Genomic DNA, 57,671 nt, shown 5'->3' with positions numbered 1-57,671 from the left:
TATTATGGCCCCGACTCGTGAGTTAGCGATTCAAATTTATAACGACGCCGAACCTCTGATTGCCAGTACTGGTATCAAAGCTGCGCTGGCTTACGGTGGTGAAAGCTACGATAAGCAGTTGTCTAAGCTGCAAGATGGTGTCGACATATTGATCGGTACAACAGGACGTATCATCGATTTCTACAAACAACACGTGTTTAACTTGAATAATATTCAAGCAGTTGTGCTGGATGAAGCTGATCGCATGTTTGACCTTGGTTTTATCAAGGACATCCGTTTTCTGTTTCGCCGTATGCCAGAACCTAAAGAGCGCCTGAACATGCTGTTTTCAGCCACGCTTTCTTATCGCGTTCAAGAGTTGGCGTTCGAGCACATGCATAACCCTGAGCACGTGGTTGTTGAACCAGAACAAAAAACTGGCCATCGCATCCAAGAAGAGCTGTTCTACCCGTCTAACGAACATAAGATGGCGCTATTACAGACACTGATAGAACAAGACTGGCCAGATCGCGCCATCATTTTTGCCAACACAAAACACCGCTGCGACTCTATTTGGGGTCATTTAGCTGCAGATGGGCACCGTGTCGGCTTGCTAACGGGCGACGTACCACAGAAGAAACGTGAAAAGATCCTTGAGCAATTCACTACCGGTGATGTAGACATTCTTGTTGCAACCGACGTGGCAGCGCGAGGCTTACACATTCCTCAAGTCACACACGTATTCAACTACGACTTACCTGATGACTGTGAAGACTACGTGCACCGTATTGGTCGTACAGGTCGCGCAGGAGAGAGTGGTCACTCGATTAGCTTTGCCTGTGAAGAGTACGCCATTAACCTAACAGCGATTGAAGAGTACACCGGGCACGCGGTTCCTGTTTCTGATTACGATGCATCGGCGTTGATTGAAGACTTACCACCGCCAATTCGTCTGCGTTCTCGTAATCCTCAGCAGCGCCGTACTAATAACAATGGCCCTCGTACTGGCAACCGTAAGCCACAAAGTCGTCGCCCACGTCAACCGCATCAAAGTAATAAGGGTTCGTAATCCATTTATGAGTAAAGCCGTCTCCTCGCCGCTCTACGCTGCCATCGACCTTGGGTCGAACAGTTTTCATATGCTCATCGTGCGTCATATTGATGGCAGTGTACAAACGATGGCCAAAATAAAGCGCAAAGTACGCTTGGCCGCCGGGTTAGATGATAACAACGCTCTTAGCCAAGAAGCGATGCAGCGAGGATGGGACTGCCTCAGTTTATTTGCGGAACGACTACAAGATATACCCGCCAGCAATATCCGTATTGTTGGCACTGCCACACTGCGTACAGCCACCAACGTTGAGCTGTTTTTAACTCAAGCCAACCAAATACTCGGCCACCCAATTCAGGTTATTTCCGGTGAAGAAGAGGCGGCCACTATCTATAAAGGAGTGGCGCACACTTCAGGTGGCTTAGGACGACGCTTGGTTGTCGATATTGGTGGGGCCAGTACTGAACTCATCATTGGTGAAGGGTTCGATGCCAAAGCGTTAACCAGTTTAAAAATGGGCTGCGTCACTTGGCTTGAGCGCCATTTTAAAGACAGACAGCTTAACGCGGCTAACTTTAATCGAGCGATTGACGCTGCAAAACAGACGTTAGCGCCGATCCTTGAGCAGTACACACAGTTAGGTTGGGATGTGTGCGTGGGTGCCAGTGGCACAGTTCAAGCGTTGCAAGAGATTATGCTGGCGCAAGGGATGGATGAGGTGATCACTCATACCAAATTAAAACGCTTGCAAAAACAAGCGATGCTCGCCGATCATTTGGAAGAGCTTGATATTGAAGGCTTAACTTTAGAGCGAGCGTTAGTTTTCCCAAGTGGCCTCTCGATTTTAATTGCCATCTTTGAACTGCTCGAGATTGAATCGATGACCTTAGCTGGCGGCGCATTGCGTGAAGGCTTAGTGTATGAAATGGTCGAAGAGCTGCGCCAAGATGACATTCGGACGCGGACCATCAATAGCGTTCAAGTGCGATATCAAATTGATGTTGACTACGCCAAGCAAGTGGCTCAGCTTGCCCAATCCCTGCTCAAACAGTGTGGTGGGGAAGATTGGATTGCGGAACCGCAAGCTGAAATGCTGCTAATTACCGCCGCACAATTGCATGAAATAGGGTTAGCGATTGATTTAAAAAAAGGCGGTGAACACAGCGCCTACCTGTTACAAAACCTCGACTTACCAGGTTATACTCGTGCGCAGAAACACTTTCTAGGCGAAATTGCTCGTCGTTATCGCGAGCAGCTTTCTTCATTGCCAGAGCAGTACGCTCTGTCGGGCAACAGCGCCAAGCGGGTGTTACGTTTACTGCGCCTTGCCGTATTGCTCAGCCATCGCCGTAACGAGGCACTACAACCTAAATTTACATTACAAGCTCAAGGTGACCAACTGACTCTTCGGTTATCCGCCAAATGGTTAGCGGCCAATCCCCTTACCACCGCCGAGCTGGATATTGAAGCAAACCGTCAAAGCGACATTGGTTGGCCACTCATTATCGACCCATCATAGTCATAAGATGCAGAAACATAAAAAGCCCGAGCAGCACTTGCTCGGGCTTTGACTTTCGATCTTCACTGTCTACGACTTATCACTCAACTACTGAGCATTAATCCCAACGGTCCGAAAATCAGGGTTGACCGCGGTGAGCTTCCGGATCAAGTAATTGAGCAGCACACCGTACATCGGCACAAACAGGCCTAAACTGATCACCAGTTTAAAACCATAATCGACCAAGGCAATTTCGGTCCAATGTTCAGCCATGAATGGATCGGGGCTTTGATAGAAAGCAATCGCAAAAAAAGCGACCGTGTCTAAGGCATTACCGAATAATGTAGAACATGTTGGCGCAACCCACCACTGCTTCATCTGGCGCAGACGATTAAACACATGCACATCCATAATTTGCCCTAGCAAATACGCCATAAAACTGGCAATCGCAATACGAGCAACAAACAGATTAAACTCATGAAGCTGAGCAAGCCCTTGGAATTGACCTTCAAAAAACAGCACCGAGAGTGCATAAGAGACAATCAAAGCCGGTAACATCACTAAGAAAATGATTTTACGAGCCAACGCTGCACCAAAAATACGCACAGTGAGATCCGTTGCCAGAAAAATGAATGGGAAAGTAAACGCGCCCCAAGTGGTATGTAAACCGAATACAGTGAAGGGCAGCTGAACTAGATAATTGCTTGATGCAATAATGATCAAATGAAATAGCACTAAAAGTGCCAAAGCTTTGCGCTGCTGCGCAAGGGTAAAGTAACTCATTGTGTACCTTTTTAGTTTGTTTTGGGGGCGAGGGAACCCAAATCGAAGAATTAGTCTTGCATTAATTTATAGGCCTAACACGCGATCATATTCAAATCACGAGACCAGCGGCGGGCGATTATACAGCAATAAACCCCCTCGACAAGCCTTGAAATAAGAGCAAACGTTTACCCATTGAAGAAAATATAACCATTTCAAAATTCCCCTTTCACAGCTAAAGGCCGACCTTTTTGTTGTGAAAATCTATGGGAACGTGCTACTCTTCGCCTCCATTTTTTCTGGCCTTATTTTCATTCTCTAGGATGAAACTCTCTGGGTCAGTGCTATCTTTTAACATGTTGGTAGACGCAAATATCAGCATTCAATCCTAACCTAACGTGGAACAGAACAGATGGGCAAAGGTACTCTTTATATCGTCTCTGCACCTAGTGGTGCAGGCAAATCAAGCTTGATCTCCGCGATGTTGGAAACCAACCCAACCTATGCGATGAAAGTCTCTGTTTCACATACCACACGCGGCATGCGCCCGGGCGAACAAGATGGTGTTCACTACCATTTTGTGCAAAAAGAGCTGTTTGAAGAGTTGATCACTACAGGTGAATTTCTCGAACATGCTGAAGTATTTGGCAACTACTACGGCACCTCCAAGGTATGGATTGAAAATAACTTAAACAAAGGTATTGACGTTTTTCTTGATATTGACTGGCAAGGCGCGCGTCAAATACGCGACAAAATGCCGGATGCAAAAAGTGTGTTTATCCTTCCTCCTTCAAAAGAAGAATTGGAACGCCGCTTGAATGCTCGTGGTCAAGACAGTGAAGCCGTCATTGCTAAACGTATGAATGAAGCTCAAGCTGAAATCTCGCATTACACCGAATACGACTATGTCATCATAAATGATGATTTCGATGTGGCATTAATGGATTTCAGAGCTATTTTACGTGCTGAACGATTGAAGCAAGACAAGCAAGCTGCTAAATATAACAGCATGCTCAACGCGCTACTGGCGGAATAATCATCCGCTCAAACAAGGCAAAGTCTATCGCTAGTATAAACAAAGATTAGACTGTATACTTTCTCGTCATTTAAAAATTTTTAGTTAACTATTTGGAGTTCTCATGGCACGCGTAACTGTTCAAGACGCTGTTGAAAAAGTGGGCAATCGTTTCGACCTAGTTCTGATTGCGGCTCGCCGCGCTCGTCAAATGCAAACTGGCGGTAAAGATTCATTGGTGCCAGAAGAGAACGATAAGCCAACCGTTATCGCTCTGCGCGAAATCGAAGAAGGTCTTATCACGAAAGATGTGCTTGATGCTCGTGAGCGCCAAGAGCAGAAAGAGCAAGAAGCCGCAGAATTGGCCGCCGTAAGCAGCATCGCTCACAACCGTTAATTCTGCCATTCAAATTCAACAACCTTCCGGGCCTATAATTTGTATCTATTTGATAGCCTTAAAGACGTTGTCCAAGAATACCTAACAGAGCCTCAAATTGAGGCTCTGCGTCAATCTTATGTGGTCGCACGTGAAGCCCATGAAGGGCAAACCCGTTCTAGCGGCGAACCTTACATTATTCACCCTGTTGCGGTTTCTCGAATTTTGGCTGATATGCGCCTTGATTTGGAAACGCTACAAGCAGCGTTATTACATGATGTCATCGAAGATTGCGATGTCACTAAAGACGATCTTGAAGCGCAATTTGGTCACGCCGTGGCGGAGTTGGTAGACGGGGTTTCTAAACTCGACAAGTTGAAATTTCGTGATCGTAAAGAAGCCCAAGCCGAGAACTTTCGTAAGATGGTACTGGCAATGGTGCAAGATATTCGCGTTATTCTCATCAAACTTGCTGACCGCACACACAATATGCGTACCCTTGGCGCATTGCGCCCGGATAAAAAGCGCCGTATTGCCCGTGAAACGTTAGAGATTTACGCGCCTCTTGCTCACCGCTTAGGGATTCATAACATCAAGACTGAGCTAGAAGAGCTTGGCTTTGAAGCATTGTACCCAAATCGTTATCGCGTATTGAAAGAAGTGGTAAGATCCGCTCGCGGTAACCGCAAAGAGATGATCCAACGCATCCACAGTGAAATTGAAGGCCGCTTGCAAGATTTCGGTTTGAAAGCACGCGTGGTCGGCCGTGAAAAGAACCTGTTCTCCATCTATAACAAGATGAAAACCAAAGAGCAGCGCTTTCACACCATTATGGACATCTACGCTTTTCGAGTCGTGGTCGACACTGCAGATACTTGTTATCGTGCATTAGGCCAAGTTCATAGCTTGTACAAACCTCGCCCGGGGCGCATGAAAGATTACATCGCCGTACCCAAAGCGAACGGCTACCAATCTTTGCATACCTCGATGGTCGGCCCACACGGCGTCCCAGTTGAAGTGCAGATCCGCACTGAAGACATGGAACAGATGGCCGACAAAGGTGTTGCTGCTCATTGGTCTTACAAAGGTAATGGCGAACGCACTGGCACCACCGCGCAAATTAAAGCACAGCGCTGGATGCAAAGCCTACTTGAGCTACAACAAAGCGCTGGCAACTCGTTTGAGTTTATTGAGAACGTTAAGTCGGATCTTTTCCCTGATGAAATCTACGTCTTCACCCCCAAAGGCCGCATCGTTGAGCTGCCTGTCGGGGCGACTGCGGTTGATTTTGCCTACGCGGTACACACCGATGTCGGTAATACCTGTGTTGGAGCTCGTGTTGATCGAAACCCTTATCCGTTAAGTAAATCACTGAAAAACGGCCAAACGATTGAAATCATCAGCGCACCTGGGGCTCGTCCTAATGCCGCTTGGCTCAACTATGTGGTCACGTCTCGCGCTCGTACTAAGATACGTCAAGTGCTTAAAACCATGCGCCGTGAGGAATCGATCACACTTGGTAGACGTTTGCTCAATCACGCGCTGGGTGATCTTTCACTCAGTGACATCAGTGACGAGAACATTAAGCATGTGATTGGTGAGCTTAAAATGGCCACGGTCGATGATCTGCTGGCCGCAATTGGTTTAGGCGAACTGATGAGTATTGTCATTGCGCGTCGTCTGCTTGGCGATGCTGATGAGCTGACCGAAGTGGAAAGCAATGATGGCAAACCGAAAAAGAAACTGCCGATCCGCGGCGCTGAAGGTATTTTGCTCACGTTTGCTAACTGCTGCCACCCCATCCCAGACGATCACATCATTGCGCATGTATCTCCGGGTCGTGGTTTAGTGGTGCATCGTGAAACCTGCCCTAATGTTCGTGGCTACCAAAAAGAGCCGGATCGTTACATGGCGGTTGAGTGGTCTAAAGATTACGACCAAGAGTTCATCACCGAACTGAAAGTGGACATGCAAAACCACCAAGGTGCGTTAGCGGAACTGACGAATGTAATCTCGAAAACAGGTTCCAACATTCATGGCCTCTCCACCGAAGAGCGTGATGGACGTTTGTATACTGTTACTGTGCTGCTGACCACCAAAGATCGCATTCACTTAGCAAACATCATGAAAAAAATTCGTGTGATGCCTCATGCACTGAAAGTGCGACGCCGGAAAAATTAAACTATCCAAATAAATAAAACCCCTTGCGGCTAACCACTCATGGGGTTTTTTATTTTCCGACACCCTACCTCCATCTTGCATTTTAGGCGTCACTATTCAAATTAGCCGATGGCCTGCCGCTTATCGACCATTACATGATTTTATGCTGTACAAAAAAACAGTTCGATGGTTGAATAATACATAACGATACTGTTAATGAGCCTTGTTATGTCACAGCTACTGTCCGCGATTCCTCTCACCTCACTCTCTGGCGTGGGCGCTAAAGTGGCTGAAAAACTGGAAAAAGTTGGCTTAATCAGTGTGCAAGATCTGCTGTTCCATCTCCCTTTACGTTATGAGGACCGCACACGGATCTACCCTATTGCTAAATTGCATCCCGGGCTTTGGGCCGCCGTGCAAGGTAAAGTCATGGCGGTGGATACGGTTTTTGGCAAACGCAAAATGCTCACAGTAAAAATAAGCGATGGTAACGGCACCATTACGCTGCGTTTTTTTAACTTTACGGCTGGGATGAAAAACAATTTTGCTGAAGGTAAGTTAGTGCACGCTTACGGTGAAATTAAGCGTGGTGGATTCGGCCTTGAAATTGTTCATCCTGATTATAAATTTTATGCTCCTCAGCAACAGCCAGATGTCGAAGCTAACTTAACACCCGTTTATCCAACAACCGATGGCCTACGCCAACTCACGCTACGCACACTCACTGATCAAGCATTAAGTTTACTCGACAAAGCCGCCGTACAAGAATTGCTACCCGCCGGGTTGTATGATCACCAAATTACGCTCTCTGAAGCGCTGCATATCATTCACCGGCCGCCACCGGGCATTAACCTGCAACTGTTTGATGAGGGGAAACACCCGGCGCAGGTTCGCTTAATTATGGAAGAGCTGTTGGCGCAAAACCTCTCCATGCTGGCTGTACGCCATCAAGGCCAGCAAGATATCGCATTGCCGCTGGCTGGGTCTGGCAAACTCAAACAACAACTGCTTGCACAACTGCCTTTCTCTCCCACCAAAGCACAAACACGTGTTGTGACAGAGATCGAAGCCGATCTGGCACAAGCTCACCCCATGATGCGTTTAGTACAAGGTGATGTGGGCTCAGGGAAAACCTTGGTCGCTGCATTAGCCGCCGCACGTGCTATCGAACATGGCTATCAAGTAGCATTAATGGCACCGACGGAATTGCTGGCCGAGCAGCACGCAATTAACTTTGCCAACTGGTTTGAAGCAATGGGCATCCAAGTCGGCTGGCTGGCGGGTAAATTAAAAGGCAAAGCGAAAGAAACAGAACTAGCTCGCATTGCCAGCGGTGAGGCAAAAATGATAGTGGGTACTCACGCTCTTTTCCAAGAACAAGTTGAATTTCATCACCTTGCGCTCGTCATCATTGATGAACAACACCGCTTTGGCGTCCACCAGCGTTTAGAACTGCGTGAGAAAGGGGCGAAGCAAGGCGCGTATCCGCACCAGTTGATCATGACCGCAACGCCGATCCCACGAACTTTAGCGATGACTGCTTACGCTGATTTAGAAACCTCCGTTATTGATGAACTGCCACCGGGACGAACGCCCATTCAAACTGTCGCAATCCCAGATACAAAGCGTGATGATATCGTCGAGCGCGTACGTCATGCCTGTTTGAGTGAAGGAAAACAGGCTTATTGGGTCTGTACTTTGATTGATGAGTCTGAGGTGCTAGAAGCGCAAGCCGCCGCCGACACAGCGCAAGAGCTACAACGCACTCTGCCCGATGTCAAAATCGGTTTGGTGCATGGCCGAATGAAGCCAAGCGAAAAACAAGCGGTGATGCAAGCCTTTAAAAACAATGAGCTGCACTTGCTGGTTGCCACAACGGTGATTGAGGTTGGCGTTGACGTGCCGAATGCGAGCTTGATGATCATCGAAAACCCTGAACGTTTGGGCTTAGCACAGTTGCACCAATTACGCGGCCGCGTAGGGCGAGGCTCTGTCGCTAGCCACTGCGTATTGCTTTACCATGCACCGCTATCGAAAACCGCGCAAAAGCGCTTGGGCGTACTGCGTGAGAGCAATGACGGTTTCGTAATTGCTCAGCGAGACTTAGAAATTCGCGGTCCGGGTGAGCTGCTTGGTACCAAACAGACCGGCCTCGCGGATTTCAAAATTGCGGATTTAGTCCGTGACCAACGTTTAATTCCTGAAGTACAGCGCATTGCTCGCTACTTACACGACCATTATCCAAGCCACGCGACCGCCATTATCGATCGCTGGTTAGGAGAGAAGGACATCTACGCCAAAGCATAAGATTGTTCGTTCTGTATTCCCCTCTCCCTTACACAGCAAAGCAAACGTTTGCTTTCTTGCGTAAACCCTCTATAATTTCGCCAATTTTTTTAGTGAACTACTCACTTATCCAGTCCGAGCAGATTCTGATTAACAGCAATCACAGATGACGTGTCTGCTCCACTTAGTGCTCCCACTCAGCGAACGCTAAGACAACAACGCACCATTAGGAAAACAGTATGACTATCCACAACGCTTCGCGTAAGTCTGATTTGGTTTATCAACTCAACGATAGGCCACCGCTACCCCAAACCATTTTCGCCGCTTTACAACATTTGCTAGCCATGTTTGTTGCGGTCATCACCCCTTCGCTTATTATTTGCCAAACACTTGGTGTTTCTGCCGAACAGACCAACACCATCATCAGCATGTCGCTGTTTGCATCTGGCTTATCCTCCTTTATCCAGATCCGCACCATTGGCCCGATTGGCTCCGGTTTACTTTCTATCCAAGGCACCAGTTTTAACTTTCTTGGGCCAATTATTGGCGCAGGCTTGTCATTAAAAGCGGGTGGTGCAGATATCAGCACTATGATGGCGGCGATCTTTGGCACCATTTTAGTCGCTTCTTTTGCTGAAATCCTATTATCACGAGTGCTGCAATACGCGCGCCGCGTGATCACGCCGCTAGTGTCAGGCATTGTGGTCACCCTGATAGGCTTAACACTGGTACAAGTTGGTTTAGTTTCTATGGGTGGCGGCTATGCTGCGCTCAGCGATGGCACTTTTGGCAGCTTAGACAAACTGGCGCTGGCGGGAACCGTGCTTGGACTTATCGTGCTGCTCAACCGCTCAAGTAACCCATACATTCGCGTAGCATCGATTGTGATTGCGATGTTCGTCGGTTATATCATGGCCTACTTGATGGGGATGGTGAACACTGATTCACTGAGTGAGACTGCCCTGATTGCCCTACCAATACCTATGCAGTTTGGTTTGGGTTTTGATTGGTCACTCTTTATTCCTCTGGTACTGATTTTCTTGATCACAGCATTGGAAGCGATTGGTGATATCACCGCCACTTCTGAAGTGTCGGGCGAACCTGTCAAAGGGCCGATTTACATGAAGCGTATTAAAGGTGGTGTACTGGCTGATGGTTTGAACTCCGCGCTGGCGGCGGTCTTTAACAGTTTTCCCAACTCGACCTTTAGCCAAAACAATGGCGTAATTATGCTCACCGGGGTTGCCAGCCGTTATGTGGGTTACTTTATTTCCGCCATGCTGGTGTTGCTCGGCCTGTTCCCAGGCGTGGCAAGCTTTGTACAATTGATTCCTGAACCGGTACTTGGCGGTGCAACCATCGTCATGTTCGGCACCATTGCAGCCGCGGGTGTGCGTATTATTTCCCGTGTGGATCTCGACCGCCGCGCGATTTTAATCATGGCGCTGTCGTTTTCGATGGGGTTAGGCATTGCGCAAAAGCCAGAGATTCTGCAATTTATGCCCGAGTTCATTAAGAGCATTTTTTCATCCGGCGTAGCGGCTGGCGGCATCACCGCCATTTTGCTCAACTTGCTACTGCCAGAAAAATTGCCACGCGAAGAAGAAGAACTCGAAGAGCTCAAAACCAACTGATTGCATGGATGTGCCCAAAAACTTCGGTCAGCAGCCGAAAAGGCATAAACCGTAAACACAATGGGCTCAACTGAGCCCATTGTGTTATTTAGTGAATAAGCCCCTATTTGGTCGGGAAGCTCAGCTGCGCTTTGAGTCCACCTTCACTGCGGTTACTCACCACAACGCTGCCATGATGCTGGCTAACAATCCGTTTTACTATCGCCAAACCAAGTCCAGTGCCTTCACTGCCGCGCGCCGTATCACCACGCGTAAAAGGTTCAAACACTTTACTCACTTGGCTAGGATCAATACCCGGGCCATTATCTTCGACGCAAACCCAAGCCATTTTGTTATCTGCGGTACTGCCCGTGCTCACCTTAACCCAACCATTGCCATAACGAATGGCGTTCACCACTAAGTTGCTCACCGCGCGTTTAATGGCGATCGCATTGCCAAAGGCTGGCTGCATTGGTAAATGCAGCGCGACATCGATTTTGATCTCGTAGCCCCCTTCGGCAGTGGCGACATCATTGGCGATCTCATTGAGATCAACGGCGGTAAAGGTCTGTTTATTGACGGGTTTAAGGTAGTCCATAAACTGACTGATGATCTCGTTACACTCTTCCGTATCACTGATGATCCCTTCGGCTAGATAACTCTCTTCTGGAGACATCATTTCCGTGGCTAAGCGAATACGAGTCAGCGGTGTACGTAAGTCGTGGCTGATCCCCGCCATCAATAATGAGCGATCCTCTTCAAGCGCTTGGATCCCTTTCGACATTTGATTAAACGCCAACGTCACCGCGCGAATTTCAGAAGCGCCTTTGAGTGGCAATGGTGGCGGATTCTCACCTCGGCCAACGGCTTTGGCGGCTTTTTCTAAGGCAATTAAGGGACGATTTTGCAGACGAATAAACAGCCATCCCCCTAAGACGATCAGTAACGCCATCACCAAACTATTGTGAAATAGTGGCGCAAAATCCTCTTTTTGCAGCTCAGAGAGAGGGATGCGTATTAATGACCCTGGAAAAGAGTCCACTTTCATCCATAAAATATAACTCTCTTTACCCAAAATCATCCGCACATCGGTCGGCGAGCCGAGCTCATTGCTCATCTCCTCGCTCATCAAATCAATGCTGATGGCATCGTGATACTCTTGGGCCATCTCACTCTCTTCACTATGAATGGTGACGCCCAATTGTTCTAACACTCGGCGGCGCTGTAAGGCGTCCATTCCCAGCTTCGATGTATTATTCGCCGCATCGTCCAGCATTAAGTTGATCTCATGGCCCAAAATCTTATTGAACTGCTGCAAACTGGGCATCAAAGCATAGTTAAATACGGCGTAATAAGAATACACTTGGCTGGCGATCAGCAATGAAAAGAAGAGCAAAATCGATTGAGTAAAGGAACTGCGAATGCGCATAGGAAAACCCGCTATGAACGTACTATCAAAAAGGCGACAAAAAAGCTCCTGTGGGTTAACCGACAGGAGCTGATTGAAATTTAAGACTCTTTACCATCTGGAACGAAGACATAACCTAAGCCCCATACCGTTTGTATGTAGCGTGGTTTGCTTGGATCCACTTCAAGCATGCGACGTAAACGCGAGATTTGCACATCAATCGAGCGCTCCATTGCGGAGTATTCACGCCCTCTTGCCATATTCATCAACTTATCGCGCGACATTGGCTCACGCGCATTGGTGACTAGGGTCTTCAATACGGCAAATTCACCGGAAGTGAGCGGCATCGGCTCATCGCCACGGAACATTTCGCGGGTACCTAAATTCAGGCGAAACTCACCAAATTCAACCACCGACTCTTCAGCACTTGGCGCGCCGGGGGCTTCAATCACTTGGCGACGTAGCACGGCTTTGATTCGCGCCAGTAGTTCACGCGGGTTAAACGGTTTGGGCAGGTAATCATCCGCACCCACCTCCAAGCCAACAATACGATCCACTTCGTCGCCTTTGGCGGTCAGCATTAAAATCGGCAACATGTTATTGGCGTTACGCAAGCGGCGGCAAATAGACAAACCATCTTCACCCGGCAACATCAAATCAAGCACCATTAGGTGGAAGTTTTCACGAGTGAGCAGGCGATCCATCTGTTCGCTATTGGCGACACTACGCACCAGAAAACCTTGCTCTGACAAGTAACGCTCAAGCAATGCACGTAAACGCGCATCATCATCCACCACTAAAATTTTATAGTTTTCTTGCATCTGAGATCCCACCTAATTCTGAGCTTCAGCCAATATCAAACCGAGCGAGTAAAATGTAACACCGTTGCGGCTAAAATCATGCAAAGAATTGTTAACGTTTATGTCTTTTGTCGCGCTTCGTTGTTAGACACTAAGCGGATGACATCGTTTGTCAGTTCGGCTCTTTATCAAAGCGGCCAAAACGATAGCGATAGCCTAAACCAAAGGCAATATCGGTGCTGTTGTTGGCATTAAACATATTTTCGACCACAGTAACTTCAATCGCTGAATGGCTCATTTGATAACGATACCCCAAAATAAACTCGGTCGATGGTTTAGAAAAGTCATCCTCCCCCGTTGAAAGGCCTTGATAGAATGAGACCTGCCCAATCAGATAATGGCGTTCTAACCACTGATATCGATAACTGGTACCCATCGACCAAGTACTCGAATGATACTGTGTTTGGCCTGGTACATTGGTCGGGTTGCGAAAGGTGATAGCCAACAGCGTATCAAGTGCATGCTTACCTCTTCGGTAGCCATAATTAAGCTGCACCGCTTGTTCAAACTCGGATAGGTTGAATATTCCATGGTGTGGATCGTTGTAATAGAGTGAAGCTCCCAATGATAAACCGTGATGAGACTTATCCACCAGCTGGTACTGTAAATAACTGGTCAACGCACGGCTCAATGTCTCGCCTCGGAACGCTTCCTGATCAATGCCGTACTCTGGCATTTGAATGATGAAGCGATCGTTATCGACATCCTCACGCCCATTTTGATCAATGCCAAACCAGTCATGAAAAGCAAGTGTTAAGCCATCTAAATGATTATTGGCAGCAAAGTTCCAACGATAATTAAACTCAACCTGCCACTTCGAAGTGAGCTGCCATTTACCGCCCATTGCAAGCTGATTCTGGTAATAATCCAAACTATAGTGGGGAGTGATCGCCCAAATGCTGGCGATAGTCGCGCTGGTGTAGAGCTCCACTTCTTCCTCTTGCATCGAAAAGCCGGAGCGAAGTTGTGCAGAAAGGCTATTGGTATGCAGTGGCGATTGCACATAGCTTTGCGCAGGCCCGTAGTCAATGTCCGCCCACGCCGAGGGGATGGAAAGAGAAAAGAGAATAAACCAACAAATGCACTTACACTCCGTCATGCATACTCTCCGGCCAAAGCAACCTTTTGAATATATTAGACAATCATTAACGCTTAGTGAGTGACCATATCCCTTAATGATGATCTACCGTACACATTAAGTGTATGCGCTAATTCAGAAATATCATGAGATAGTGCTAACTTTTTCCGCAAGCTAGGGCGTTTTCAAATTCGGATTATCAAATTTTTTTTGAAAATGAATTAAGCAAGAGGCGGTTTCTTGTTTGGACTCAGTCCGTTATCTTAGCGCCATCTCGAATGTTATCTTCCCTAGGAGGGAAAAATGAATATTGTTCAAGCATCGCAAGCGCGCTATTCCACCAAAGCGTTTGACACCAACCGTAAACTGACTGAACAGCAAGTCGCTGATATTAAAGAACTGGTACGCATGAGCGCCTCTAGCGTCAATTCGCAGCCTTGGCATTTTATTTTGGCGGCTAGCGAGGAAGGCAAAACGCGTATCGCCAAAGCGGCGCAAGGTCAATTTTCCTTTAACGAACGCAAAATTTTGGATGCGTCTCACGTGATGGTGTTTTGCGCCAAAACCGATATTGATGATCACTACTTATTGACGCTGCTGGAAAACGAAGAGAAAGATGGCCGCTTTGCCAATGAAGAAGCCAAAACAGGCATGCACGGCGGACGCAGCTATTTTGTTAACTTGCATCGAGAAACGCTCAATGACGCCGAACACTGGATGCAAAAACAAGTTTATTTAAATGTTGGAACACTGCTGCTCGGAGCGGCTGCGATGGGCATTGATGCTGTCCCCATTGAAGGGTTTGATACCGAGGTGCTCAACCAAGAGTTTGGCCTGACTGAAAAAGGGTTCACCAGCTTAGTGATTGTACCGCTCGGTTACCACAGCGAAGAAGATTTCAACGCCAAGCTGCCGAAATCTCGCTGGCCAGAGCAAACCGTCTTTACTGAGTTATAAGCCATGATCCACTTATTAGCCGAAATCAAAGCCCTTCCCGACTCAATAGAGCGAGTGCAAGCTATGCTTGAAGCGCTGCTTGAACCGAGCCGCAACGAAACAGGCTGCTGCCAATATGAGCTCTATCGTGATAACTCGATTGACGGGTTATTCTTGATGCAGGAGATTTGGTGCTCAGAGGAGAGCTTGCAACAACACCAGCAGAGTGCGCATTTTCAGCACTTTCAACAACAGCTTAGCGAGCAAGAGGCATTGGAATACCTACAAATCCGCCCGCTAACGTTTGTTGGCTAATGCGGGATTAACTCTCTCGCTGTTTGATGGCTGTCAGTACCGCTTGTCGTTGCTGGCAGCCTTTTCCACGAATAAATTCCTGAAAAGCGCGAATGGTTGGAGTGATCAAACGTCGGTCTGCGCACACGATATAAATTGGCACTGGCCCACTTTCCCATTGCGGTAAAATGCGTACTAAGCGCCCATCAATAATATCCTGACTGATATCCATTAATGACTTATTGGCAATGCCTTTGCCTTTAACAGCCAATCGATGTACCACGTCACCATCGTTGCATGCGGGGTTTCCTTGCACTACCACACTCTGCGTTTCGCCCTCTCGGCTCAAAACCCACTTGTTATGCAGCGTGTCGGCCAGCATATAACAAAGACAATTGTGATGTTGCAGATCGTCAGGATGGAGGATAGGTGGATGCGTTGCCAAATATTCTGGCGAGGCGCACAACACGCGCTCGTTTGATTCACACAGCGGCATCGCAACCAAATTGGAATCAGCAGGATGGCCATAACGAATCGCAATATCCATCGGGTGAGCATACATATCCGCTAAGCGATCGGAGAGATCCAGTTTAACGATGACGTTCGGGTGCAAGACAATAAATTCATCGATCCAATCCAGCAGTAAATTGCGCCCCAAATCCGAAGGGGCACTGAGGTGCAGCTTCCCCGCCAGTTGACCGCGCGCGCATGCTATCTGATCGAGCCCTTCTTGCAACGTGGCAAGGGCTGTCTGAGTTTTGGCGAGGAAAATCTCCCCCTCTTGGGTTAAGCGCATATGACGTGTCGAGCGGACAAAGAGCGGAAACTGCACCTGCTCTTCTAAACGGCGAATGGCGGCACTGACCGCGGCCGTGGTCAGCGATACGCTGTTGGCCGCCTTAGAAAAACTGCTTTGGCGTGCGGTTTCGACAAACAAGTTCAGATCATTGAGTGCTTTCATATTCTCCGCCTATTGGGCTATTTCCATCGCGAAAATTTCCATGACAAGTGATATTAATCGGCTGATAGGCTTGCCAACACTTTTGCGCGCTAACATCGCCGCCTTGCGCTTTACGCTGATAATGCTGTTGCAATTGCGTCAGATAACGCTGGGCAATCATTTTTTGCTCATCATTGGCCACTTGCCAGATCGATTCGCCGGCCAAACTAAGGAGGGGTAATTTTGGTTCTTTGCCTCGTACTGCAGGCGGATTAATCTGCACGTTCAGCAGCTCGTAGATACGCCGATTCTCTTCCACCAGTTGTTCCTGTTGTAATCTCGCGCCCAGTGTCATCAACTGTTCACGTAAGGTGTAGCCGTGATGCACAGGACAAAGCAGAAAATCGAACGAGCGATGCGGATAACGCTCAACCAGCGCGGCAATGAATTCACTCATTAAATCACCGCCAACCCCAGCGATGATCAGTAGATGCGAGCCAGAATGGCTATCAAGCGGCAAATCGCGCACATCCAGGCAATGTGTACGCCAGCGCGGTAACGCCGCCGTTGCAGGGAAATAGCGCGTTAAATCGAGCGTCACCTTTTCAATCAACGCTGGCACAATATCAACAAAATGCACCACACTATTTGGACAGCGCTTCAGTAATGCCGCGCCAAGCAAACCGTGATCGCAGCAGCAATCCCAAATATGATCGTAGTGGCGGTTGATCTGCTGTACTAACTGCGTGAGCCGTTTTCCTAATTTCATCTTTGCCCAACCAAGCCGCATGATACAACACGCCGCCGAATAAAAAGAGTGGCGGCCATTTTACTTGGATTTGAAGAAATGTTGCATAGAAAATAACAAACCCATCAATGAACATTTCTAGTTAACCTGTCAGTGATTTATAGTGAGCAACACTTAATCTATTCTGATAAAAGGAAATGTCATGGCAGCTCTGTTTTTCAAGTGCCTGCTTGGTGCGCTTGCCGTGTTGATCATCGCCCTACTCTCCAAAAGCAAAAGCTTTTTTATTGCTGGTCTTGTACCGCTGTTTCCTACCTTCGCTCTGATTGCGCATTACATTGTCGGCACCGAACGCACGATGGAAGACCTGCGCACCACCGCGTTGTTTGGCCTTTACTCGCTTATCCCGTATGCGGCATATCTATTGGCAGTATACTACTTCAGTTATTGGCTACCTCTCACCAGTACACTGGTATGTGCCACTTTGGTGTGGTTGGCATTCGCTGCATTATTGTTAGTAAGCTGGACACGTTTAAACCCTGCGATGGCCTAAGTCATCATCCCCGACGGTCATATCGATACGGGAGAAAGCCAAACGCAAGCACTGCAACGTGAAGTGCTAGAGGAACGATGGCATTTACGCTGCACAATTTATTAAGGAAAGGCATAATGTTCGAAAGAGCTTCTTTTACTCTGTTTATTCACATTGTGGTGATCGCAGCTGTTGCGGCGAGTGTGGGAAGCCTGCTCGCCATTCCGCTTTCTGAAATGTTTATTGCCGCAGCTTTAGTCATTGTGCTGCATAAAAAACGCCTCTTATCCATTCGCGTTCCGAACGGGTTATTGTTGACGGTGCAAATTGTGCTCGGCATCAGCGTTGGGGCGACCATCAGTTTAAGTCAACTGGGCGAAACCTTAACCCTACCGGTGATTATCGGTTTGGTTTGCTGCTTAAGCTTGCAGATCGCCAGCAGCTTTCTTTGGCTCCGCAAAAGAGAAGGTTGGTCACCGTTTGAATCTCTACTCGGTGCGGTACCGGGCGCGATGGCAGCGATTTTGGTGATCAGCGAATCAAGCCAGACTCCTTCAACCAAAGTGGTTTATTCGCACTCGGTGCGCTTGATGATCCTCACTTTACTGGCCCTTTTTATCTCCAATAGCACGCCCGACGCTGCCCCCGTTGAGAGCAGTTTGACGATTTACGCGTGGTTGATTTTCTTTGCGCTTGCGCTGTTTAGTCTACTGCTGGGCAAAGGCTCGACCTTGCTCGGCATTCCCGCGCCCTATATGTTGGCGGCACTGCTGGTCACGGCCAGTTTCAATAGTTTTTCGACAGGCATTGCGCTACAACTTCCAACATGGATGGTGGTATTCGCCACCGCACTGTTGGGCATTTTGATTGGCGCACGCCTTGCCGATACCACATTGCGCGAAGCCATGGCTTATTCGCGCGCGGGTGTGATGGTTACACTGATTGGTCTGCTGGTCGCCGTCGCCGTGTCTGGCTTGTTTGCGTTACTGCTGGATAAATCTTGGGTGGTATTACTTTTAGCTTGGGTCCCCGGCAGCGTAGAAGCGATGACCGCCGTCGCCCTACTGCTGGGCATGGAACCCGCGTTTGTGATGATCAACCACGCCCTACGGCTACTGCTGCTCTACTCGCTACCCGCCGTGTTGAAAAAGCCGTTAGAGGCGTTGCGAAGCAAGTGAGATGAGAAAAATGAGCGACCGAGGAATATTTTGGATAACCGAATACTCCGTTCACTGCCCTTTTTCATACTCAATCGAGTTAATAAACCACTCTTTGATACCAGTGGGCGTGGGCACTTGCACCTCGTCATCAACCTCTTTTTTCAGCAGAGCACGCGCCATCGGTGAATCGATGGAGATGTAATCTTTCGCGTCACCGTAAATCTCTTCTGGGCCCACAATGCGAAAGCGCTTTACATCACCCGCTTCATTTTCAATTTCCACCCAAGCACCGAAAAACACTTTCCCCTCTTGTTGAGGCGAATAATCAACTATCGTCACTTCCGGTAAAAATTTTCTCAAAAAACGAATTCGGCGATCAATTTGGCGCAGTAAACGCTTATTAAAGGTGTAGTCTGCGTTTTCAGAGCGATCCCCGAGGCCAGCAGCCCAAGTGACTATTTTGGTAATTTCTGGCCGTTTTTCATGCCAAAGATGGTCATGCTCTGCCTTTAATTTATTGTAGCCCTCACGGGTAATCAGTTTGGTCTTCAAGATCTTTTCCCATTACACACTGCCGCACATTCAAGGTAGCCGCGGGTTATACATTCATCACGATGGCTTGCTACTATACTGTCATTTTCGCTCGGCACCAACTGACTGAGCTTATCTTTAGCCACCAAACTCATCTTCGGTTTTAGCGCTGCCAACGCTGAAAAATGACATCAAAATCACACGCGTTACGTGACCTCTTTGGCACAATCGGGTAGAAGGTTATCTCACTAATCTCATAACAGCGCGCCGTTAGACTAGAAATAAGTCTAACGTGCCCCAATAGTTACCCTATTCAAACCACCCTGAGTGGTGGTGCTACTGAACTACAAAAGAGAAACCACGGATGAGCCAAGCTATCTGCAAATTGATCGCACAAGAGCTAAATGTGCGTCTTGAGCAAGTGACAGCGACTGTCACACTTATTGATGACGGAAACACCGTTCCTTTTATCGCCCGTTACCGTAAAGAGGTCACGGGTGGGCTAGACGACACCCAACTGCGTACCTTAGACAGCCGTTTATCCTATCTGCGCGAACTCGATGATCGCCGCCAAACCATTCTGAAATCGATTCAAGAACAAGGCAAGCTCAGCGCTGAGCTAGCACAAGAGATCAACCAAGCAGATAGTAAAACTCGCCTTGAAGATCTCTATTTGCCCTACAAACCTAAGCGTCGTACTAAAGGTCAAATTGCGATTGAAGCAGGGCTTGAGCCCCTGGCAGACAAGCTGTGGAATGAAGCGCAAACCGACCCTGAAACCGAGGCCGCACACTATGTGAACACCGAGAAAGGGATCAGTGATATCAAAGCAGCACTGGACGGTGCACGCGCCATTATCATGGAACGCATTGCTGAAGATGCCAACCTGCTGGACAAAGTGCGCCGCCATTTGACGCGCAGTGCCGAATTAGTCTCTCGCGTGGTCGAAGGCAAAGAGCAAGCCGGGGAGAAATTTAAAGATTACTTCGCGCATAATGAAACGCTCAGTAAAGTGCCTTCACACCGCGCATTGGCCATGCTTCGCGGCCGCAATGAAGGCTTTTTGAGCTTGAGCATGAATGCCGACCCAGAGCAAGAAGAGAGCGTGCGCCAATCGTATTGCGAAACACTGATTGCGCAACACTATGGCATCCACTTAAGCAGCGCCCCTGCCGATGGGTGGCGCAAGCAAGTGATCAGTTGGGCGTGGCGCATTAAAGTGTCAATGCACATGGAAACCGAACTGATGGGCGCAATGAAAGAGCGTGCCGAAATCGAAGCGATTGAAGTGTTTGCCACCAACTTAAAAGATTTGTTGATGGCCGCACCGGCTGGCCCACGCGCCACTCTCGGCTTAGATCCTGGTTTGCGAACGGGTTCGAAAATTGCGGTAGTGGACGCCACGGGTAAAGTACTGGCAACGGAGACGATTTATCCGCATCAACCGCATAACCAACATGACAAATCAGCGAAAATTGTTGAGCAGTTGGTACGCCAATTTAACGTCGATTTGATTGCGATTGGCAACGGTACCGCATCGCGCGAAACCGATACTTTTGTCGCGGATGTCATTAAGCGCGGCAACCTGAAAGTGCAGAAAATCATTGTCAGCGAAGCAGGGGCCTCGGTCTACTCAGCCTCTGAACTGGCGGCCAAAGAGTTCCCCAATATGGATGTGTCGCTACGCGGCGCGGTGTCGATTGCTCGCCGCCTGCAAGACCCACTTGCCGAGCTGGTGAAAATCGATCCAAAATCGATCGGTGTGGGCCAATACCAACACGATGTCAGCCAGTCGATGCTCGCCAAACGCTTAGATGCGATTGTTGAAGACTGCGTCAACGCGGTAGGCGTGGATGTGAATACTGCTTCTGCCGCGCTGTTAACACGCGTGGCTGGCTTGTCTAACGCACTGGCGCAAAACATCGTTGATTATCGTGATGAAAATGGACGCTTCGCCTCACGCGCTACACTGAAAAAAGTCGCGCGCTTAGGGCCAAAAGCATTTGAGCAATGTGCGGGCTTCTTACGCATTATGGATGGAAAAAATCCACTCGATGCCTCTTCGGTTCACCCAGAAGCGTATCCAGTGGTGAAAGCCATCGCCGAAAAAAACAGCAAAGAGATCAAAGCACTGATCGGCAATAGTGAATTTTTGCGCAATTTACACGCCGTCGATTACACCGACGAGCATTTTGGCCTACCGACTGTCACTGACATCATCAAAGAGCTCGATAAACCGGGCCGCGATCCACGCCCTGAGTTTAAGACCGCGACCTTTGCTGATGGCGTGACTGAAATGAAAGATCTGGAAATTGGGATGATTTTGGAAGGCGTGGTATCAAATGTGGCCAACTTTGGTGCTTTTGTTGATATTGGCGTTCACCAAGATGGCTTAGTGCATATCTCTGCGCTGACTGATCGTTTCATTGCCGACCCGCGTGAAGTGGTGAAAGCGGGCGACATCGTCAAAGTCAAAGTGATGGAAGTCGATGTGCAGCGAAAACGCATTGCACTCTCGATGCGCTTAAACGATGAGCCGGGTCAAGATAACCGCAGCCAACGCTCTGGCGCAACAAGTAGCAACACGCGTTCGCATCAAAATAGTGGCCAACCGCAACGCCGTCGTGAAGAGCCACAACAAAACGCGGCAATGGGTGGAGCTTTCGCCGCCGCCTTTGCTAAAGCGAAAAAATAGCGGCGATGCGTAACTTACTGGATAAACGAATCACAGTGAAAAGCACCTAACCGCGTCGCTCATATCAGAGCCGCAAAAAACACAAATCCCCACTGCGGCCAACGCCTAAGTGGGGATTTTATTTATCGCGATAAGTCGCATTCATCGACCTACAACACCGCAATCACTTCAGAAGGCGTATTGGGTGCAACCGCGTGACCATAATAGTACTTAATTACAGTTCGCCGGCGCGCCATTTTGCCTTCGGTTATCGCAGCATCAATAATGTGTTTAGGTAACCTAAACCGCATCGTATAGCTTTTACCTTGATCCTTGCTGTAGGTGGCGAGAGCGAGCAAGTCAAACAGCCTTTCGAGCTCGCTTTTCTGCTCCTCTTGATAAGAAGTCGATGTTTCGTATTCGGTGCCAACCTCATAGCTTGGATGCTCTGAAGGGTCCCATGACGACTGTTTTCGTCTTTTATCATCCGCCTTTACCTTACGCTCAGCGTTGGTTTTAGCCAGTTCGACGGTTGGCATCACAGGGGCGCGGATCCGATTGTCACGCGCGGCCTGTTCCGTTTGCACATTAACCGATGGGGCGATAAGTGGCACACTTACGTTCGTTGGTGACACCATCATAGCCGAAACCTCCTCAGTATCGCCCGCCCCGATAGACCTGCTTTCGCTCAGCACTACTGGGTTAGACTTTATATCGACCAGATTGCTCAAACTTTTAGCAAATTTATTTTTAATTTAACATTTGCACCCAACGGCTTGACGTTTCAGGACGCTACAGATAAAGACAGCAAACGGGCGAATCCCCATGAGAGAGCAACGATGTGATTGAGGTGAGCCAACACAGCTGTAGCTTTAAGTAGAAAGACATTGCATGGGTATCAATGCCTTAACGTGCAAAGGCGATGAGCTGCTGGCAAAAATCGTCCAGTTCAGTGATGAACGGTGCGTGGGAGGAATTGCCAAAAATGTACTGCTCGCTATTGGGCAAGGTTTTTTGCAACTCTTGCGCCACCTTAACCGGCACCAAACCATCAAGCCGACCATATAGACGAAGCATGGGAATCGAGAGTGCTGTCAAAGGCTGGCGCAAATCCACCTCCGCCAACATGACCAAACCCGCTAACAATGATTGAGGGTTCGGCGCGGGCCGTGATAACACCGCTTGTTTTAGGTATTTCACATCTTGCTTTGCCTGAGGGCTGCCCATCGCTTGCAGTGCCATAAAGCGCTCAACAGTAGCCTGAAAATCGTCCATTAACTGTTCAGTAAAGGCACTGAGCACTTGAGGGAGAATGCCACGCCACGGTTTCTGTGCCGCAAATTTGGGAGAACTCGCCACAGTGACCAATTTGCTCACATAACTTGGGTGATGCAGTGCCATATGAGTCGCCACTAACCCACCCAAAGACCAACCGACCCAAATGGCTTGTTTAGGCGCTTGCATGATTAGCGCTTGCGCGATCTCTTCTAGATCAGCGGCGTGGCTAGCAGCGCTGTGCCCATAACCAGGCAAATCAACCACATGTACACGAAAATGTCCTTTAAGCACATCGACCGCCTGCTGCCATACTGCACCATTCATCCCCCAACCGTGCACCAAGACAAGATCATCGCCCTCGCCTGAGGCTTGCCAATATAACGCTGTGGCCATGCTCACAAATTCCCCCACTAAATTCACACTTCTTCGCAGAAAAAATACCGATCATACACTCACTGACTTGAAATCACGGTCAACACAAAGACTGATTCAAGTTGCAAGAGTATAACCATACTTCGTTTCACAGCTTTGGTTGAGTTATGTTATCGCATTGGGTTCAAAAAACCATCACTCGCTTGGTAAGCCGTCAGTGTCTACTGTGTCGTTTACCGATTGAAACTCACCAAACTGGGGCTTGGTGTAAGACCTGCCTAACCTATTTTGCACCGCAACCTCGCTGCCAACAGTGCGGCCTGCCAACGCTTATTACCGTGCCTCAATGTGGGCAATGTTTAGCAAATCCTCCGCCTTGGCAACGCCTATACTGTGTCGGCGACTATATTTTTCCGCTCAGTCACACCATTCATCAACTCAAATATGAAGGTCAATTTTGGCAATCTCGTCATTTGAGTGCCTTACTGACGCCACGTATCGACACTCCCGCCCCGCTCATCACTAGCGTTCCGTTGCACTGGCAACGGCGCTTAAAACGCGGATTCAATCAAAGTGCACTACTTGCCTCTCAATTAAGTCAACAACTGGGGGCTAGCTGCGATAACCAGTTGATCAAACGCAATCGCGCAACGCCCCAGCAGCAAGGGCTTTCTAAATTACAGCGCAAACAAAATCTTAAACATGCATTCACACTACGGCACCTCCCCACGCACAAGCACATTGCACTTGTTGACGATGTAGTGACCACGGGCAGTACCGTGCAGCAAATCTGTCAATTACTGCTTGAAGTCGGTGTCGAAAGGATTGATATTTACTGCATATGCCGTACTCCTGAACCTAAAGATTAACCAACACGGTTTTATTTAGCGCGTAAAAAGGACTGGATCCGCCGTGTTTCAGGAGTAGAATGGCAAATAATAACCTATAAATTTACTCAGGTATTCGTCGTGTCAAATTCTATTATTATTACCGAAACAGCCCAAACCCATTTCGGCAAGTTGCTTGGGCAACAGCCTGATGGTACTAACATCCGAGTTTTTGTAGTCAATCCAGGCACTCAAAATGCAGAGTGTGGCGTCTCTTACTGCCCACCAGAGGCAGTGGAAGCGACTGATACTGAAATTGCCTTTGAAGGTTTTTCTGCGTATGTCGATGAACTGAGCTTGCCGTTTTTAGAAGACGCAGAGATCGATTTCGTCACAGATAAAATGGGTTCACAACTGACACTTAAAGCTCCGAATGCGAAGATGCGTAAAGTGTCTGATGACGCAAGCCTGATTGAACGTGTGGAATATGCGATTCAAACTCAAGTCAACCCGCAGTTAGCTGGCCATGGTGGCCATGTCAGCTTGGTTGAAATCACCGAAGATGGTATTGCGATTGTCGCCTTTGGTGGCGGCTGTAACGGTTGTTCAATGGTCGATGTCACCCTCAAAGAAGGCATTGAAAAAGAACTACTTCAACAATTTGAAGGCGAATTAACCGCGGTGCGCGATGCCACTGAACACGATCGTGGTGAGCACTCTTACTACTAGTGAATCGCTAGATACGTGGATTACAGAAAAACGAAGCCGAGATGAGATTCTCGGCTTTTTTATACTTAAAATCATTTGCCGCGCTCAAGTCCTTTTCAATTAAGGTCATTTTCTCATATAGTTAGAAAAGTCATTTGCCTTACGGGAATTAGTGTATGCCAACCAGAAAACTGCCCGAAATTTTAGCCCAAAGAACGGCAGCCCAATCGACCCTGTTTACCATCGAATCATTAGATTTACGCTTTTCTAACGGCGAACAGCGCACCTATGAACGAATGAAACCGAGCGGCCGGCATGCAGTCATGATGGTGCCAGTAACGGCACAAGGAGATTTACTGCTGGTTCGAGAGTATGCCGCTGGCACTGAACGCTATGAGCTCGGATTCCCTAAGGGTTTGATTGACCAAGGAGAAAGCCCGCAACAAGCAGCAAATCGTGAACTCAAAGAAGAAATTGGTTTTGGCGCAAGCACCTTAACCCCCTTAAAAGAAGTGGTACTTGCCCCCTCTTACTTTTCGAGCAAAATGACACTCTTCTTAGCACAAGATCTATACTCAGAAGTAATGGAAGGCGATGAACCCGAACCTTTAGAGGTCATTCGCTGGCCTCTGGCCCAAGCAGAAGAGCTACTGACTCACCTCGATTTCTGTGAAGCCCGAAGCATTACCGCACTACTGCTTGCTCTGCGCAGCCTAAAATAACAAAGTAGAGCTATAGGATTGATGATGCCAACAGCCAATAATTTATCTTACTTACTGCCTGACGTAATTGAAATCGCTCGCTCTGCCGGGCAATTGATTCTCGATATCTACGAAAAGAAAAACTACGAAGCGTTCACCAAAAGTGACCACACCCCAGTCACCAGTGCCGACCTTGCTGCGCATAAACTGATCTGCGAACGACTGAGTGAACTCACGCCAGATATTCCTGTTTTGTCGGAAGAGGCGGCGGACATTAGCCTAGAAAAACGCAGCCAATGGCAGCGATACTGGTTGGTTGACCCGCTTGATGGTACGCAAGAGTTTATTGCGCGCAGTGGTGACTTTGCCACCATTATCGCACTGATCGAAGAAAACCAACCAGTGATGGGCGTCGTCTATGGGCCCGTTTCTGGCGTGACCTACTACGCCTACGCAGGCAAAGGCGCATGGAAGATCCCCGACATGTCTGAAAGCTTGCGTATTGAAACACACAAGCACGAAACCGTTGGGCAATCCATCGCGATTGCGATCAGTCGCCGCCAAGATATTAACCGTATTACAAGTTGCATGAGCAGCGCATGGAATTATGAGCTAGTGCCGCTGGGCTCGGCAGCGCTGAAAGCGTGTTTAGTCGCGGAAGGTGCTGTCGACTGCTATTTGCGCCTCGGCCCAACCGGTGAATGGGATACCGCCGCCACGCAATGCATCGTAGAAGAGGCGGGCGGACGCATCCTTAACACGCAACTGCAACCGCTGTCCTACAATGAGCGTGAAACGTTAGAAAACCCCAACTTTATTGTATTAGGGGATGCCGATTTGCCTTGGAATACCATTTTACAAGTCAAACCATAACGGCCATTACCAATAAAAATGCTGAGCAATAGACTCAGCATTTTTATTCGGGGTATGAAATGATTACGGTAAAAAACCAATCAAAGCTGGCCTTGATAATTAAACTGATATTTACCTTGGTTGTCCGGCGCTCCAATCCACTGTAATTGCTCCGCCATTTCGGGTGGGAATTGCGCTTCAGGTTTAAACCACGCTTTCGCACTGTAACTCATATCTGGTTGCAGCTGCAGGGCAAATTCACTGCTCATTTGATCACTGTTTTGCTGGCCGTTCAATGTCATCTGATTGCTTTGACATTGCAGATCTGCCACTACCGGACCAAGCGAGAGCTCTCCTAAAGGTGAGTCAACTCTGCCATGAGTCCACGCAAGTGAGCCTTCGGCAGATTCACACCATGGGCTATCATAGCGGTAATGATTCAAGGACAACTCGACTTGCCCCTGAAAAGTCACTGGTACAGGCAGCGGAAACAGCGTCGCTAATTTATTAGCCGCGACAGAAACCACAACCTTGTCCGCATAAGGGCCAGAAAACCCCAGACCAAGATTGCCTTTGCCACGAACTCCCATATCACTACCGCGTCCAAAGCGTACCACCACTTCAAACTTGGCCATCAGCAGTTGCAATACTTGGATGTCCCAGTTGAGATCGCCGACATTTTGCCCTTGCCAAAACAGTTGCTGAGCACTACCAGACCACACCGTACCGTCAACACCAGTGACACGCATAGCTTCGGAAGAGGAGAGTTGATTCATCACCAAGGAGGCCGGAATATGCGCGACCACACTGATGAGAAAAACCATTACAAGGAACCCGCTATAGAGCAATTTCTTTTTCACTCACCACCTCGCTTCAGTTGTAAGCGTTTTACTTCGACAACGCCACTTTGCTGAGCACGGTTGATGTCCATAAACTCGACATCGACACCTTGCTGCTCTTTTAGAAAGGCAAGCCAATCCACCAATTTAGAGAAAGGAAGTGGTTGTATCCAAACCTGCATCATTTCATCACGCGGTTGAATACGAATAAGCTCAATTTGAAAACGCTGCACACTTGATGAGATGACTTGATTGAGCGGTTGCGTCGTTGCCACCCCACCACCTTGTGCGCGCAATTGAGTAATGGCATCGGCCTTATCCGTCACCCAATTAAGCAATTGTCTTTCACTGATAATCCGGGCTTGCGCAAGCTCGGTTTTCTGATTAAGTGGCGCTAAAATGCCCCAATAAATGATCGCAACCACACACAGCGACACACCACCTAACAGTAATTTCTGTTCACGAGGGGAAAAGGCCGCCCATCGTTGTTGAAGTGCACTCAGGCTATTTTTCATGTCACTCACCTCACTGGCTTTTCAGTATGAAGGTACCATTAACTACAGAACCCGAGCGGTTTAACTGCCCTTGCTCAACCACAAACTGCTTTTCCAATTTAAGGCGCGCTTGTTCAAAGCTTTCAAAATCATTACTTTGAACTTCAAGGCGAATTTCACCCCGATTGCCATCATATTTAACACTTTGCAACTGCATGTTCGGTACGCTGCCGATACTGCTGGGCAACTTCGACAACCACTCCAACATCGAACCATTGGCCCCACCGCCAGAGAGTCGAGCCGCTTCATCATTCATCAGTCTTTTCAGGTAACTGATAGTGGGTATTTTCTGTTTATCAGGGAAAACCGCGCGAAAAACACGTTCACTCTCCGCTCGATAAGCATCGGCTTGCGCTTGGTAGTGCCCTGCTTGCAAAAGATGGTGGCTGGTTGAAATTACAATCAACACCGCGGCCGCTAATGCGCATTTTTGCCATACTTGCCAATGCTTCAAAAACGAGGACTTGGTTTTAAAACTTCCCGTCAGTAAAGTCACTTTGCTCGCTATTGCTTGCTGAGTCAGCAACGCCATGACTAAATGAGGCTCGGCCTGTTGCCAATGTTGCCCTTCAGCCAATGTCAGCTCAGGGAGCGGGGTATACGCCTCTAGCGGTAAATAGTGCCCCTCTTGCTTGACCCATTCTGAAGCACTAAACAGCGTTAACCACTGCGGTTCAATGCTCACCCCTAAATACTCACCTTTACGGATTAACCATTCTTGGCCGATCTGCAGTGCCGACAATCCCTCTGATGCAGGGATAGCCAACACATCCGGTAATACCTTTTTCACGTCAAAACCCGCGGCTTTGAGCTCATCTAAGCGGGTACGCAACCAAGCACGATCCACCCCGACAACGTAAGCAGTGGAAGCGGTTTTATGCAAAATTGAAAAATGCAGCTCATCCACATCTTGTGCGATCTCATCTTCGATTAGATAAGGCAACATTGACTCTAAGCGACGAGCCGCCCCTGATGGAATCGCGACCTCAGTCAGAACTAAATCACTGGCAGCGAGCAGCACAATCGTGGCGCGTTCAGCCGCATAGCTAGAGAGCTGAGATAGCTGCTCCCATCCGGATATTTCACCGCTGGCAATCACTTCTTGCTGCTGTGTTGACCACACCAGCCAAGGTATTTCAGCGTCTTGTTGACTACTCAGCCGAACGGTCAGAAACTCGCTCACTGATCCCTCCAAAGCGACGGCGTATGACCGTTGCGGTTTCTCTATTATCACTAAACAATAAACTGCGAATACGAACTCGCGAGTCATCAACCAAGATTTGAGCATCCAGTTCAAAATAAGCACTATCGACAGCTAGGTACTGTTTCGCTTCTTCTTTCACTTTGCTCTCCACAGCAGCCAATGCGGCCTCTGCGAGAAAATTGTCTACCGAAGCCCAGCCATCAAATGGTCGGCTCTCGAGTAAGTTTTTTGCATCCCCTTCACTTAAGTGCGGGCTGAACATCGCCACCAATAACTTGGCATGATCGGGTTCCAAGGTATTGATATTCAAACGCCAATCATCAGTGGGGAGAGTGCAGATATAAGGCGCTATTTTATTCATTACATCACCGCTCACCTGCTGAACCGCGCGCAACTCACTGCTATCCGCAAGTAAACTATTCGCCGCCAGATAAGCAGGAGACATTGATTCATACTGGCTGTCTTCTACGCCATAAGAGGACTGCACATCTGAATCGCCATCAATATACTCCCAAGCCGAATCGGCAATCACTTCGGCTTGATAGCTGTCGACCTCAAGCTCTTGCAATAACCGTTGCAACACTTGCACTAAATAGGGTTTTTCGACACTCCCTGCCGCAGGTCTAGCTCTCGAGAGTACATTCAGGTTAAAACAAGCCTGTTTATCAAGGATGCGCCCTTTCAGAGTGCCGTAATCCAATGGATACGTTTGCTCTTTCATCGCCCAAGGTTGACTTAAGTTAATCGTTTCGTTGTCTTTGTAGCTCTGCTCGATAGCGACTTTGGCTAAAGCTTCACTACCCACACTATACCAATAGGCTTGCTGGTAACTAATTTGATTATTCGCTCTTTGAAACTGTGTGAATAAACGTTCGGACATGGTTGCGGCAATCGACACCATAATCGCCAACAATAGCAAGATAACGATTAACGCCACACCGCGTTGGGATCGATTAGGGTGCGCCATTATTATCAGCCTCTTTATTGGTCGAATTGATGCCACCACCAGCAGTAAGGTAGATACGCTCAATCTCGCCATAATCTTTCAGCGCCAATTTCACGGCCACCGCCTGTGGGATTTTCAAGGCATCACTCCACTCTTCACTCCATTTATCTTGGTTATAAAAGCGCAGCGATAGTGACTCAACATCATGTAACAATGGCGTGATGATCCCTTCTTGCCCTGCAGGAGTATCAGGATAACGCCACCATATACGCTCTAACACGCCCTCTTTAATTCGGTAGCCGACCTTAGTGACTTCCCCGCGTGGAAATTGCTGCTGTGGGTTATGCCAACCTAATCGTGCAAACAGCACTCCTTTTTGATCGGAGTCGAGCAAGTACTCTTTCCAAATCAGCATCTGTTGACTTGGCTCTTCACCATTGGTGCGAAATTGACGCGTTGCCATCTGCCGAAAATCGCCATCCATTAACACCATGGCGCGCTGCAATTCGTTCAAACGCTGGCTACGTTGGGCTGAAATCTCATTACTGCGCTGGACTTGGTTCAATACTTGGTAAGCACCAACGCTCAAACTAGCGAAAATCGCAATCGCCACCAGCACTTCAATCAGGGTAAAGCCTTTGTTTTGTTTATTTGGCGACATAACTTCTCACTGTCACCAAAGGTGATCCTTCTTTTTCACTAGCCACGCTGACATCAAAAGCTTTCAATAAATTATCCGCAGTGGGTACTAAAGTGACTTTCCAATACCAGGTTCGACCCGCCAATACTTCACTGCCATTTTTCGCTTGTACGTTTTGAGGAGTAAGCATCACTTGCGCCATCTGGTTATCGACCACCATGGCGGCAAACGCTTTTTCTTCCAAATAACTCACGGTATTGATGTGTTGGCTGACCGAACGGATCACACTGATGGAAGCGGTGGCAAAAATAGCCAGCGCCACCAAGACTTCTAACAGCGTCATCGCTTTTTGTTTACCCATCGATCGCATCTCCCGGAGCGAACAGCGTGATTTCCCCGTTTTCTTTCACTACCACTCGCCAGCCTTGCTCTGCATCTTGCTGATTAAGATGGATGCTCAGGACAAAAGGGGTCAGCTCACCACTCGATAAAATAAACACTTGTGGTGGCAGCTGCTTTTTCTGTTCGTTTTCATCAGCAAACTTATCATCATCAAACAGACTGCCCGGTTTGAAGAGTCGATCATCGTTTTTCCATGTGTTTCCTCCCAGCTCAAACTGGAGAGATAATCCCTCAGGCAGTTGGAGCTGTGAAGCCATTTTCTTGCTCTCTAGCGGCTGCCATCCCTTGTCCTCCATCGATAGGAAAACCAGATGCGATTTTTTTTCATCGACCCGCAAACCAAAATCTTTGCCACTGAGAATGGCTTCTTCATTGCTCAGTTGTAGACGCTGATAAAGGCTCATCGCGTACTGTTTCGCATCATCGTTGTTCGTGCTAGGTAGCGTCGATATAACGGCCACAGCACTGAGCGAGAGCAGCACGAGCACCAGCAGTATTTCGAGTAGGGTAAAACCGCGTTGAGATAGCATCAGATAAATGAGGCGGCTAAGGCCGCCCTCTCTCTTATTGGAAATCTTGCATGTTCCAGTTGCCTATGTCGGCACTGGCGCCTTCGCCGCCTTCTTGACCATCAGCACCCAGCGTGAAGATATCAATCGTACCGTTATCACCAGGGCTTAAGTATTGATAAGGGTTGCCCCAAGGGTCATTTGGCAAACGGCGAATATAACCGTTATCGCGGTAGTTGCGTGGCTCAGGATTCGACGGCTTGGTCACTAGCGCTTCTAAGCCTTGATCTGTCGTTGGGTACACGCTGTTGTCTAATTTATACATATCCAACGCATTTTCGAGTGCGACAATATCGGTAATCGCTTTTTGTTGGTCAGCTTTTTCTTTATTACCGAGCAAATTAGGCACCACAAAACTCGCCAAAATACCCAAAATAACCACAACCACCATCACTTCAAGCAAAGTAAAGCCCGACTGTTTATTTGTTTTTGTTCTCATTCCAATCTCCAACATAGTTTGGTCGTTATCATTGCAGAATTCAGTCATGATCAACGACTCATTAAATTATTCATTTCTAAAATCGGCATCAAGGTCGCCATCACGATAAACAGTACCAACCCAGCCATCAATGCAATCAGTGCCGGGGTAAAAATACCTAATGCGATGTTGACCGTCGATTCAAAACTCGCGTCTTGGTTATCGGCCGAGCGCGTCAGCATACTTTCGAGCTCACCACTTTGTTCACCACTGGCGATCATATGCAGCATCATCGGTGGAAATAACTTGGTTTGCTCAAGCGCTTTACGCAAGCTCGACCCTTCGCGAACATTGTCAGCCGCCAACAATACTTGTTGCTTGACGTATTTATTGGACATCACATCCACCGCCACACGCATCCCATCCAAAATAGGAATCGCACTGGAGGTACAAATCGACAAAGTTCGCGCAAAACGCGCAGTATTGAGACCGCGAGTGATTTTGCCAATCAACGGCATGCCGATGATTTTTTTATCCCACTTCAACCGCAAATTCGGCTTGCTTAGCAACCATCGGACGAGATAAATCAAGATCACCAATAGCACCAGCAATTGGACACCCCAATGCTGGATAAAATCACTTGAGGAGAGTAAAAATTGAGTCGACTTCGGTAATTCTTGCCCCATTTGGACAAATTGTCCGACGATTTTAGGCACCACAGCCGCCAGCAAAAAAGCCACAATACACACCGCGAACACTACCAACACCACTGGATAAATCATCGCTTGTTGTAACTTGGAACGCATTTTTTGGCGATTTTCAGCATAGTCTGCTAAACGCTCAAGCACCGAATCCAAATGGCCTGATTTTTCGCCTGCTTCAACCATCGAACGAAACAGGTCATCAAAGATGTGTGGATAATCACCTAAGCTGTCTGACAAGGTATAACCCTCGGTCACTTTCGAACGAACAGCGGCCAACATGGTGCGAATACGCGGCTTTTCCGATTGTTCAGATACCGCTTTCAAACACTCTTCCAATGGCATGCCTGACTGCACTAAAGTGGATAACTGGCGAGTAATGAGCGCTAAATCTGGTGTACTGATACCGCGCTTAAAACTCAAAGGCGATTGCTCACGCTGAGCCGCTTTCGCTTGCGTCTCAATGAGTTCAATCGGTATAAGCCCTTGCTCTTTTAAGCGCTGGCGAACCTGCCGAGCATGGTCCCCCTCAATAACACCCTTTTTTTGTTTGCCTTTGGCGTCGAGCGCTTTATATTCAAATGCCGCCATTATGCTTCCTTCGTCACTCGCATCACTTCTTCAAGTGAGGTAATGCCTTTCAGCACTTTATCAAGCCCGTCATCACGAATGCTCGGTGTTTTCGCCCGCACCGCTTTTTCAATCGCTTGCTCTCCGGCTTCGCTATGAATTAAGGCTTGTACCTCATCATCAATCAGCAACAATTCATGTATACCCGTTCGGCCTCGATACCCTTTGTGATTGCATTTGTCACAGCCCTTCGGACGATACAGTGTCAGCGACTCTTTTTTCTTACAATTGAACAGTTTTTTCTGCTCATTATCAGCTTGGTAGGCCTCTTTGCAATCTGGACATAAGGTGCGCACTAAACGTTGTGCCAATACGCCAAGCAGCGATGATGAGATCAAAAAGGGTTCAATTCCCATATCGCGCAAACGTGTTATCGCACCGATGGCGGTATTGGTGTGCAAAGTCGACATCACCAAGTGTCCGGTTAAAGACGCTTGTACCGCAATCTGCGCGGTTTCTAAATCACGAATTTCCCCAACCATGACCACATCCGGGTCTTGACGCAAAATAGCACGTAATCCTCGTGCAAAAGTCATGTCCACTTTAGGATTGACTTGAGTTTGGCCGATACCATCAATATCGAACTCAATCGGGTCTTCAACGGTTAAAATATTACGCTCGTTGCTGTTGAGTTCTTGCAGGCCAGCGTACAAGGTGGTGGATTTTCCTGAACCGGTTGGGCCCGTCACCAAAATAATGCCGTGCGGTCGTTTGATTAATTGACGGAAGCTTTCGTGGTTGGCTGCCGTCATTCCTAGACTGTGCAGATCTAAGCGCGTGGCGTTTTTATCTAGCAAACGCATCACCACACGCTCACCGTGAGACGAAGGCATGGTTGACACGCGAACATCGACCGCTCGGCCGCCAATGCGTAATGAAATGCGTCCATCTTGTGGTACACGTTTTTCAGCGATATCAAGCTTAGCCATTACTTTGACGCGTGAAACCAGCAACGGCGCTAATTTACGACTCGGCGCTAACACTTCACGCAGTACCCCATCGACACGAAAACGAATCGACAAGATTTTCTCAAAGGTTTCAATGTGAATATCCGACGCGCCCTCTTTGATCGCTTCGCCAAGCATGGCGTTGATCAATTTGATGATGGGCGCATCGTTTTCTGACTCTAACAAATCTTCATTTTGTGGCAGCTCTTCGGCTAATGAGAAGAAATCATCACTGTCAGCACCAATATCTTCCATTAATTGTCGCGCTTCTGACGAGTCTCGTTGGTAAGCTTGGGTCAGCTTACTTTCAAATTCGGCCAGTGAAATTTCAACCAAGTTGAGCGGCTGTTTCACGACTCGTTTCACTTCGACTAATGATTCGATAGCCAGCGGAGCGACATAAAATAACGTCGGCAGCTCGTTGTCTTCTACCAGCTCTAATACCAATTTAAAACGATTGGCAAAGCTAAACGGTAAACGACGGTAGTGAGGTTGCGACAAAACTTCGGTCATTGCTGTTTTTCCATTTGTTCGATAAAGGCTTGTACTTCCGCAGAATGAGTACGGTCATCACCAAACTTAGGCAGCACAGGAATATTGTCGTTCGCCATCAACTTCAAACCGCGATCAGCGCTATAAAGCTGCTCTGCACGAATGTAGTTGTACTTACGCTGAGTGATGCCATCGGCCGTCATGCCATCACGAATGATGGTCGGCTTAATAAAGACCATCAGGTTTTTCTTCTCAACTTGGGTACTGGTCGATTTGAACAAATAGCCTAAAACCGGTATATCGCCTAATAGTGGGACTTTGGATTCACTTTCGACCGCGCGCTCATCAATCAACCCCCCCAGAACTAACATTTGCCCGTCTTGAATGATGACCGATGTGTTTAATTGACGCTTTGCAAAACGGACATCGACGGCACCATTCGCTCCTAATACGTTGGATACCTCCTGCTCAATTTTCAATTGAACTGAGTCGCCTTCGTTGATTTGTGGTACCACTTTCAGCTTGATACCGACCTCTTTGCGTTCTACGGTTTGGAAAGGATTATCGTTATTTGCGCCCGCGCTCGAACCTGTCAAAACAGGTACCTCTTCGCCCACGATGAAGGAGGCTTCTTCATTATCCATCACCGTAATACTCGGTGATGACAAGATGTTCGAGTTGGAGTCACTCGACACAGCGCTGATAAGGGCCGTCCAGTCGCCCATCACTAAGCTCATGGCTGCACCATTGACCGCACCGAGCGCTGACGCCAAAGTAGAGTAATCCCCTTTGGTAGTGGTGTTTTCATTGCGCAAGAAATTACCATCAGAATCATAAACGGCTTTAGTGGTGGTGGTATCTTTGGCTTCTTCTAAACCAATCATTACCTTACCGATTGGCGCGCCCGCGTTGCCATACTGAATCACTGAGCCGTTATCGAGTGAGCCCCATTGCACGCCTAAGTTGATGCCATCCCCTTCGGCCATTTCAACAATCAGCGCTTCAATCAATACCTGAGCGCGACGAATATCCAACTGCGCAACCACATCTTCTAGCTCTTTCATAATGTCTTGCGGAGCGGTAACAATTAAGGAATTGGTCGGCGCATGTGCTGAAATCATCACTTCAGTGCGTTGTGAACTTTGCCCCGTTTTTTGCCCAGACTGTTTTTCGGCCTGCAAGTTGTCAGACACTCCTTTCAGCACATCAACCAAATCTTCCGCTTTCGCATTCTTTAGATAAATGACGCGGTTATTGCCTCTTGTTGCCATCTCAACATCAAGCTGAGTGATCAATCGCTTTAGACGTTCACGGACTTTAGGATCACCTGAGATCAAAATCGAATTGGTACGATCATCGGCCACCAGCTTAGGCTGCAAAAACTCTGGGGTATTTTTAGCATCCGTAGTTTTGTTTAATGCCTCCACAATACGCACCATTTCAGCGGCAGATGCATTACTTAGTTCCACCACTTCGATGTCTTTGTCACCGGCTTGGTCAACTCGTTTGATGATATCGGCTAAACGGTTGACGACCGCAGCACGACCTGTAATCAAAATAATGTTCGCCGGATCATAATGCACTACGTTGCCCGCTCCTGCGTTATCGATCAACTGGCGCAGCAAAGGTGAAAGCTCTCGTACCGAAACATTCCGCACCGCAACAACGCGCGTGATCACGCTATCACCGTTCTCTTTTCCTTCATCGCCAACGACAGGAATCGCAGACGTTTTGGCATCTTTCGACTTGATCACTTTGAGCACGCCGTTGTCCATTTCCACTACGGCAAAACCATACACTTCCAATACATTCAAAAAGAAGCTGTAGTATTGCTCTTCATTAAGCGTGTCATAGCTGCGGACATCGACTTTCCCTCGAACTGAAGGATCAACAATGATTGTTTTTTCAAGATTACGGCCCACGATATTGATGAATTCTTGAATATCGGTGCCTTTAAAGCTGGCACTAAAATCGTTTGCCATGACTAACGGCGATGACAACAAGCCACCCATCAATAACCACGTCGTTTTGTTTAACCAATGCTTCACGTCTTACTCCCTAAACTCATGCTCATGCATCAGTCTGTCTAAAATTGGATATAAATGTCATGGGATTGCCCGTCTCTTTCGACTGTTAAGTTCATTTCGGTTAACTCAGAGACTGACTGAAAAATCTTATTCATGGCGTCCGGGTCCGTTAAATCCTGACCGTTTAACGCGATTGCGACATCGCCATCTTGTAGCCCTACCGACTCAAACAACTCAGGAGATTGCCCAGGGCTCACTCTGTATCCAAGCACTTTGTCATCACGTTTCACTTGCGACAGGCGTACATATTTAAAGATTTCTTGCGGATTGCTGGCAATAGCGGCGCGAATGTCATCCAACTTCTCTTCTGCAGACGCTGGGTTATTACCACGCACATTCGACGCAACAACGCGCTCAGGCGTTGCTACACTCGGTTTATGATAGTCAATTCCATCCAACATCAAGGTTTCATCGCGCCCTGAGTTGTCAATAATGACGCGATCATTGAACACCGCTTTCAATTTGACACGGGTTCCTTCAATGACTTCGTTAACACCATAGGTCGATTGGCTACCACGATTTGCGATTACCGCTAGACTCTTACTCGGTTCATTGCTCGCCACCACTCCAACCAATAATAAGCTAAGGCTGGTTTTAGGTGCATCTTTGACCACAGGCTGTGCGGCTTCGACCTTCTGCTCGCTATAGCGACCAAATAAACTTCCTTGTTGTAAAGAAGAGAGATCAAGCGAACGCGCCGCATTCGGCGTTGATGCGATTGCTCTTGGAGACCAAGGCGTTATATCAACCGCGTTTTGCTGAATCAGCCACACCATTTTTCCTAGAATCCAAGCCGACGTGACCAGCAATACTAAGGTAAGAAATTGGCTGATTTGTTTCTGCCATTGCGGTATTTTTTGTAGCAAACCTGCTTGCCATAAGCGAGATGAGGTCATACTGCTAAAATCGATTCGCCTCAAAAGATGTCCTTACTGATATTTTCTTACTTCAACCATGATATTTCACATTCATGAGCCGTTAGCCAGACGAAAACCGGCGGATTGGCCTCAAACTATACTTCCATTTCATTTAAACTATGCTTCCATTTAAATGGAACAGATACATAAGACCGCGAAGATCGCGCTACAAAAACACATTAATATATCATAGGAGACATTCTCGTCATTTTTACTGACATTATTTTGTCGGGTAGCTTGAAAATCTGGAACCAAAACACCATTGTAAAGGCCATAAAACGTACAAGACTAACTCCCTTTGAGGCACATTTGTAGTATGAGTTCTGCGACAGAGCAAATAAGATTGGATAAATGGCTATGGGCAGCACGATTTTATAAAACGCGGTCGATCGCACGCAGTATGGTCGATGGTGGTAAAGTCCATTATAATGGCCAACGCACCAAGCCAAGTAAAATTGTCGAGCTTGGGGCAACGATTACCTTGCGCCAAGGCCAAGAAGAGAAAATCGTCACTGTGATCAATCTGTTAGGGCAAAGGCGCAGCGCGCCAGAAGCACAAACCCTGTATTCGGAAACCGCAGCAAGCATCGCCAAACGTGCCCATCATGCCGAGCAACGTAAGCTCAACGCACACAACCCAAGCCCCGAACGCAGACCAGACAAAAAAGAGCGTCGTGACATCATTAAATTTAAACATCAATAAAAGCTGGACCATGTTCCGAGGAAATAGCTAAATGGCAAATAACATTTTAAATCGCTACTTATTTGAAGATCTATCCGTACGTGGCGAGTTGGTACAATTAGACGACGCGTATCAACACATCCTTTCGAGCCAGGAATATCCAGCCCCAGTACAAAAACTTTTGGGCGAACTGCTCGTCGCAACGACCTTGCTAACCGCAACGCTGAAGTTTGAAGGCTCAATTACCATGCAATTGCAAGGCAATGGCCCAGTTTCCTTAGTCGTTATCAATGGTGATAATGAACAGAAAGTGCGTGGTGTCGCACGCTGGAAAGGCGATATTGCCGATGATGCCGACCTACACACTTTGATGGGTAAAGGTTATTTAGTTATCACTATCGAGCCCAAGAAAGGCGAGCGCTACCAAGGTGTGGTCGGTTTAGAGGGTGATAACTTAGTGGAAGTGCTGGAAGGTTACTTCATCCGCTCTGAACAGTTGAAAACACGCCTTTGGATACGCATTGGTACGCAAGATGGAAAAGCCTGTGCCGCTGGCATGTTGCTGCAAACCATTCCGGACGGAACGGGTACGCCCGATGATTTTGAGCACTTAGAGCAGTTAACTAACACCGTAAAAAACGAAGAGCTGTTCACCTTAGAAGCCACTGATCTGTTGTATCGCCTGTATAACCAAGAGAAAGTTCAGTTGTTCACCCCACAACCCGTGGAATTCCATTGTGGTTGTTCACGTGAACGCAGTGGGGCGGCCATCATCACAATAGGCAAAGAGGAAATTTACGACATTTTATCGTCTGAAGGATCCGTTTCTTTACATTGTGATTACTGTGGCACCAACTACTCATTTGAAGAGGCTGAGATCGCAACACTCTACGCACAAGCCTCCTCAGGAAGCGACACAATTCATTAATTTGCATGAATTAACAAGCACGAAGAAAACGTATCAGAGCCAGCTTTATGCTGGCTTTTTTTGTGATCAAAACCCAGCAAAATCAAGCCTTAAACAAACAGAATGGCGTACTTATTTTTTTAAAAGTATTAATCTTATTGATCTAGCGCAAAGGTTTGCGTACGCGATAAAATAGTTGCGCCAATATGTGACGGGACACCTAAAACCACAGGAGTGTCATGGGCAATTTTTGAACTGTGTCCCTGTTTTATCCCCCACCCGTTGCTAGCATGGTGAGCAGATAACAATTACAAATACAAACATTATTACAAAATCCCTACAAAATCTCTTACAAGGAGCACCTATGACCGTTATGGAACATACAAAGGCTGCACAACTAGACCTGACCAAATACGGAATAACCAACGTAGTCGAAGTGGTTCGCAACCCAAGCTATGAACTGTTATTTGCCGAGGAAACTCGCCCAGACCTTGAAGGCTACGAAAAAGGCGTCGTCACTGAACTTGGCGCTGTTGCCGTTGATACTGGCATTTTTACAGGCCGCTCACCAAAAGATAAATTCATTGTCAAAGATGACACCACACGCGATACCCTATGGTGGACATCTGAACAAGCGAAAAACGATAACAAACCGATTAACCAAGAAGTATGGAATGATCTAAAAGCACTAGTGGGTCGTCAACTATCCGCTAAACGTCTATTCGTTCTTGACGGTTACTGTGGTGCCAACGCAGATACGCGCCTTTGCGTGCGCTTCATTACTGAAGTGGCGTGGCAAGCGCACTTCGTCAAAAACATGTTCATTCGCCCAACAGAAGAAGAGCTAGCTAACTTCGAACCTGATTTTGTGGTCATGAATGGTGCCAAATGCACCAATGACAAATGGCAAGAGCAAGGCCTGAACTCAGAAAACTTCACTGTGTTTAACTTAACGGAAAAAATGCAGTTGATCGGCGGTACTTGGTACGGCGGTGAAATGAAGAAAGGGATGTTCGCAATGATGAACTACTTCCTTCCACTGCAAGGTATTGCTTCAATGCACTGTTCAGCCAACATGGCTAAAGATGGCGATGTGGCGATTTTCTTTGGCCTATCTGGCACAGGAAAAACCACACTCTCTACCGATCCAAAACGCGCGTTAATCGGCGATGACGAGCACGGCTGGGATGATGATGGCGTGTTTAACTTTGAAGGCGGTTGCTACGCGAAAACCATCAAGCTCTCCAAAGAAGCCGAGCCTGACATCTACAACGCGATCCGCCGTGATGCGCTACTGGAAAACGTCACAGTACGTAGCGATGGTTCGATTGACTTTGATGATGGTTCTAAAACCGAGAATACTCGTGTTTCTTATCCTATCTACCACATCGAAAACATCGTTAAGCCTATATCGAAAGGTGGTCACGCCAATAAAGTGATCTTCCTATCTGCGGATGCATTTGGTGTGCTTCCACCAGTCTCTAAATTGACTCCAGAACAAACCAAGTATCACTTCTTGTCTGGCTTCACGGCAAAACTAGCGGGTACTGAACGTGGCATCACCGAACCAACACCAACCTTCTCAGCCTGTTTTGGCGCAGCGTTTTTAACGCTCCACCCAACACAATATGCCGAAGTGCTGGTAAAACGTATGGAAGCAGCTGGTGCTGAAGCTTATCTAGTCAACACTGGTTGGAACGGCAGCGGTAAACGCATCTCGATTCAAGATACCCGCGCCATCATTGACGCTATCTTAGATGGTTCGATTGAGAAGGCAGCAACCAAGCATATTCCAATCTTCAATCTTGAAGTACCAACCTCACTACCTGGTGTAAACCCAACCATTCTCGACCCACGCGATACTTACGTGGATCCTCTACAATGGACAAGCAAAGCTGAAGATCTCGCCTCGCGCTTTATCAATAACTTTGCCAAGTATACTGATAACGCAGAAGGTAAAGCATTAGTGGCCGCAGGCCCACAACTCGACTAAAACTGATAAGTCAGTAGCAAGCCCCTTTGATAAGGGGCTTTTTTTGTTGCTGCGTGAGGTAATTTGTTTCACTCTGTCGCAGGTAACGATTTACGAGTAAGGACACCATGAACAAGGCTTTGGCATTGCTGATTGCGATCATCGCGCTATTTCTCACTTTCATGCTGGGTATGTTTGCACTGCTACATACCTCTTATGCTACTCCCGTTGCTCAAACTCTCGTTGAACGGCTTTCGAAAGGAAACGTGACGTTTCAATCTCTTCAATACCAGTATCCTTTGCATTTTCAGTTCAACCAATTAACACTGCGGCAAAATAAGCAGCATATCCCGATAGAGCAAGCCGATATTTGGCTCAACCCACAGCTCATTCGCGACCAAAAAATCGCCGTTGATAGCGTGCTACTTAGTGGTATCAGTCTACAAAATGGCCTTCCTACCGATTTGCGATCATGGCCCATTTCGGTGAGCCAAATCGCGCTCAATCACGCCGACATCGCCCAACAAGGTTGGCTAGCGCGCGGTGTTAACCTACAGATTAAAAATCCACATTGGCCGGATGCTCCAACAGCTCTGCCTTTCGGCGAGATACAACTCTCAGCCGAACAATTTTATTGGCAAGGAGAAGCGCTGAATAACCTACTGCTCGATATGGATTACAAACCTGCCAACAGCACCGTCTATGGGCTCTCGTTGTCATGGCGCGGCACGGCTATTTCAGGTCAAGCCGAGCAGTATCCTCAAGGTTGGTCGCTGATCAATGTGACACTGGAAAAACTCAATCTTAGCCGAGATATGAGTCATTCCTTACGCCAATCGGGTTGGTTTCAGCTCTTTGACAAAATATACCATATCAATAGCTTAGATATTTTAAACAGTCAGATCGAGCTTGCGGATATCAGCTTGCGTAACGTCGATATTTCGCTGGAGAACATTTATCCACACAGCAATATTTGGCAGCAGCAACAAGGTAAATTATCGCTGCGAGCCGACGATGCAACTTGGCTAGGTCAGCAGTGGGTGGAGCCAACCTTTAGCCTGCGCACCGAGCCGGATAAACTGATTATTGAGGATTTTAGTAGTGAATTTAAGCAAGGTGATATTCAATGGGCGGGTGTTATCACCCCCACCTCAGCATCGCTGCAACAGCTCACTATTCGCGGTGTAAAATGGGTGAGCGAAAGCAAAGATGATTTTACGTCGCTGAGCCAGCATTGGCCGTGGGTTGATAACCTCACCATCGAGCAACTCACCATCGCCAATAGCCAACTCATTCAATTATTTGCGCCACCTTATTGGCAATTGTCTGGTGTCCATGCCAAAGGGAAGCAGTTAACTCTCGTAAAAAAGAAGCGCTTGGGATTGTGGCAAGGCACGCTCAATATCAGCGCAAACAGCGCCAGCTACGATTCACTATTGAGCACGCAAAGCGTCGTTGAGATGCGCAGCGAACAAGGCCAATGGTACCTAGATCGTTTATTCATACCGTTAGAAAACGGCTATATCGATGCCACTGCGCGTTGGAATTTCCAAACGTTAAGTCAGCCTTGGCAAACCAACATTCATGCCGATGGGCTACCGCTAGCTGTGCTCAATAAAGTCACCCAGCTTCCCTTTACCATAGAGGGTATCAGTGAATTGGAAGCGCAGGTCAACGGCCTCGCCGGAGACTACGCCACCTTCGCCCACTCCCTCACAGGTGAAGCAACGCTCAATATTCGACAAGGCATATTAACGCTAAGCGATCCTGAGCAAAACCTCAGCCATGAGCCGTTTACGCTCGAAGGTTTAGTCATTCATTCAGACAGAGGGCGGATGATGATTAATACAACGCCGCTGGTTGGAAAGACGCTCAAGGCAAACCTTGATGGTCACGTGGATTTGGTCAAGTTGGAGAAAGGACAACTTAACCTTAACCTCCAACAGATGTGCCGTGAGATGCACTTCGAACTGCTCCACAACACACAGCACACCATCTATTCGTGTGATCCAGAAACCGACACTTACTCAGCCAATGATGCGGCGGCTAACAATGCCTTGTAATTGGGGATCAACATATAGGTTCCCGTAAATTCAACGGCGGGTTTACCGCCACTGGTGATAGTGACATTGACGACGATACGCGCTTTACGTCCACTGGCTAAACGATCTAAATCGCCACTGATGCCATCCAATGAAGTGAAGGCTAAAGGGTTATGCACCACAGGGTGACGATAGCGGATGCGGCTATCAACCAAAACAATATCGCCATTCAGGCTTCGCTCACGCATCAGCAACCATGCCATTCCCCATCCGGTCAAGGTGGCAAGGGTAAATGCCGAGCCTGCAAATAAGGTGTTGTGTGGGTTCAAATTCGGATTGAGCTGAGCGCTGCACTCAAATTGGTAGCCCGTATATTGAGTCACCTTAATGCCCATTTTTTCGCTGATAGGAATGTGCGTGGCCCAGCGTTCTTGCAGTTCAGTACACCATTCAGGTTTGCGAATCACATTGGCCATGGGATCAAGCGGTTTGACCATTTGTTGATGTCGCACTGGCCCGCGTTCATCATTGAGCGAGCCCCGGCGTTCAAAGCCGTTCTTTTCATAAAATGCAATCGCATCTTCACGGGCGCTACAGACTAGGCGCTTTGCACCTTCTTGACGAGCCAGCGACTCTAGCGCCACCAGCACCAAAGAGCCCATACCTTTATTGCGACGGCTACTTTTAACCGCCATATAGCGAATTTGCCCTTCGCAATCTGGCGTAATGTACAAGCGACCAATAGCAATCGGTCGGTTACGACCATCGACAATCATCCTGTGGTGGCTCATGCCATCATACTCATCGCGCTCCGAGCCGATCGGTAGATGCCATGGCTCACGCAGCATTTGCCAGCGAAAATGGTAGTATTTATTCAGTTGGTTGTCGGTACTTGGCGTAATCAGTTTAAACATTTGGTTATCCCTAAATCACAGCCTCTCATACTCCGCATGATCCCAACGAAGGAGGCTCTATCCATTTCTTTATTAAACCTGAAGCCAGAATGTCACTGGGCCATCATTAATCAGCGAGACTTTCATATCTTGTGCAAAGCGGCCACGCTGAGTTGGCAAAATGTGCTCACACAAATCCGAAAAGTAATCATACAGACGCTCAGCATCAGCAGGGTGTGCACCTTTTGAAAATCCGGCACGCGTCCCCTTTTTGGTATCGGCTGGCAATGTAAATTGAGACACCACTAAAACCTGACCGTTCACTTGTTGCACGTTCAAGTTCATTTTTCCCTCTTCATCTTCAAACACGCGGTACTGAGTCACACGTTCGACTAGACGTTTGGCCTTTGCCTCATCGTCATCTCTTTCGACCCCAAGTAGCACCAGTAAGCCCTGATTGATTTCGCCAACCACTTCCCCATCAACACGTACCGCCGCTTCACTCACTCTCTGGATCAACGCTATCACTCTGATTTCCCTTTATCATTTGCTCGGAGATAGGCAATGAGTTTAGCATTTCTTGCTCATTGCTCCAGTGCTCTTTTTCACCCAAAGTCGCCGTCACCTCCGCCCCAACGAGCACAATCATCCAGCATAAGTAGACCCACACAAACAGAATAGGGATCGCCGCCAGTGCGCCGTAAATCAGTTGATAGGAGGGAAACTGAGTAATATAAGCAGCAAACCCTTTTTTACTGAACTCAAATAAAATAGCCGCCACCATTGCCCCGACCAAGGCGTGTGAAAGATGCACTTTTTTATTCGGCACCAGCAGGTACAAACCGACAAAAGCAGAGAATGACAAAATAAAAGGTAGCCAGCGCAGCAACAAATTATAAGCACCAGAGAGTGCTTCGCTGTCAATAATCTTGAGTGAGGTAATATACGAGGTTGCCGCAATACTTGCGCCGACTAAAATTGGCCCGAGCGTAAGAACCATCCAATACATTGAAAAAGAGAGCACCATGCGCCGTTTATTTTTAACTCGCCAAATGTAGTTCAAATTCTTGTCAATATTGGAAATCAGCATTAAAGCTGCAACGAATAAAAATGCCCCGCCCACGGCCGTCATCTTACCTGTATTCGCGATAAATTCGAGCAACGCCTCTCGCACTACATCGCCTGCGGCAGGCACAAAATGGGTGATCACAAAATCTTGAATAACCATACCGACATTGGAAAAAATAGAAAATGAGGAGAGAATTGATAACAGCACGGTAAGCATAGGTACGATCGACAACAACGTGATATAAGCCAAATAGCCCGCATTAACATTGACGCGGTCATGATCCATCCGGCTGAGTAAATAACGCGTAAACAGTAAACATTGTTTGCCAAGCTTTTTAATTTTCAAATGCCTTCTCCCTGCTTATTTTTATCATCAATCACCATTCTATACCTAAAACTGACTATATTGCAGATAAGCAAAGGGCGAGAAGTACACTCCTCGCCCTTAGATTAACTCGTTAACTTATACCATGACGGTATTAGCCACGGCTTGCACGTTTACGATCATTCTCAGTCAAATGACGTTTACGGATACGAATGCTCTGTGGGGTCACTTCCACTAGTTCATCGTCGTCAATAAACTCAAGTGCTTGCTCAAGTGTAAACTTGATTGCAGGTGACAATACTTGCGCTTCATCAGTACCAGAAGCACGAACGTTTGTCAGCTGCTTGCCTTTCAAGCAGTTCACTGTTAGGTCGTTAGAACGGTTGTGGATACCGATCACTTGGCCTTCGTACACTTCATCTGCGTGCTCAGTAAATAGGCGACCGCGCTCTTGTAGGTTGAACAGAGCGTAAGTCAACGCTTTACCTGTCGCGTTAGAGATCAACACGCCGTTGTTACGTTGACCAATATTACCGCCTTTGTGTAGGCCGTAATGATCAAACGTATGGTAAAGCAAACCTGAACCTGAGGTTAAGGTCATGAATTCTGTTTGGAAACCAATCAAACCGCGAGAAGGCATCATGAAATCAAGACGCACACGGCCTTTGCCGTCTGGAGTCATATTCGTCAGCTCACCTTTACGCAGGCCGATTTTCTCCATCACGCCGCCTTGGCTCTCTTCCATCACATCGATCGTTACGGTTTCGAACGGTTCCATTTTCTGGCCGTCTTCTTCCTTCAAAATAACTTCAGGACGAGAAACTGCAAGCTCAAAGCCTTCACGACGCATGTTCTCAATCAGGATTGATAGGTGAAGTTCACCACGACCTGAAACGCGGAAGCGATCTGGGTTGTCGGTTTCTTCAACACGCAATGCTACGTTATGAACAAGCTCTTTTTGCAGACGCTCAAGGATATTACGTGAAGTCACGTATTTACCTTCTTTACCTGCAAACGGTGAGGTATTGACTTGGAAAGTCATGGTCACTGTCGGTTCATCAACGGATAGCGGCACCATGGCTTCAACACAGTTTTGATCACAAATGGTGTCTGAAATTTTCAGCTCACCTAAACCTGTTACCGCAATGATGTCGCCAGCGTTAGCTTGTTCAACTTCGTTACGCTCAAGGCCAAGATAACCCAGAACTGTACCAACTTTACCGTTACGTTTCTTACCATCAGCACCGACAACTGTTACTTGTTGGTTCGCTTTTACGCTACCACGAGTCACACGACAAACACCGATAACACCAACGTAAGAGCTGTAATCAAGTTGAGAAACTTGCATTTGTAGTGGGCCATCAAGGTCAACTTGTGGTGACTCTACATTGTCAACGATCGCTTGGAACAAAGGTTCCATGTTTTCACCAACTTCACCTTCGTTAAGTGTCGCCCAACCGTTCAGTGCAGAGGCATAAACCACTTTAAAGTCGAGCTGCTCATCCGTTGCACCAAGGTTGTCGAACAGGTCGAACACTTGATCCATAACCCAATCAGGGCGAGCACCAGGACGGTCAATTTTGTTAATAACAACGATTGGCTTCAAACCGTGAGCAAAGGCTTTTTGTGTTACGAAGCGAGTTTGTGGCATTGGGCCATCAACCGCATCAACAATCAGCAAAACAGAGTCAACCATTGACATGATACGTTCAACTTCACCACCGAAGTCGGCGTGTCCTGGAGTATCTACGATGTTGATACGGAAATCATTCCAGTTAATGGCTGTATTTTTTGCAAGGATAGTGATACCGCGCTCTTTCTCGATATCGTTCGAGTCCATGACCCGCTCTTCCGTATTACCGCGAGACTCTAACGTACCTGACTGTTGCAGCAGTTTATCAACCAACGTTGTTTTACCGTGGTCAACGTGTGCGATGATCGCGATATTTCTTAATTTATCAATCTGTGGAGTAGCCATGGATTTTGCTTCACTTATTAAGGGAGTAACTCGCTTCGGCATGAGGCCGCAACGAGCATAGAACTTGATTAAAAAAACGGTCAATAATGTACCAGATTTTGGCGAAAAACCTAGAAATATGTGATCTATCGCGCTGATTTTCGCTCACCACAAGCTTAGTCCGCTACTTGCTTTAAAACAAATTGCATCAAAATGGACTAAATCAGCATTGACAAGCCTAGTAAACCTAGGCTGAATAGTGTGCGCTTTGGTAGTTAATGGTGCAACATAAAACTCAAGGCACCAAAATAGTGCAAATAAGGATCTTTTTGGTGCAGAGAAGCATTTAAATTCGACAAAGAACAACCAAAGCACTTGAAATTAAAGGATTAATTTAATTGGCACGAATTTAGCTTTGTTAGAAACAGCATCGATTAATAAGTTTAGAATGAAATTAATCAATGCTAGTTTCAATTCGATTCGGGCCATTACCGCTTTAATAACACTGGAGGTTATCCAAGATGTCAGTAGAAAACGTTCTATCGCTGATCCAAGAAAACGAAGTTAAGTTTGTTGACCTGCGCTTTACCGACACGAAAGGCAAAGAGCAACATATCTCTATTCCTGCTCATCAAGTCGACGCAGACTTCTTCGAAGAAGGTAAGATGTTCGATGGTTCATCCGTTGCTGGCTGGAAAGGAATCAATGAGTCTGACATGGTGATGATGCCTGATGCATCAAGTGCAGTTCTTGACCCGTTCACAGAAGACGCAACACTTAACATTCGTTGTGACATTCTAGAGCCTGCAACCATGCAAGGCTACGATCGTGACCCACGTTCTATCGCAAAACGCGCAGAAGATTACATGCGTTCAACAGGTATCGCAGACACCGTTCTTGTCGGTCCAGAGCCAGAGTTCTTCCTTTTTGATGACGTGAAATACACCAACAATATGTCTGGTGCCTCATTCAAAATTGATGATATCGAAGCGGCTTGGAACACTGGCGCTGAAATTGAAGGTGGTAACAAAGGTCACCGCCCTGGTGTGAAAGGTGGTTATTTCCCTGTTGCACCGGTTGACTCATCACAAGACATCCGTTCAGCCATGTGTTTGATCATGGAAGAGATGGGCCTCGTCGTTGAAGCTCACCACCATGAAGTAGCGACCGCAGGTCAAAACGAAATCGCCACTCGCTTTAATACGCTAACTACGAAAGCCGATGAGATCCAAATCTACAAATACGTGGTGCACAACGTTGCGCACGCCTTTGGTAAAACAGCAACCTTCATGCCTAAGCCTCTTGTTGGCGACAACGGTTCAGGTATGCACGTTCACCAATCTCTTGCAAAAGATGGTGTAAACCTATTTGCTGGTGACAAGTACGGCGGTCTATCTGACTTAGCGCTTTACTACATTGGCGGTATCATCAAGCACGCGCGTGCCATCAACGCATTTGCTAACCCATCAACAAACTCGTACAAGCGCCTTGTCCCTGGGTTTGAAGCACCGGTAATGCTAGCTTACTCGGCTCGTAACCGTTCTGCGTCTATCCGTATTCCAGTAGTACCAAGCCCGAAAGCACGTCGTATCGAAGCTCGTTTCCCAGATCCAGCAGCAAACCCATACCTAGCGTTTGCCGCTCTTCTAATGGCTGGTCTTGATGGTATCAAGAACAAAATCCATCCAGGAGAAGCGATGGATAAAGATTTGTACGACTTACCAGCAGAAGAAGCCGCTGAGATTCCAAAAGTAGCCGAGTCACTTGAAGTGGCACTAAAAGCACTGGATGAAGATCGTGAATTCCTGACCGCTGGCGGCGTATTCTCTGATGATTTCATCAACTCATACATCACGCTAAAAGCAAAAGATGTAGAACGCGTCAACATGGCCGTTCACCCACTAGAATTTGAATTGTACTACTCGGTATAATTCTTAGCTTTGGTGCAAAATGTAACTTAGGTTACGGATTTATCAGGCTCGCCTCGCAGGTGAGCCTTTTTCATATTTGGGGTTAATTCCGGACGTCGTAACATTAGCGTTACAACAATAACGGCACTCGAAAGCCGATACCCTTAACGTGAAAACATCTCTATATAGGGGGATGACTGTGAATTTGATCCGAATTTTACTCCTAACACTCATCATGCTTTATTCCGCGATTTCAATTGCACAAAACGTCTATACGTGGGTGGATGCAAACGGCGTGTTGCATCTTAGCGATGTCCCACAAGATAAGGGAGCAAAGCAAATTTCGATTCCTGATTTTCAAGCCGATGCTCCTGAGCCAACCTTTGAAACCTCTCACCCCGTCACTGACCTCACCAAAAATCTGCCACAGGAAAAATCCGCAACCCATGTCAACAAAATAGAACCGCTGACCATTGCAATTCGCTCTCCGGCTGACGATGAAACCTTACGCAGCAATGCGGGCGTTATTTCAATCAACGCCGAACTCAATCGCAACTTAACCGTCAGTGAACAGTTGCAATTGGTCATGAATGACAAGGCCTATGGCGCCCCCGCCACTCAACCTACTTGGACGCTGAAAAATCTAGATAGAGGAACGCATCGCTTTTTAATTCAAGTAGTTGTAAACGGCAAGATTATTGCATCGTCTAACCCTGTGACGGTGCATTTACATCGAGCCAGCATCAAGTGATGAACTCTTCGCCAATAAGCTCGATATAACAACAGGTTTCACTTTTTCTTCTGACACCGATGCGCCATACTTAGCCATGCAATGCACCAAAGTTGTGCATTGCATCATTTGGGAACACGGACAAGGATGAAAACGTGAATTGTGAGCTAAGCCAAACGATTTTAAATAATATCGTTACCGCCACCTTGATGCTCGATGAGTCTCTTTGTATCCGTTATGCCAATCCAGCGGCTGAACAACTCTTCTCCCAAAGTGCTAAGCGAATTATCAACCAACCACTGTCAAAACTCATCCAGCACGCTTCTCTTGATTTAGCGCTGCTTTCTCAGCCGTTGCAAAGTGGCCAAAGTATTACTGATAGCGATGTTACGTTTGTGGTCGATGGTAAGCCACTGATGCTGGAAGTGACCGTGAGCCCTATATCTTGGCAACGCGAGCTGATGCTTTTGGTCGAAATGCGCAAAATTGGTCAACAACGACGGTTAACACAAGAGCTCAATCAGCACGCCCAACAGCAAGCGGCAAAACTCTTAGTTCGCGGGCTGGCGCATGAAATTAAAAACCCATTAGGTGGGCTACGCGGCGCGGCGCAACTGCTAGAAAAGATGTTGCCGGACCACAGTCTCACTGAGTACACCCAAATTATTATTGAACAAGCCGATCGACTGCGTGCTCTTGTTGACCGTTTGCTCGGCCCACAAAAACCGGGCAAGAAGTGCTCTGAAAATCTCCATGTAATTTTGGAAAAAGTCCGCCAATTGGTTGAGCTAGAAGCCAGCACACACTTGGTGATTGAACGAGATTATGACCCCAGCTTGCCCGATATTTTGATGGATACCGATCAAATCGAGCAGGCATTACTGAATATCGTCAGCAATGCGGCACAGATTTTATCTCATGATCCGCATGGTAAAATCACACTTCGCACCAGAACAGTGCACCAAGCCAATATTCACGGACAGCGCCATAAGTTAGTGGCACGCATAGAAATCAGCGATAACGGCCCAGGCATTCCTACCGAATTACAAGACACACTGTTTTATCCCATGGTCAGCGGCCGTGAAGGTGGGACGGGGCTGGGTCTTTCTATCTCACAAAACCTGATCGATCAGCACAATGGAAAAATCGAGGTTGAAAGCTGGCCAGGTCGAACCACATTTACTATTTATTTACCCATTTGACCGATGTCAGATTGGGTTTGCTGCTAAGGAATAAACATTATGAGTAAAGGATACGTTTGGGTGGTGGACGATGATAGTTCGATCCGCTGGGTGATGGAAAAAACGCTCTCATCAGCCAACATAAAATGCGAAACGTTTTCCGATGCCGAAAGTGTGTTACTGGCGCTAGAAAGAGAAACGCCCGATGTGCTCGTTTCCGATATTCGCATGCCGGGCATGAATGGTATTGAGCTGCTAAACCAAGTTCATTCACGATCTCCTGAGTTGCCCGTCATCATCATGACTGCCCACTCAGATCTTGATGCCGCGGTGAATGCCTATCAAAAGGGTGCCTTTGAGTATCTGCCTAAACCTTTTGATGTCGATGAAACCCTCACCTTGGTTGAACGTGCCATTGCTCATAGTCAGGAGCAGCGCAAAGAACAATCCAATCAACAGATTGGCGTTGATAGTACACCGGAAATCATTGGAGAAGCCCCTTCAATGCAAGAGGTATTTCGGGCGATTGGCCGTTTATCACGTTCCTCAATCTCAGTCTTGATCAATGGTGAATCAGGAACCGGGAAAGAGTTAGTCGCTCACGCGCTTCATCGCCATAGCCCACGCGCCCAAAAACCGTTTATTGCCCTCAATATGGCCGCAATTCCAAAAGATCTCATCGAGTCAGAACTGTTTGGTCATGAGAAAGGAGCATTCACCGGTGCAAACAGTGTCCGCCAAGGGCGTTTTGAGCAGGCCAACGGGGGCACTCTATTCTTAGATGAAATTGGCGATATGCCGCTCGACATTCAAACTCGGCTACTGCGTGTTTTAGCCGATGGTCAGTTTTACCGTGTAGGAGGGCATTCAGCAATCAAAGTGGATGTACGCATTGTCGCCGCCACTCACCAAAACTTAGAAAAACTCGTTCATCAAGGAAAGTTTCGTGACGATCTCTTCCACCGTCTCAATGTCATTCGTATTCATATCCCAGCACTGCGTGAGCGAAGCCAAGATATAGAAAAACTGACCAAGCACTTTCTCGCCTCTGCAGCAAAAGAATTAGGCGTAGAAATGAAAACGCTACATCCTAAGAGCATTGAAATTTTGAATCGTCTTGAATGGCCGGGAAACGTACGACAACTTGAAAATATGTGTCGCTGGTTAACTGTAATGGCCAGTGGCAGCGAGGTGCTACCCAGTGATCTTCCTTCCGAATTATTGTCGGAAAAGAAAAATAGTGACTTTGATAGTGCTATAAGTTGGCAACAACAACTCGCAAGTTGGGCTAAATCTTCATTAGCTTCAGGAGAAACAGAGCTGCTTTCTTATGCACTTCCTGAATTTGAACGTATACTTTTGGAAGCAGCACTTCATCACACCAATGGTCACAAACAAGACGCAGCTAAGGTGCTTGGGTGGGGGCGCAATACGTTGACAAGGAAGTTAAAAGAACTTTACTGATAATTTTTTAATGATCAGGTGCAGTGATTCACTTTCTGGCACAATGCAATCACCCACCACCTTGCGTGTTTTACCGATAATTTGTATGGATGCAGAAGACACGACATGTCATTTACGAATCAAATAACGTTGAAAACAGCCGTTGTTCTACCATTTGTTATGATTTTCCTCATAACGATTGGAGTGATTGTGGGTGTACAAAAATACAGTTATGAAGAGATGGTTGATGACATTAGCAGCAAACAGCTTTCATCATTAAATGCCAATGTAGAGCAGCGACTGATCAGTTTTCTCGATGAACCTTTTCAAGCCAGCCTCGCTTTAAGCCACACGATCGGCTTTAGTCAGTTCTATTCTGCGGACGATGTCAGTAAAGTAGAAGGATATCTGCTTGCCAGTTTTGAAACGCTTTATCGACCGCTAGAACAAATTGATGTGATCGGATTTGGTGGCGAACAGGCGGAGTACGTGGGCTTTCGCAAAGAGATTGGTGATAGTTTTACCTTGATGGTGAAAGATAATCGAACTCAGCAAAACTTGGTGATCTACTCAGGAAAAACCATCAATCAAGATATTCGCTCCACCATTGCCGATTATGATCCAAGAACTCGCCCCTGGTATACTCCAGTTGCACAAAGTTTAAGCCCAAGTTGGTCGCCAATCTACACTAATGTTGATGAACGCCAAGAGATCACGCTCTCTGCTTTAGCACCCGTTTTCTCTATGAACAAGTTCATCGGTGTTTTGGTGACTGATGTGAAAATCGATACGTTCAATGCGTTTCTGGCCTCACTGCAACAGAAAACTCATGCCAACGTGTATATTATTGATCCAGAAAAAAGATTGGTAGCTCACTCCAATACCAGCACCGTTGTCTCTTGGGGGACCGAACTGTCGGCAAAAGGAGAGCGACTACTGGCTATCGAAAATGCCAACCCAGTGATCCAAGCCAGTGCACATTATATTGATAACCATGACAAAATGCTGTCAGCAACACTCAACAAATTCGAAACGGTAGTTGATGGCACCCGCTATTTTAATCATCTCACTCCCTTTAAAGATAAACATGGCATCGAATGGTTTATTGGCGTCTCGATTTCAGAAACCGATCTACTTGGTCGATTGCCAGAAAACCAACAAAACAGTTGGATTATTGGCGGTATTGTCAGCCTTATCGGCATTGGTATAGGGCTCATTGCCTTTAATCGAATCACCACTCCAATTACCGCTACCGCGGCGGCTGCTCAGCATCTAGCAAAAGGGGATTGGGAAAGTAACATGCCGAAAGCTGGTAATATTTATGAAACGAGTTTGCTTGTTTATTCATTCAATGAAATGGCCAACAACCTAAAAGCCTCATTTAAGGCATTGCATTCCCAATTGATCTACGATTCCCTAACCAAGCTCTATAGCCGTGAAGGTTTAATTGATAACTTTAGTCAATTAAATCAAATTAATGGCAGCCTATTGCTTATCGGCATCGATAAATTCAGAGATATTAATGACAGCTTGGGGCATCAGCAAGGTGACTTACTATTACAAATTATTGCTGAAAAATTACGCACACTATTTGCAAGTACCTCATGTATTGCTCGTACAGGTGGTGATGAATTCGCTATTTACATCCCCTCTTTACAACAAAAGAATGAAGCCCAATCCGCGGCTAACAGCATATTACAAATGTTTGCTGTCCCATTCTCAATGCATAATGAAAAAGTGGTCGTCAATGCCTCCATTGGCATCGTGCTTCCTAATGACACACTCCATACTATGGCGCTATGGTTACGTAATGGTAGCATCGCACTCAGCCACGCCAAGCAAGAGCGCTCAAGGATCTGCTATTACTCTCCAGAGATGGACGATGTTTCTCGTAAACGTACGCAAATGCTCACTCAAATTAAGCTTGCCATCGAGAACAAAGAATATATTCCGTATTATCAACCAATTGTAAACTTATCAACGGGAGATATCATCGGAGCTGAAGCCTTGGCACGCTGGGTGACACCAAGCGGTGATATCATTCCCCCCTTGGAATTCATTCCTATCGCTGAAGAAAGCGGCTTCATTGGCCTGATTGGTGAGCAAATCTTGTATCAAGCGTGTTTTGACACGATGCAAGGCATCAAGATGGGTAAATGGGGATCGACGTTTAAAATGCACGTCAACCTCTCAGTGAACCAGCTATCTCAACCTCAGTTTGTTCATGAGCTCAAAGCGACTTTGGAAAGAACGGGGCTTGAACCCAATAATCTCGCTTTAGAGATCACAGAATCAAGAATTGTTGATAACGACCCAGTTATTTTAGCAAACATGAACAAACTCAAAGAGCTGGGCATCCATATCGCGATAGATGATTTTGGTACCGGATACAGCTCCCTTTCTTATTTACATCAACTTCCATTCGATTGTCTAAAAATAGACAGGGCGTTTGTATCGCAGCTCGAACAGACAAATCTCAGTAGCTCAGTCGTTGCGGCAATCATCAACATGACTCGTGGGTTTAATGTCGAAATTGTAGCAGAAGGTATTGAAACCAAAGAGCAAGTCCATCTCCTAACCATGCTTAACTGCACTCAGGGACAAGGCTTTCTGTTTAGTAAAGCCATCCCTTTTTACGAATGGTCAACAGATATGGTAAACATAAAAGCCAAATAAACAGAATTGGGTGATTTAATACGCTTTGCTAGCTGACACTGGCTACATTGATTTTTATACTTGATGCCATACACACTTTCGGAAAAACATAATGATAACTAAAAACCTACCGCTTACTGATTTGCATCGCCATCTTGACGGCAACATTCGAACCAAAACTATCTTAGAACTAGGGCAACGATTTGGTGTAGCGCTGCCAGCTGGCAACATAGAAGAGCTCACACCTCATGTACAAATCGTCGAAGCAGAACCATCATTGGTCGCCTTTTTATCAAAACTTGATTGGGGAGTTGCCGTATTGGGTGATCTCGATGCTTGCCGAAGAGTCGCCTACGAAAATGTCGAAGATGCCTTAAATGCTCAAATTGATTATGCCGAGCTGAGGTTCTCTCCTTACTATATGGCTATGAAACATCAACTGCCTATCGCTGGCGTTGTTGAGGCTGTAGTTGATGGGGTACAAGCGGGCGTTCGAGACTTCGGTATTCAGGCTAACCTAATAGGAATTATGAGCCGCACTTTTGGCACCGATGCTTGTCAGCAGGAGCTAGACGCTATTTTGACTCAAAAGCAGCACATTGTTGCAGTCGACTTGGCAGGCGATGAACTTGGGCAGCCGGGCGAGCGATTTATTTCTCACTTTAAACAAGTACGAGATGCAGGGCTAAGAGTTACAGTACACGCTGGAGAAGCAGCGGGGTCAGAAAGTATGTGGCAGGCAATTAAAGAGCTAGGTGCAGAACGCATTGGACACGGAGTAAAAGCCGTCCATGACCCTAAGCTAATGGATTATCTTGCCAAACATCGTATTGGCATTGAGTCTTGCCTAACGTCAAACTTCCAAACGAGCACAGTAAACTCTCTTGCTCATCATCCTATAAAACAGTTTTTAGAGCATGGGATACTTGCTTGTTTAAATACTGATGACCCAGCGGTTGAAGGTATTGAACTTCCACATGAATATGAAGTTGCAGCACTTCAAGCAGGCCTTTCTCAAGAGCAGATCAGACAAGCGCAAATTAACGGATTAGAATTAGCCTTTCTTTCAGACTCAGATAAAAAAGCACTGTCAGCCAAAGCCGCTTTGCGTAGCTAAATCTCCTGAACCATGTCTCTCTAGCCGATGTTTAATACATCGGCTTTTTTATACCTAAGACATAGAGACCGAAAAGAATAAGAATAGATTGAACAAAGTGTAGCTACCACACGACTGTCCTGAGAGTGATAAAAAATAAAATGCTATTTTTCTCAAACGAAAAAAGCCCTGCTATTACTAGCAGGGCTTCTTAATAAGTGGCGGAGCGGACGGGACTCGAACCCGCGACCCCCGGCGTGACAGGCCGGTATTCTAACCAACTGAACTACCGCTCCGCAGCGTGTCTGGTTAGACAATATTCAAAGCCTGGCGATGTCCTACTCTCACATGGGGAGACCCCACACTACCATCGGCGCTGTTGTGTTTCACTTCTGAGTTCGGCATGGAGTCAGGTGGGTCCACAACGCTATGGTCGCCAAGCAAATTTCTTAATTCGGAAAGCTGTTTCGTTCTCATTCACACATTCAATGTTCTTCAATTGAGCCCACAAAACCCCTTCGGTGTTGTATGGTTAAGCCTCACGGGCAATTAGTATTGGTTAGCTCAACGCCTCGCAGCGCTTACACACCCAACCTATCAACGTTCTAGTCTCGAACAACCCTTTAGGACACTTAAAGTGCCAGGGAAGACTCATCTCAGGGCTCGCTTCGCGCTTAGATGCTTTCAGCGCTTATCAATTCCGAACTTAGCTACCGGGCAATGCCATTGGCATGACAACCCGAACACCAGCGGTTCGTCCACTCCGGTCCTCTCGTACTAGGAGCAGCCCCCTTCAATCTTCCAACGCCCACGGCAGATAGGGAC

The 57,671-nt window shown here is 47.2% G+C and carries 52 protein-coding genes, 1 tRNA gene and 2 rRNA genes (1 of these 55 running past the window's edge); 27 read left to right on the top strand and 28 right to left on the bottom strand.

The window, feature by feature from the left end; translation table 11 throughout:
* Positions 1-1,048 carry the 3' portion of an ATP-dependent RNA helicase RhlB gene (rhlB, locus tag AACQ21_RS14590; RefSeq protein WP_026027733.1) on the top strand. It extends 263 nt beyond the left edge of the window, so the window shows 1,048 of its 1,311 coding nt (coding positions 264-1,311); the start codon falls outside the window, past its left edge; it ends in the stop codon at positions 1,046-1,048.
* A 7-nt stretch (positions 1,049-1,055) separates the two neighbouring features.
* Positions 1,056-2,549 carry a guanosine-5'-triphosphate,3'-diphosphate diphosphatase gene (gppA, locus tag AACQ21_RS14585; protein WP_105976369.1) on the top strand — a complete coding sequence of 498 codons (1,494 nt, stop codon included), beginning with the start codon at positions 1,056-1,058 and terminating at the stop codon, positions 2,547-2,549.
* Positions 2,550-2,636: 87 nt separating this feature from the next.
* On the opposite strand, the gene AACQ21_RS14580 is transcribed toward gppA, so the two are convergent.
* Positions 2,637-3,311, bottom strand: a complete 675-nt coding sequence (locus AACQ21_RS14580; RefSeq protein WP_026028324.1) for a 7-cyano-7-deazaguanine/7-aminomethyl-7-deazaguanine transporter — start codon at positions 3,309-3,311, stop codon at positions 2,637-2,639.
* A gap of 391 nt (positions 3,312-3,702) precedes the next feature.
* Here AACQ21_RS14580 and gmk point away from each other — a divergent pair, with 391 nt between their 5' ends.
* The 5 genes from gmk (at position 3,703) to AACQ21_RS14555 (ending at position 10,761) form a co-directional block, all read left to right on the top strand.
* Entirely contained in the window at positions 3,703-4,326 is a 624-nt protein-coding gene (gene gmk / locus AACQ21_RS14575; RefSeq protein ID WP_105976368.1) for a guanylate kinase, read from the top strand.
* Positions 4,327-4,429: 103 nt separating this feature from the next.
* Positions 4,430-4,702 (top strand): DNA-directed RNA polymerase subunit omega, encoded by a 273-nt coding sequence (gene rpoZ / locus AACQ21_RS14570; protein WP_013855406.1) that lies wholly within the window; start codon positions 4,430-4,432, stop codon positions 4,700-4,702.
* A gap of 39 nt (positions 4,703-4,741) precedes the next feature.
* Complete coding sequence (spoT, locus tag AACQ21_RS14565; protein WP_017045712.1) at positions 4,742-6,862, top strand: bifunctional GTP diphosphokinase/guanosine-3',5'-bis pyrophosphate 3'-pyrophosphohydrolase; 2,121 nt, start codon at positions 4,742-4,744, stop codon at positions 6,860-6,862.
* A gap of 207 nt (positions 6,863-7,069) precedes the next feature.
* Positions 7,070-9,148 (top strand): ATP-dependent DNA helicase RecG, encoded by a 2,079-nt coding sequence (gene recG / locus AACQ21_RS14560; protein WP_088720729.1) that lies wholly within the window; start codon positions 7,070-7,072, stop codon positions 9,146-9,148.
* 218 nt (positions 9,149-9,366) lie between these two features.
* Positions 9,367-10,761 carry a uracil-xanthine permease family protein gene (locus tag AACQ21_RS14555; RefSeq protein ID WP_047688004.1) on the top strand — a complete coding sequence of 465 codons (1,395 nt, stop codon included), beginning with the start codon at positions 9,367-9,369 and terminating at the stop codon, positions 10,759-10,761.
* Between the two features lie 103 nt (positions 10,762-10,864).
* On the opposite strand, the gene envZ is transcribed toward AACQ21_RS14555, so the two are convergent.
* The 3 genes from envZ to AACQ21_RS14540 all read right to left on the bottom strand — a co-directional run bounded on the left by envZ (position 10,865) and on the right by AACQ21_RS14540 (position 14,107).
* Positions 10,865-12,169 carry a two-component system sensor histidine kinase EnvZ gene (gene envZ / locus AACQ21_RS14550; protein WP_013855410.1) on the bottom strand — a complete coding sequence of 435 codons (1,305 nt, stop codon included), beginning with the start codon at positions 12,167-12,169 and terminating at the stop codon, positions 10,865-10,867.
* Between the two features lie 80 nt (positions 12,170-12,249).
* Positions 12,250-12,969 (bottom strand): osmolarity response regulator transcription factor OmpR, encoded by a 720-nt coding sequence (gene ompR, locus AACQ21_RS14545; protein ID WP_010319303.1) that lies wholly within the window; start codon positions 12,967-12,969, stop codon positions 12,250-12,252.
* Between the two features lie 151 nt (positions 12,970-13,120).
* On the bottom strand, positions 13,121-14,107 hold the full coding sequence (locus tag AACQ21_RS14540) for a DUF3187 family protein (RefSeq protein WP_105976367.1): 987 nt from the start codon (positions 14,105-14,107) through the stop codon (positions 13,121-13,123).
* 282 nt (positions 14,108-14,389) lie between these two features.
* Here AACQ21_RS14540 and nfsB point away from each other — a divergent pair, with 282 nt between their 5' ends.
* Positions 14,390-15,043 (top strand): oxygen-insensitive NAD(P)H nitroreductase, encoded by a 654-nt coding sequence (nfsB, locus tag AACQ21_RS14535; protein ID WP_105976366.1) that lies wholly within the window; start codon positions 14,390-14,392, stop codon positions 15,041-15,043.
* Between the two features lie 3 nt (positions 15,044-15,046).
* On the top strand, positions 15,047-15,337 hold the full coding sequence (locus tag AACQ21_RS14530) for a putative quinol monooxygenase (protein WP_013855414.1): 291 nt from the start codon (positions 15,047-15,049) through the stop codon (positions 15,335-15,337).
* 7 nt (positions 15,338-15,344) lie between these two features.
* Here AACQ21_RS14530 and AACQ21_RS14525 read toward each other — a convergent pair whose 3' ends face one another.
* Positions 15,345-16,277: a LysR family transcriptional regulator gene (locus AACQ21_RS14525; RefSeq protein WP_105976365.1), complete on the bottom strand. Its 933-nt coding sequence runs from the start codon at positions 16,275-16,277 to the stop codon at positions 15,345-15,347.
* Positions 16,261-17,025: a tRNA (adenine(22)-N(1))-methyltransferase gene (locus AACQ21_RS14520; protein WP_249339222.1), complete on the bottom strand. Its 765-nt coding sequence runs from the start codon at positions 17,023-17,025 to the stop codon at positions 16,261-16,263. The genes AACQ21_RS14525 and AACQ21_RS14520 overlap by 17 nt, the downstream gene beginning before the upstream one ends.
* Before the next feature lie 181 nt (positions 17,026-17,206).
* Here AACQ21_RS14520 and AACQ21_RS14515 point away from each other — a divergent pair, with 181 nt between their 5' ends.
* Genes AACQ21_RS14515 through AACQ21_RS14510 form a run of 3 tightly spaced genes read left to right on the top strand, consistent with a single transcriptional unit; the run spans position 17,207 to position 18,714 of the window.
* Positions 17,207-17,557, top strand: a complete 351-nt coding sequence (locus tag AACQ21_RS14515) for a GlpM family protein (protein WP_017048724.1) — start codon at positions 17,207-17,209, stop codon at positions 17,555-17,557.
* 3 nt (positions 17,558-17,560) lie between these two features.
* Positions 17,561-17,662 (top strand): NUDIX domain-containing protein, encoded by a 102-nt coding sequence (locus AACQ21_RS17425; protein ID WP_158006725.1) that lies wholly within the window; start codon positions 17,561-17,563, stop codon positions 17,660-17,662.
* Between the two features lie 11 nt (positions 17,663-17,673).
* On the top strand, positions 17,674-18,714 hold the full coding sequence (locus AACQ21_RS14510) for an AbrB family transcriptional regulator (protein ID WP_105976363.1): 1,041 nt from the start codon (positions 17,674-17,676) through the stop codon (positions 18,712-18,714).
* A gap of 51 nt (positions 18,715-18,765) precedes the next feature.
* Here the strand turns inward: AACQ21_RS14510 and greB are convergent, their stop codons facing one another.
* On the bottom strand, positions 18,766-19,248 hold the full coding sequence (greB, locus tag AACQ21_RS14505) for a transcription elongation factor GreB (RefSeq protein WP_010319306.1): 483 nt from the start codon (positions 19,246-19,248) through the stop codon (positions 18,766-18,768).
* A 343-nt stretch (positions 19,249-19,591) separates the two neighbouring features.
* Here greB and AACQ21_RS14500 point away from each other — a divergent pair, with 343 nt between their 5' ends.
* Entirely contained in the window at positions 19,592-21,922 is a 2,331-nt protein-coding gene (locus tag AACQ21_RS14500) for a Tex family protein (protein ID WP_105976362.1), read from the top strand.
* A 149-nt stretch (positions 21,923-22,071) separates the two neighbouring features.
* Here AACQ21_RS14500 and AACQ21_RS14495 read toward each other — a convergent pair whose 3' ends face one another.
* Positions 22,072-22,542, bottom strand: coding sequence for a hypothetical protein (locus AACQ21_RS14495; protein WP_026027513.1), 471 nt, complete (start codon positions 22,540-22,542; stop codon positions 22,072-22,074).
* Between the two features lie 265 nt (positions 22,543-22,807).
* The gene (gene bioH, locus AACQ21_RS14490; protein ID WP_038148688.1) at positions 22,808-23,572 is read right to left on the bottom strand and encodes a pimeloyl-ACP methyl ester esterase BioH; all 765 of its coding nucleotides are present in this window, start codon (positions 23,570-23,572) and stop codon (positions 22,808-22,810) included.
* Between the two features lie 146 nt (positions 23,573-23,718).
* Here bioH and AACQ21_RS14485 point away from each other — a divergent pair, with 146 nt between their 5' ends.
* From AACQ21_RS14485 to cysQ, 4 genes are all read left to right on the top strand, one after another.
* On the top strand, positions 23,719-24,420 hold the full coding sequence (locus AACQ21_RS14485) for an amidophosphoribosyltransferase (RefSeq protein WP_019282843.1): 702 nt from the start codon (positions 23,719-23,721) through the stop codon (positions 24,418-24,420).
* Positions 24,421-24,519: 99 nt separating this feature from the next.
* Positions 24,520-25,107 (top strand): Fe-S biogenesis protein NfuA, encoded by a 588-nt coding sequence (nfuA, locus tag AACQ21_RS14480; protein WP_013855425.1) that lies wholly within the window; start codon positions 24,520-24,522, stop codon positions 25,105-25,107.
* Positions 25,108-25,262: 155 nt separating this feature from the next.
* Positions 25,263-25,808: an ADP compounds hydrolase NudE gene (gene nudE / locus AACQ21_RS14475; protein ID WP_013855426.1), complete on the top strand. Its 546-nt coding sequence runs from the start codon at positions 25,263-25,265 to the stop codon at positions 25,806-25,808.
* A gap of 24 nt (positions 25,809-25,832) precedes the next feature.
* A complete protein-coding gene (gene cysQ / locus AACQ21_RS14470; protein WP_010319313.1) occupies positions 25,833-26,660 on the top strand; it encodes a 3'(2'),5'-bisphosphate nucleotidase CysQ in 828 nt (275 codons plus the stop codon).
* Positions 26,661-26,740: 80 nt separating this feature from the next.
* Here the strand turns inward: cysQ and AACQ21_RS14465 are convergent, their stop codons facing one another.
* Genes AACQ21_RS14465 through gspC form a run of 12 tightly spaced genes read right to left on the bottom strand, consistent with a single transcriptional unit; the run spans position 26,741 to position 37,964 of the window.
* Positions 26,741-27,499 (bottom strand): type II secretion system protein N, encoded by a 759-nt coding sequence (locus AACQ21_RS14465; protein ID WP_105976361.1) that lies wholly within the window; start codon positions 27,497-27,499, stop codon positions 26,741-26,743.
* The gene (locus AACQ21_RS14460; RefSeq protein ID WP_013855429.1) at positions 27,496-27,993 is read right to left on the bottom strand and encodes a type II secretion system protein M; all 498 of its coding nucleotides are present in this window, start codon (positions 27,991-27,993) and stop codon (positions 27,496-27,498) included. The genes AACQ21_RS14465 and AACQ21_RS14460 overlap by 4 nt, the downstream gene beginning before the upstream one ends.
* A 10-nt stretch (positions 27,994-28,003) precedes the next feature.
* The gene (gene gspL, locus AACQ21_RS14455) at positions 28,004-29,215 is read right to left on the bottom strand and encodes a type II secretion system protein GspL (RefSeq protein WP_105976360.1); all 1,212 of its coding nucleotides are present in this window, start codon (positions 29,213-29,215) and stop codon (positions 28,004-28,006) included.
* Positions 29,184-30,203 carry a type II secretion system minor pseudopilin GspK gene (gspK, locus tag AACQ21_RS14450; RefSeq protein ID WP_105976359.1) on the bottom strand — a complete coding sequence of 340 codons (1,020 nt, stop codon included), beginning with the start codon at positions 30,201-30,203 and terminating at the stop codon, positions 29,184-29,186. The genes gspL and gspK overlap by 32 nt, the downstream gene beginning before the upstream one ends.
* Positions 30,190-30,843, bottom strand: coding sequence for a type II secretion system minor pseudopilin GspJ (gene gspJ / locus AACQ21_RS14445; protein WP_017048717.1), 654 nt, complete (start codon positions 30,841-30,843; stop codon positions 30,190-30,192). The genes gspK and gspJ overlap by 14 nt, the downstream gene beginning before the upstream one ends.
* The gene (gene gspI, locus AACQ21_RS14440; RefSeq protein ID WP_017045697.1) at positions 30,830-31,192 is read right to left on the bottom strand and encodes a type II secretion system minor pseudopilin GspI; all 363 of its coding nucleotides are present in this window, start codon (positions 31,190-31,192) and stop codon (positions 30,830-30,832) included. The genes gspJ and gspI overlap by 14 nt, the downstream gene beginning before the upstream one ends.
* A complete protein-coding gene (gene gspH / locus AACQ21_RS14435) occupies positions 31,176-31,754 on the bottom strand; it encodes a type II secretion system minor pseudopilin GspH (protein WP_105976358.1) in 579 nt (192 codons plus the stop codon). Before gspH ends, gspI begins: the two co-directional genes overlap by 17 nt.
* 34 nt (positions 31,755-31,788) lie before the next feature.
* The gene (gene gspG, locus AACQ21_RS14430; protein ID WP_010319321.1) at positions 31,789-32,232 is read right to left on the bottom strand and encodes a type II secretion system major pseudopilin GspG; all 444 of its coding nucleotides are present in this window, start codon (positions 32,230-32,232) and stop codon (positions 31,789-31,791) included.
* 50 nt (positions 32,233-32,282) lie between these two features.
* Positions 32,283-33,503, bottom strand: a complete 1,221-nt coding sequence (gspF, locus tag AACQ21_RS14425) for a type II secretion system inner membrane protein GspF (protein WP_017045694.1) — start codon at positions 33,501-33,503, stop codon at positions 32,283-32,285.
* Complete coding sequence (gene gspE / locus AACQ21_RS14420) at positions 33,503-35,002, bottom strand: type II secretion system ATPase GspE (protein ID WP_019282846.1); 1,500 nt, start codon at positions 35,000-35,002, stop codon at positions 33,503-33,505. Before gspE ends, gspF begins: the two co-directional genes overlap by 1 nt.
* Positions 34,999-37,029 carry a type II secretion system secretin GspD gene (gene gspD / locus AACQ21_RS14415; RefSeq protein ID WP_105976357.1) on the bottom strand — a complete coding sequence of 677 codons (2,031 nt, stop codon included), beginning with the start codon at positions 37,027-37,029 and terminating at the stop codon, positions 34,999-35,001. The genes gspE and gspD overlap by 4 nt, the downstream gene beginning before the upstream one ends.
* 38 nt (positions 37,030-37,067) lie before the next feature.
* Positions 37,068-37,964, bottom strand: coding sequence for a type II secretion system protein GspC (gspC, locus tag AACQ21_RS14410; RefSeq protein ID WP_228376488.1), 897 nt, complete (start codon positions 37,962-37,964; stop codon positions 37,068-37,070).
* Between the two features lie 337 nt (positions 37,965-38,301).
* Between gspC and hslR the strand changes: the two genes are divergently transcribed.
* From hslR to AACQ21_RS14390, 4 genes are all read left to right on the top strand, one after another.
* Complete coding sequence (hslR, locus tag AACQ21_RS14405) at positions 38,302-38,688, top strand: ribosome-associated heat shock protein Hsp15 (RefSeq protein WP_026028320.1); 387 nt, start codon at positions 38,302-38,304, stop codon at positions 38,686-38,688.
* 31 nt (positions 38,689-38,719) lie between these two features.
* On the top strand, positions 38,720-39,595 hold the full coding sequence (gene hslO / locus AACQ21_RS14400) for an Hsp33 family molecular chaperone HslO (protein WP_105976356.1): 876 nt from the start codon (positions 38,720-38,722) through the stop codon (positions 39,593-39,595).
* Between the two features lie 343 nt (positions 39,596-39,938).
* The gene (gene pckA / locus AACQ21_RS14395) at positions 39,939-41,567 is read left to right on the top strand and encodes a phosphoenolpyruvate carboxykinase (ATP) (RefSeq protein WP_105976355.1); all 1,629 of its coding nucleotides are present in this window, start codon (positions 39,939-39,941) and stop codon (positions 41,565-41,567) included.
* 107 nt (positions 41,568-41,674) lie between these two features.
* The gene (locus AACQ21_RS14390) at positions 41,675-43,609 is read left to right on the top strand and encodes an AsmA family protein (RefSeq protein WP_105976354.1); all 1,935 of its coding nucleotides are present in this window, start codon (positions 41,675-41,677) and stop codon (positions 43,607-43,609) included.
* Here the strand turns inward: AACQ21_RS14390 and AACQ21_RS14385 are convergent.
* The 4 genes from AACQ21_RS14385 to typA all read right to left on the bottom strand — a co-directional run bounded on the left by AACQ21_RS14385 (position 43,570) and on the right by typA (position 47,852).
* On the bottom strand, positions 43,570-44,502 hold the full coding sequence (locus tag AACQ21_RS14385) for a bifunctional GNAT family N-acetyltransferase/hotdog fold thioesterase (protein ID WP_017048711.1): 933 nt from the start codon (positions 44,500-44,502) through the stop codon (positions 43,570-43,572). The genes AACQ21_RS14390 and AACQ21_RS14385 overlap by 40 nt on opposite strands.
* A 72-nt stretch (positions 44,503-44,574) precedes the next feature.
* Positions 44,575-45,009 carry a D-aminoacyl-tRNA deacylase gene (gene dtd, locus AACQ21_RS14380; protein WP_013855445.1) on the bottom strand — a complete coding sequence of 145 codons (435 nt, stop codon included), beginning with the start codon at positions 45,007-45,009 and terminating at the stop codon, positions 44,575-44,577.
* Positions 44,981-45,895, bottom strand: a complete 915-nt coding sequence (locus AACQ21_RS14375; RefSeq protein WP_088728555.1) for a virulence factor BrkB family protein — start codon at positions 45,893-45,895, stop codon at positions 44,981-44,983. Before AACQ21_RS14375 ends, dtd begins: the two co-directional genes overlap by 29 nt.
* A 133-nt stretch (positions 45,896-46,028) precedes the next feature.
* Positions 46,029-47,852, bottom strand: coding sequence for a translational GTPase TypA (gene typA / locus AACQ21_RS14370; protein ID WP_010319743.1), 1,824 nt, complete (start codon positions 47,850-47,852; stop codon positions 46,029-46,031).
* A gap of 500 nt (positions 47,853-48,352) precedes the next feature.
* Here typA and glnA point away from each other — a divergent pair, with 500 nt between their 5' ends.
* The 6 genes from glnA (at position 48,353) to add (ending at position 56,867) form a co-directional block, all read left to right on the top strand.
* Positions 48,353-49,762, top strand: a complete 1,410-nt coding sequence (glnA, locus tag AACQ21_RS14365) for a glutamate--ammonia ligase (RefSeq protein WP_017043509.1) — start codon at positions 48,353-48,355, stop codon at positions 49,760-49,762.
* Positions 49,763-49,910: 148 nt separating this feature from the next.
* Positions 49,911-50,492 carry a DUF4124 domain-containing protein gene (locus tag AACQ21_RS14360; RefSeq protein WP_105976353.1) on the top strand — a complete coding sequence of 194 codons (582 nt, stop codon included), beginning with the start codon at positions 49,911-49,913 and terminating at the stop codon, positions 50,490-50,492.
* Positions 50,493-50,626: 134 nt separating this feature from the next.
* Entirely contained in the window at positions 50,627-51,673 is a 1,047-nt protein-coding gene (gene glnL / locus AACQ21_RS14355; protein ID WP_105976352.1) for a nitrogen regulation protein NR(II), read from the top strand.
* A 39-nt stretch (positions 51,674-51,712) separates the two neighbouring features.
* Positions 51,713-53,116, top strand: coding sequence for a nitrogen regulation protein NR(I) (gene glnG / locus AACQ21_RS14350; RefSeq protein ID WP_013855452.1), 1,404 nt, complete (start codon positions 51,713-51,715; stop codon positions 53,114-53,116).
* Between the two features lie 105 nt (positions 53,117-53,221).
* Positions 53,222-55,771: an EAL domain-containing protein gene (locus tag AACQ21_RS14345; RefSeq protein WP_445285732.1), complete on the top strand. Its 2,550-nt coding sequence runs from the start codon at positions 53,222-53,224 to the stop codon at positions 55,769-55,771.
* Between the two features lie 91 nt (positions 55,772-55,862).
* The gene (gene add, locus AACQ21_RS14340) at positions 55,863-56,867 is read left to right on the top strand and encodes an adenosine deaminase (RefSeq protein ID WP_094125495.1); all 1,005 of its coding nucleotides are present in this window, start codon (positions 55,863-55,865) and stop codon (positions 56,865-56,867) included.
* A 198-nt stretch (positions 56,868-57,065) separates the two neighbouring features.
* Here the strand turns inward: add and AACQ21_RS14335 are convergent.
* The 3 genes from AACQ21_RS14335 to AACQ21_RS14325 form a co-directional block, all read right to left on the bottom strand.
* Positions 57,066-57,142: transfer RNA gene (locus AACQ21_RS14335), tRNA-Asp, on the bottom strand.
* A gap of 29 nt (positions 57,143-57,171) precedes the next feature.
* Positions 57,172-57,287, bottom strand: a 5S ribosomal RNA gene (gene rrf / locus AACQ21_RS14330).
* An 87-nt stretch (positions 57,288-57,374) separates the two neighbouring features.
* Positions 57,375-57,671: ribosomal RNA gene (locus AACQ21_RS14325) — 23S ribosomal RNA — on the bottom strand; the annotation flags it as partial.

Source organism: Vibrio sp. V01_P9A10T6, assembly GCF_963877065.1.
Taxonomy (GTDB): Bacteria; Pseudomonadota; Gammaproteobacteria; order Enterobacterales; family Vibrionaceae; genus Vibrio; species Vibrio anguillarum.
The sequence above is the reverse complement of the archived record's forward strand: the minus strand, read 5'-3'. Positions and strand labels throughout refer to the sequence as shown.

Coding starts and splice junctions, on each gene's coding strand:
- gspH (WP_105976358.1), bottom strand. CDS start 31,754: ATGCTATCTCAACGCGGTTTTACCCTACTCGAAATACTGCTGGTGCTC.
- gspC (WP_228376488.1), bottom strand. CDS start 37,964: ATGACCTCATCTCGCTTATGGCAAGCAGGTTTGCTACAAAAAATACCG.
- envZ (WP_013855410.1), bottom strand. CDS start 12,169: ATGCGCATTCGCAGTTCCTTTACTCAATCGATTTTGCTCTTCTTTTCA.
- AACQ21_RS14530 (WP_013855414.1), top strand. CDS start 15,047: ATGATCCACTTATTAGCCGAAATCAAAGCCCTTCCCGACTCAATAGAG.
- AACQ21_RS14520 (WP_249339222.1), bottom strand. CDS start 17,025: ATGAAATTAGGAAAACGGCTCACGCAGTTAGTACAGCAGATCAACCGC.
- add (WP_094125495.1), top strand. CDS start 55,863: ATGATAACTAAAAACCTACCGCTTACTGATTTGCATCGCCATCTTGAC.
- typA (WP_010319743.1), bottom strand. CDS start 47,852: ATGGCTACTCCACAGATTGATAAATTAAGAAATATCGCGATCATCGCA.
- gspJ (WP_017048717.1), bottom strand. CDS start 30,843: ATGTCGCCAAATAAACAAAACAAAGGCTTTACCCTGATTGAAGTGCTG.
- cysQ (WP_010319313.1), top strand. CDS start 25,833: ATGCCAACAGCCAATAATTTATCTTACTTACTGCCTGACGTAATTGAA.
- hslO (WP_105976356.1), top strand. CDS start 38,720: ATGGCAAATAACATTTTAAATCGCTACTTATTTGAAGATCTATCCGTA.
- AACQ21_RS14460 (WP_013855429.1), bottom strand. CDS start 27,993: ATGAAAAATAGCCTGAGTGCACTTCAACAACGATGGGCGGCCTTTTCC.
- AACQ21_RS14525 (WP_105976365.1), bottom strand. CDS start 16,277: ATGAAAGCACTCAATGATCTGAACTTGTTTGTCGAAACCGCACGCCAA.
- gmk (WP_105976368.1), top strand. CDS start 3,703: ATGGGCAAAGGTACTCTTTATATCGTCTCTGCACCTAGTGGTGCAGGC.
- pckA (WP_105976355.1), top strand. CDS start 39,939: ATGACCGTTATGGAACATACAAAGGCTGCACAACTAGACCTGACCAAA.
- AACQ21_RS14510 (WP_105976363.1), top strand. CDS start 17,674: ATGTTCGAAAGAGCTTCTTTTACTCTGTTTATTCACATTGTGGTGATC.
- bioH (WP_038148688.1), bottom strand. CDS start 23,572: ATGGCCACAGCGTTATATTGGCAAGCCTCAGGCGAGGGCGATGATCTT.
- AACQ21_RS14485 (WP_019282843.1), top strand. CDS start 23,719: ATGTTATCGCATTGGGTTCAAAAAACCATCACTCGCTTGGTAAGCCGT.
- rpoZ (WP_013855406.1), top strand. CDS start 4,430: ATGGCACGCGTAACTGTTCAAGACGCTGTTGAAAAAGTGGGCAATCGT.
- AACQ21_RS14555 (WP_047688004.1), top strand. CDS start 9,367: ATGACTATCCACAACGCTTCGCGTAAGTCTGATTTGGTTTATCAACTC.
- glnG (WP_013855452.1), top strand. CDS start 51,713: ATGAGTAAAGGATACGTTTGGGTGGTGGACGATGATAGTTCGATCCGC.
- AACQ21_RS14540 (WP_105976367.1), bottom strand. CDS start 14,107: ATGACGGAGTGTAAGTGCATTTGTTGGTTTATTCTCTTTTCTCTTTCC.
- gspG (WP_010319321.1), bottom strand. CDS start 32,232: ATGAGAACAAAAACAAATAAACAGTCGGGCTTTACTTTGCTTGAAGTG.
- AACQ21_RS14495 (WP_026027513.1), bottom strand. CDS start 22,542: ATGATGGTGTCACCAACGAACGTAAGTGTGCCACTTATCGCCCCATCG.
- AACQ21_RS14345 (WP_445285732.1), top strand. CDS start 53,222: ATGTCATTTACGAATCAAATAACGTTGAAAACAGCCGTTGTTCTACCA.
- AACQ21_RS14580 (WP_026028324.1), bottom strand. CDS start 3,311: ATGAGTTACTTTACCCTTGCGCAGCAGCGCAAAGCTTTGGCACTTTTA.
- AACQ21_RS14385 (WP_017048711.1), bottom strand. CDS start 44,502: ATGTTTAAACTGATTACGCCAAGTACCGACAACCAACTGAATAAATAC.
- gspI (WP_017045697.1), bottom strand. CDS start 31,192: ATGCGATCGATGGGTAAACAAAAAGCGATGACGCTGTTAGAAGTCTTG.
- AACQ21_RS14500 (WP_105976362.1), top strand. CDS start 19,592: ATGAGCCAAGCTATCTGCAAATTGATCGCACAAGAGCTAAATGTGCGT.
- gspF (WP_017045694.1), bottom strand. CDS start 33,503: ATGGCGGCATTTGAATATAAAGCGCTCGACGCCAAAGGCAAACAAAAA.
- gspK (WP_105976359.1), bottom strand. CDS start 30,203: ATGGCGCACCCTAATCGATCCCAACGCGGTGTGGCGTTAATCGTTATC.
- glnA (WP_017043509.1), top strand. CDS start 48,353: ATGTCAGTAGAAAACGTTCTATCGCTGATCCAAGAAAACGAAGTTAAG.
- AACQ21_RS14515 (WP_017048724.1), top strand. CDS start 17,207: ATGGCAGCTCTGTTTTTCAAGTGCCTGCTTGGTGCGCTTGCCGTGTTG.
- ompR (WP_010319303.1), bottom strand. CDS start 12,969: ATGCAAGAAAACTATAAAATTTTAGTGGTGGATGATGATGCGCGTTTA.
- recG (WP_088720729.1), top strand. CDS start 7,070: ATGTCACAGCTACTGTCCGCGATTCCTCTCACCTCACTCTCTGGCGTG.
- gspE (WP_019282846.1), bottom strand. CDS start 35,002: ATGACCGAAGTTTTGTCGCAACCTCACTACCGTCGTTTACCGTTTAGC.
- AACQ21_RS14390 (WP_105976354.1), top strand. CDS start 41,675: ATGAACAAGGCTTTGGCATTGCTGATTGCGATCATCGCGCTATTTCTC.
- gppA (WP_105976369.1), top strand. CDS start 1,056: ATGAGTAAAGCCGTCTCCTCGCCGCTCTACGCTGCCATCGACCTTGGG.
- nudE (WP_013855426.1), top strand. CDS start 25,263: ATGCCAACCAGAAAACTGCCCGAAATTTTAGCCCAAAGAACGGCAGCC.
- hslR (WP_026028320.1), top strand. CDS start 38,302: ATGAGTTCTGCGACAGAGCAAATAAGATTGGATAAATGGCTATGGGCA.
- nfsB (WP_105976366.1), top strand. CDS start 14,390: ATGAATATTGTTCAAGCATCGCAAGCGCGCTATTCCACCAAAGCGTTT.